At 69.8% G+C, this 55,215-nt stretch carries 56 protein-coding genes and 2 pseudogenes (2 of these 58 running past the window's edge); 29 read left to right on the plus strand and 29 right to left on the minus strand.

The features are described 5' to 3' along the window. Positions 1–450 (minus strand): annotated as a pseudogene (locus ACFYRX_RS27465) (aldo/keto reductase); its annotated part reaches 24 nt to the left of the window's first position; the annotation flags it as partial. 31 nt (positions 451–481) lie between these two features. Here ACFYRX_RS27465 and ACFYRX_RS27470 point away from each other — a divergent pair. Next, positions 482–2,056: a recombinase family protein gene (locus ACFYRX_RS27470; protein ID WP_389104920.1), complete on the plus strand. Its 1,575-nt coding sequence runs from the start codon at positions 482–484 to the stop codon at positions 2,054–2,056. Positions 2,057–2,322: 266 nt separating this feature from the next. Here the strand turns inward: ACFYRX_RS27470 and ACFYRX_RS27475 are convergent, their stop codons facing one another. The 9 genes from ACFYRX_RS27475 to ACFYRX_RS27515 form a co-directional block, all read right to left on the minus strand. Beyond that, entirely contained in the window at positions 2,323–2,544 is a 222-nt protein-coding gene (locus tag ACFYRX_RS27475) for a hypothetical protein (RefSeq protein ID WP_389104923.1), read from the minus strand. Between the two features lie 77 nt (positions 2,545–2,621). After that, on the minus strand, positions 2,622–3,833 hold the full coding sequence (locus tag ACFYRX_RS27480) for a helix-turn-helix domain-containing protein (protein WP_389105544.1): 1,212 nt from the start codon (positions 3,831–3,833) through the stop codon (positions 2,622–2,624). A gap of 312 nt (positions 3,834–4,145) precedes the next feature. Next, complete coding sequence (locus ACFYRX_RS27485; protein WP_389104926.1) at positions 4,146–4,571, minus strand: hypothetical protein; 426 nt, start codon at positions 4,569–4,571, stop codon at positions 4,146–4,148. Positions 4,572–4,703: 132 nt separating this feature from the next. Next, positions 4,704–5,429 carry a hypothetical protein gene (locus tag ACFYRX_RS27490; protein WP_389104928.1) on the minus strand — a complete coding sequence of 242 codons (726 nt, stop codon included), beginning with the start codon at positions 5,427–5,429 and terminating at the stop codon, positions 4,704–4,706. Then, on the minus strand, positions 5,426–6,001 hold the full coding sequence (locus ACFYRX_RS27495) for a hypothetical protein (protein WP_389104931.1): 576 nt from the start codon (positions 5,999–6,001) through the stop codon (positions 5,426–5,428). Before ACFYRX_RS27495 ends, ACFYRX_RS27490 begins: the two co-directional genes overlap by 4 nt. A gap of 81 nt (positions 6,002–6,082) precedes the next feature. Further along, positions 6,083–6,286, minus strand: coding sequence for a hypothetical protein (locus ACFYRX_RS27500; protein ID WP_389104933.1), 204 nt, complete (start codon positions 6,284–6,286; stop codon positions 6,083–6,085). After that, positions 6,283–6,555: a hypothetical protein gene (locus tag ACFYRX_RS27505; protein ID WP_389104936.1), complete on the minus strand. Its 273-nt coding sequence runs from the start codon at positions 6,553–6,555 to the stop codon at positions 6,283–6,285. The genes ACFYRX_RS27500 and ACFYRX_RS27505 overlap by 4 nt, the downstream gene beginning before the upstream one ends. After that, positions 6,552–6,920 (minus strand): hypothetical protein, encoded by a 369-nt coding sequence (locus ACFYRX_RS27510; RefSeq protein WP_389104939.1) that lies wholly within the window; start codon positions 6,918–6,920, stop codon positions 6,552–6,554. Before ACFYRX_RS27510 ends, ACFYRX_RS27505 begins: the two co-directional genes overlap by 4 nt. Before the next feature lie 157 nt (positions 6,921–7,077). Continuing rightward, positions 7,078–7,635 (minus strand): hypothetical protein, encoded by a 558-nt coding sequence (locus tag ACFYRX_RS27515; RefSeq protein ID WP_389104942.1) that lies wholly within the window; start codon positions 7,633–7,635, stop codon positions 7,078–7,080. Positions 7,636–8,126: 491 nt separating this feature from the next. On the opposite strand from ACFYRX_RS27515, the gene ACFYRX_RS27520 reads away from it, so the two are divergent. The 7 genes from ACFYRX_RS27520 to ACFYRX_RS27550 all read left to right on the plus strand — a co-directional run bounded on the left by ACFYRX_RS27520 (position 8,127) and on the right by ACFYRX_RS27550 (position 13,120). Beyond that, a complete protein-coding gene (locus ACFYRX_RS27520; protein WP_389104945.1) occupies positions 8,127–8,378 on the plus strand; it encodes a hypothetical protein in 252 nt (83 codons plus the stop codon). Beyond that, positions 8,375–8,701 carry a hypothetical protein gene (locus ACFYRX_RS27525; protein WP_389104948.1) on the plus strand — a complete coding sequence of 109 codons (327 nt, stop codon included), beginning with the start codon at positions 8,375–8,377 and terminating at the stop codon, positions 8,699–8,701. Before ACFYRX_RS27520 ends, ACFYRX_RS27525 begins: the two co-directional genes overlap by 4 nt. Next, positions 8,698–10,818: a bifunctional DNA primase/polymerase gene (locus ACFYRX_RS27530; RefSeq protein ID WP_389104950.1), complete on the plus strand. Its 2,121-nt coding sequence runs from the start codon at positions 8,698–8,700 to the stop codon at positions 10,816–10,818. Before ACFYRX_RS27525 ends, ACFYRX_RS27530 begins: the two co-directional genes overlap by 4 nt. A gap of 264 nt (positions 10,819–11,082) precedes the next feature. Next, a complete protein-coding gene (locus ACFYRX_RS27535; protein WP_389104953.1) occupies positions 11,083–11,754 on the plus strand; it encodes an SEC-C metal-binding domain-containing protein in 672 nt (223 codons plus the stop codon). Positions 11,755–11,783: 29 nt separating this feature from the next. Further along, a complete protein-coding gene (locus ACFYRX_RS27540; RefSeq protein WP_389104956.1) occupies positions 11,784–12,035 on the plus strand; it encodes a hypothetical protein in 252 nt (83 codons plus the stop codon). Between the two features lie 37 nt (positions 12,036–12,072). Continuing rightward, a complete protein-coding gene (locus ACFYRX_RS27545) occupies positions 12,073–12,858 on the plus strand; it encodes a hypothetical protein (RefSeq protein WP_389104959.1) in 786 nt (261 codons plus the stop codon). Further along, complete coding sequence (locus ACFYRX_RS27550; RefSeq protein WP_389104961.1) at positions 12,824–13,120, plus strand: hypothetical protein; 297 nt, start codon at positions 12,824–12,826, stop codon at positions 13,118–13,120. Before ACFYRX_RS27545 ends, ACFYRX_RS27550 begins: the two co-directional genes overlap by 35 nt. A gap of 193 nt (positions 13,121–13,313) precedes the next feature. On the opposite strand, the pseudogene ACFYRX_RS27555 reads toward ACFYRX_RS27550, so the two are convergent. Both ACFYRX_RS27555 and ACFYRX_RS27560 read right to left on the minus strand, forming a co-directional pair. After that, positions 13,314–13,865, minus strand: a pseudogene (locus ACFYRX_RS27555) (aldo/keto reductase); the annotation flags it as partial. Beyond that, a complete protein-coding gene (locus ACFYRX_RS27560; RefSeq protein ID WP_389104964.1) occupies positions 13,862–14,329 on the minus strand; it encodes a MerR family transcriptional regulator in 468 nt (155 codons plus the stop codon). The pseudogene ACFYRX_RS27555 and the gene ACFYRX_RS27560, both read right to left, overlap by 4 nt. A gap of 96 nt (positions 14,330–14,425) precedes the next feature. On the opposite strand from ACFYRX_RS27560, the gene ACFYRX_RS27565 reads away from it, so the two are divergent. Both ACFYRX_RS27565 and ACFYRX_RS27570 read left to right on the plus strand, forming a co-directional pair. Beyond that, complete coding sequence (locus tag ACFYRX_RS27565) at positions 14,426–14,896, plus strand: GNAT family N-acetyltransferase (protein ID WP_389104967.1); 471 nt, start codon at positions 14,426–14,428, stop codon at positions 14,894–14,896. A gap of 82 nt (positions 14,897–14,978) precedes the next feature. Further along, entirely contained in the window at positions 14,979–15,794 is an 816-nt protein-coding gene (locus tag ACFYRX_RS27570; RefSeq protein ID WP_389104970.1) for a serine hydrolase domain-containing protein, read from the plus strand. Here the strand turns inward: ACFYRX_RS27570 and ACFYRX_RS27575 are convergent. After that, complete coding sequence (locus ACFYRX_RS27575; RefSeq protein WP_389104973.1) at positions 15,791–16,444, minus strand: pirin family protein; 654 nt, start codon at positions 16,442–16,444, stop codon at positions 15,791–15,793. The genes ACFYRX_RS27570 and ACFYRX_RS27575 overlap by 4 nt on opposite strands. A gap of 93 nt (positions 16,445–16,537) precedes the next feature. Here ACFYRX_RS27575 and ACFYRX_RS27580 point away from each other — a divergent pair, with 93 nt between their 5' ends. The 5 genes from ACFYRX_RS27580 to ACFYRX_RS27600 all read left to right on the plus strand — a co-directional run bounded on the left by ACFYRX_RS27580 (position 16,538) and on the right by ACFYRX_RS27600 (position 21,451). Then, on the plus strand, positions 16,538–17,743 hold the full coding sequence (locus ACFYRX_RS27580) for a PucR family transcriptional regulator (protein WP_389104975.1): 1,206 nt from the start codon (positions 16,538–16,540) through the stop codon (positions 17,741–17,743). Positions 17,744–17,832: 89 nt separating this feature from the next. Then, a complete protein-coding gene (locus tag ACFYRX_RS27585; protein WP_389104978.1) occupies positions 17,833–18,747 on the plus strand; it encodes an ACP S-malonyltransferase in 915 nt (304 codons plus the stop codon). 16 nt (positions 18,748–18,763) lie between these two features. Further along, positions 18,764–19,759 (plus strand): ketoacyl-ACP synthase III, encoded by a 996-nt coding sequence (locus tag ACFYRX_RS27590; protein ID WP_389104981.1) that lies wholly within the window; start codon positions 18,764–18,766, stop codon positions 19,757–19,759. Positions 19,760–19,837: 78 nt separating this feature from the next. Next, positions 19,838–20,086 (plus strand): acyl carrier protein, encoded by a 249-nt coding sequence (locus tag ACFYRX_RS27595; RefSeq protein WP_037704453.1) that lies wholly within the window; start codon positions 19,838–19,840, stop codon positions 20,084–20,086. A gap of 84 nt (positions 20,087–20,170) precedes the next feature. After that, positions 20,171–21,451, plus strand: a complete 1,281-nt coding sequence (locus ACFYRX_RS27600) for a beta-ketoacyl-[acyl-carrier-protein] synthase family protein (RefSeq protein ID WP_389104984.1) — start codon at positions 20,171–20,173, stop codon at positions 21,449–21,451. Positions 21,452–21,580: 129 nt separating this feature from the next. Here ACFYRX_RS27600 and ACFYRX_RS27605 read toward each other — a convergent pair whose 3' ends face one another. After that, positions 21,581–22,075, minus strand: coding sequence for a DUF3145 domain-containing protein (locus ACFYRX_RS27605; protein ID WP_389104987.1), 495 nt, complete (start codon positions 22,073–22,075; stop codon positions 21,581–21,583). A gap of 259 nt (positions 22,076–22,334) precedes the next feature. Here ACFYRX_RS27605 and ACFYRX_RS27610 point away from each other — a divergent pair, with 259 nt between their 5' ends. Further along, entirely contained in the window at positions 22,335–23,219 is an 885-nt protein-coding gene (locus tag ACFYRX_RS27610) for an SGNH/GDSL hydrolase family protein (RefSeq protein WP_389104990.1), read from the plus strand. A 10-nt stretch (positions 23,220–23,229) separates the two neighbouring features. Next, positions 23,230–24,201, plus strand: coding sequence for an aldose epimerase family protein (locus ACFYRX_RS27615; protein ID WP_389104992.1), 972 nt, complete (start codon positions 23,230–23,232; stop codon positions 24,199–24,201). Between the two features lie 73 nt (positions 24,202–24,274). Here ACFYRX_RS27615 and ACFYRX_RS27620 read toward each other — a convergent pair whose 3' ends face one another. After that, positions 24,275–26,758 carry a glycoside hydrolase family 3 protein gene (locus ACFYRX_RS27620; RefSeq protein WP_389104995.1) on the minus strand — a complete coding sequence of 828 codons (2,484 nt, stop codon included), beginning with the start codon at positions 26,756–26,758 and terminating at the stop codon, positions 24,275–24,277. 104 nt (positions 26,759–26,862) lie between these two features. Between ACFYRX_RS27620 and ACFYRX_RS27625 the strand changes: the two genes are divergently transcribed. Continuing rightward, positions 26,863–27,444: a TetR/AcrR family transcriptional regulator gene (locus ACFYRX_RS27625; protein ID WP_389105546.1), complete on the plus strand. Its 582-nt coding sequence runs from the start codon at positions 26,863–26,865 to the stop codon at positions 27,442–27,444. Positions 27,445–27,462: 18 nt separating this feature from the next. Here the strand turns inward: ACFYRX_RS27625 and ACFYRX_RS27630 are convergent, their stop codons facing one another. Beyond that, positions 27,463–27,792 carry a YrdB family protein gene (locus ACFYRX_RS27630; RefSeq protein WP_389104998.1) on the minus strand — a complete coding sequence of 110 codons (330 nt, stop codon included), beginning with the start codon at positions 27,790–27,792 and terminating at the stop codon, positions 27,463–27,465. A gap of 171 nt (positions 27,793–27,963) precedes the next feature. On the opposite strand from ACFYRX_RS27630, the gene ACFYRX_RS27635 reads away from it, so the two are divergent. Then, positions 27,964–29,193, plus strand: coding sequence for a pyroglutamyl peptidase (locus tag ACFYRX_RS27635; protein ID WP_389105001.1), 1,230 nt, complete (start codon positions 27,964–27,966; stop codon positions 29,191–29,193). Between the two features lie 134 nt (positions 29,194–29,327). Here the strand turns inward: ACFYRX_RS27635 and ACFYRX_RS27640 are convergent, their stop codons facing one another. Both ACFYRX_RS27640 and ACFYRX_RS27645 read right to left on the minus strand, forming a co-directional pair. Next, positions 29,328–30,107 (minus strand): EI24 domain-containing protein, encoded by a 780-nt coding sequence (locus ACFYRX_RS27640; protein ID WP_389105004.1) that lies wholly within the window; start codon positions 30,105–30,107, stop codon positions 29,328–29,330. 24 nt (positions 30,108–30,131) lie between these two features. After that, the gene (locus tag ACFYRX_RS27645) at positions 30,132–30,995 is read right to left on the minus strand and encodes a hypothetical protein (RefSeq protein WP_389105007.1); all 864 of its coding nucleotides are present in this window, start codon (positions 30,993–30,995) and stop codon (positions 30,132–30,134) included. Between the two features lie 240 nt (positions 30,996–31,235). On the opposite strand from ACFYRX_RS27645, the gene ACFYRX_RS27650 reads away from it, so the two are divergent. Beyond that, on the plus strand, positions 31,236–32,387 hold the full coding sequence (locus tag ACFYRX_RS27650) for a serine hydrolase domain-containing protein (RefSeq protein ID WP_389105009.1): 1,152 nt from the start codon (positions 31,236–31,238) through the stop codon (positions 32,385–32,387). 65 nt (positions 32,388–32,452) lie between these two features. Here the strand turns inward: ACFYRX_RS27650 and ACFYRX_RS27655 are convergent, their stop codons facing one another. Beyond that, positions 32,453–33,451: an NADP-dependent oxidoreductase gene (locus ACFYRX_RS27655; RefSeq protein ID WP_389105012.1), complete on the minus strand. Its 999-nt coding sequence runs from the start codon at positions 33,449–33,451 to the stop codon at positions 32,453–32,455. Between the two features lie 92 nt (positions 33,452–33,543). Between ACFYRX_RS27655 and ACFYRX_RS27660 the strand changes: the two genes are divergently transcribed. Next, positions 33,544–33,978, plus strand: coding sequence for a MarR family winged helix-turn-helix transcriptional regulator (locus tag ACFYRX_RS27660; RefSeq protein ID WP_389105015.1), 435 nt, complete (start codon positions 33,544–33,546; stop codon positions 33,976–33,978). Between the two features lie 391 nt (positions 33,979–34,369). Here the strand turns inward: ACFYRX_RS27660 and ACFYRX_RS27665 are convergent, their stop codons facing one another. The 6 genes from ACFYRX_RS27665 to ACFYRX_RS27690 form a co-directional block, all read right to left on the minus strand. Beyond that, positions 34,370–35,188 (minus strand): hypothetical protein, encoded by an 819-nt coding sequence (locus ACFYRX_RS27665; RefSeq protein ID WP_389105017.1) that lies wholly within the window; start codon positions 35,186–35,188, stop codon positions 34,370–34,372. Between the two features lie 138 nt (positions 35,189–35,326). Next, complete coding sequence (yjfF, locus tag ACFYRX_RS27670) at positions 35,327–36,349, minus strand: galactofuranose ABC transporter, permease protein YjfF (protein WP_389105020.1); 1,023 nt, start codon at positions 36,347–36,349, stop codon at positions 35,327–35,329. After that, positions 36,349–37,425 (minus strand): ABC transporter permease, encoded by a 1,077-nt coding sequence (locus ACFYRX_RS27675; RefSeq protein ID WP_389105023.1) that lies wholly within the window; start codon positions 37,423–37,425, stop codon positions 36,349–36,351. The genes yjfF and ACFYRX_RS27675 overlap by 1 nt, the downstream gene beginning before the upstream one ends. Next, on the minus strand, positions 37,422–38,960 hold the full coding sequence (locus ACFYRX_RS27680) for a sugar ABC transporter ATP-binding protein (RefSeq protein ID WP_389105026.1): 1,539 nt from the start codon (positions 38,958–38,960) through the stop codon (positions 37,422–37,424). Before ACFYRX_RS27680 ends, ACFYRX_RS27675 begins: the two co-directional genes overlap by 4 nt. A 115-nt stretch (positions 38,961–39,075) precedes the next feature. Then, positions 39,076–40,083 (minus strand): ABC transporter substrate-binding protein, encoded by a 1,008-nt coding sequence (locus ACFYRX_RS27685; RefSeq protein ID WP_389105029.1) that lies wholly within the window; start codon positions 40,081–40,083, stop codon positions 39,076–39,078. Positions 40,084–40,239: 156 nt separating this feature from the next. Continuing rightward, a complete protein-coding gene (locus ACFYRX_RS27690) occupies positions 40,240–41,286 on the minus strand; it encodes a LacI family DNA-binding transcriptional regulator (RefSeq protein WP_389105031.1) in 1,047 nt (348 codons plus the stop codon). A gap of 502 nt (positions 41,287–41,788) precedes the next feature. On the opposite strand from ACFYRX_RS27690, the gene ACFYRX_RS27695 reads away from it, so the two are divergent. The 8 genes from ACFYRX_RS27695 to ACFYRX_RS27730 all read left to right on the plus strand — a co-directional run bounded on the left by ACFYRX_RS27695 (position 41,789) and on the right by ACFYRX_RS27730 (position 52,098). Then, complete coding sequence (locus ACFYRX_RS27695) at positions 41,789–42,946, plus strand: mandelate racemase/muconate lactonizing enzyme family protein (RefSeq protein ID WP_389105034.1); 1,158 nt, start codon at positions 41,789–41,791, stop codon at positions 42,944–42,946. Then, positions 42,943–43,947: a zinc-binding dehydrogenase gene (locus ACFYRX_RS27700; protein ID WP_389105036.1), complete on the plus strand. Its 1,005-nt coding sequence runs from the start codon at positions 42,943–42,945 to the stop codon at positions 43,945–43,947. Before ACFYRX_RS27695 ends, ACFYRX_RS27700 begins: the two co-directional genes overlap by 4 nt. 107 nt (positions 43,948–44,054) lie before the next feature. Beyond that, positions 44,055–45,026: a hypothetical protein gene (locus ACFYRX_RS27705; protein ID WP_389105039.1), complete on the plus strand. Its 972-nt coding sequence runs from the start codon at positions 44,055–44,057 to the stop codon at positions 45,024–45,026. 137 nt (positions 45,027–45,163) lie between these two features. Then, positions 45,164–46,270 (plus strand): multiple monosaccharide ABC transporter substrate-binding protein, encoded by a 1,107-nt coding sequence (gene chvE, locus ACFYRX_RS27710; RefSeq protein WP_389105042.1) that lies wholly within the window; start codon positions 45,164–45,166, stop codon positions 46,268–46,270. 42 nt (positions 46,271–46,312) lie between these two features. Continuing rightward, positions 46,313–47,863 (plus strand): multiple monosaccharide ABC transporter ATP-binding protein, encoded by a 1,551-nt coding sequence (gene mmsA, locus ACFYRX_RS27715; RefSeq protein ID WP_389105044.1) that lies wholly within the window; start codon positions 46,313–46,315, stop codon positions 47,861–47,863. Next, positions 47,860–49,104, plus strand: a complete 1,245-nt coding sequence (gene mmsB, locus ACFYRX_RS27720; RefSeq protein WP_389105046.1) for a multiple monosaccharide ABC transporter permease — start codon at positions 47,860–47,862, stop codon at positions 49,102–49,104. The genes mmsA and mmsB overlap by 4 nt, the downstream gene beginning before the upstream one ends. A 110-nt stretch (positions 49,105–49,214) precedes the next feature. Next, entirely contained in the window at positions 49,215–50,261 is a 1,047-nt protein-coding gene (locus ACFYRX_RS27725) for an aldose epimerase family protein (protein WP_389105049.1), read from the plus strand. Between the two features lie 175 nt (positions 50,262–50,436). Next, the gene (locus tag ACFYRX_RS27730) at positions 50,437–52,098 is read left to right on the plus strand and encodes a pyridoxal phosphate-dependent aminotransferase (RefSeq protein ID WP_389105052.1); all 1,662 of its coding nucleotides are present in this window, start codon (positions 50,437–50,439) and stop codon (positions 52,096–52,098) included. 113 nt (positions 52,099–52,211) lie between these two features. Here the strand turns inward: ACFYRX_RS27730 and ACFYRX_RS27735 are convergent, their stop codons facing one another. The 4 genes in view from ACFYRX_RS27735 to ACFYRX_RS27750 are tightly spaced (at most 20 nt apart) and all read right to left on the minus strand, a layout consistent with a single transcriptional unit that may run on beyond the window. Beyond that, positions 52,212–53,186, minus strand: coding sequence for a ribose-phosphate diphosphokinase (locus tag ACFYRX_RS27735; RefSeq protein WP_389105055.1), 975 nt, complete (start codon positions 53,184–53,186; stop codon positions 52,212–52,214). Further along, a complete protein-coding gene (locus tag ACFYRX_RS27740) occupies positions 53,183–54,253 on the minus strand; it encodes an alkene reductase (RefSeq protein ID WP_389105058.1) in 1,071 nt (356 codons plus the stop codon). The genes ACFYRX_RS27735 and ACFYRX_RS27740 overlap by 4 nt, the downstream gene beginning before the upstream one ends. Positions 54,254–54,273: 20 nt before the next feature. Further along, positions 54,274–55,206 carry a pseudouridine-5'-phosphate glycosidase gene (locus ACFYRX_RS27745; RefSeq protein ID WP_389105060.1) on the minus strand — a complete coding sequence of 311 codons (933 nt, stop codon included), beginning with the start codon at positions 55,204–55,206 and terminating at the stop codon, positions 54,274–54,276. Further along, a protein-coding gene (locus ACFYRX_RS27750) for a tautomerase family protein (RefSeq protein ID WP_389105063.1) crosses the window boundary here: on the minus strand, positions 55,203–55,215 show its 3' end. Its footprint extends 272 nt past the window's final position; the window shows 13 of its 285 coding nt (coding positions 273–285); its start codon lies off the right edge, out of view; it ends in the stop codon at positions 55,203–55,205. The genes ACFYRX_RS27745 and ACFYRX_RS27750 overlap by 4 nt, the downstream gene beginning before the upstream one ends.

The following is a 55,215-nucleotide window of genomic DNA, read 5'->3' on the forward strand; positions in this document are numbered from 1 at the left end:
CCGCATGTCTGCGTACCTGTCTCCGGCCACCTGTGCCGCGATGGGCTCCAGAAGTTCCAGCTCCTCCTTCGTGAGGGTGATGGCCGTCGCCGCCGCGTTCTCCTCCACCCGGCCCGGCTTGCGGGTGCCCGGGATGGGGATCACCGCGAGGCCGTGCACCGATGCCTGCTGCTGGACCCAGGCCAGGGCGATCTGCGCGAGGGAGACCCCGTGGGCCTCGGCCACCGTGCGGATCGGCGCCAGGAGGGCGGCGTTCGCCGACGCGTTGTCGCCCGTGAAGCGGGGCTGCTGACGGCGGAAGTCGTCGGCGGTGAGTTCCTTCGCGGCGTCGGTGAAGGACCCGGTGAGGAAGCCCCGGCCGAGCGGGGAGTACGGGACGAGCGCCACGCCCAGTTCACGGGTCGCGGGGACCACCTGGGCCTCGATGTCACGGCTGAACAGGGACCACTCGAACTTACGGGTCAGGGTGCATTATTGAGACATGACGACGAACACCGCGAACCCACAGCTCAGGGCAGTGAGCCCTGCGGGCAGCGCGCAGCGCGCAGTGATCTACGCCCGGATCTCTGAAGACCGGGACGGCGATCAGCTCGGCGTCGCCCGCCAGGAAGAGGCATGCCGGAAGCTCGCCGCTGACCTCGGCTGGCACGTCGTCGGCGTCCTGGTCGACGACGACAAGACCGCATACGGCAAAAGCGGCCAGCGGGCGAAGCGCCCGGCGTTCGCGACCCTGCTCGACATGCTGACCGCCCGCGAGGCCGACGCCGTCCTCGTCTGGCACGTCGACCGTCTGTACCGCCAGGCCCGCGACCTTGAGCCGCTGATCGACGTGGTCGAGCGCACCGGGGCCGTGGTCCGCCCCGTCACCCATGGCGAGCTCGACCTGACCACCGCGTCCGGCCGGATGGTCGCCCGTATCCTCGCCAGCGTGAGCACGCACGAGATCGAGCACGCACAGGAGCGCATGCGCGAGAAGAAGGCAGAGCTTCGCGCCGCCGGTCACTTCCACGGCGGCGTCCGGGGCTTCGGTCACAAGCCGCTCCGCAAGCGTGCGCCGGGTGCTGCTCCGCAGATCCCGCAGACCGACCCTCGTGAGGCAGCCCTCATCCGCGAGGCAGCACAGGCCGTGCTCGCCTACGCGGCGGACCCGAAGACCGGCAAGAGCCTCGGTGCCATCTGCCGCGACTGGAACGCCCGGAAGATCCGCACACCGCGCGGCAAGGAGTGGGGCATCCCGTCACTGCGCGCCATGCTGACCGGTGCCCGGCTCGCCGCCCTGATCGAGTTCGAGGGCGAGATCATCGGCCCCGCGCAGTGGGAGCCGATCCTCGACGTCGAGCAGTGGCAGGCCGTGCGCCGCGTGCTGCGCGACCCGGGCAGGAACACCTACACCGACCGGCCGAGCGACCAGAAGATCAAGTATCTGGGGACCGGCATCTACCGCTGTCACAAGTGCCGCGAGACGGTCGGGGCTGGCGGCTCGAAGGTGGGCGAAGAGCAGCGCTACCGCTGCCCTGCCGGGCACATCACCCGGTACGCCGCGCCGATCGACGACGCCGTGGAGACCGCGATCATCGCCAAGCTGGTGCACGACGCGCCGGTTGTTGCGCCGAAGCCCGCTGCGGGCGGTGCCGACATGGAGGAGCTGAGCACGCGTCGCGCCGCGCTGACCGCTCAACTCACCGCCGTCACCGAAGAGTTCGCGGAGGCAGACGAGATCGACCTCGCGCTCTACCGCACCCGGGCCCGCAAGCTGCGGGAGAAGATCACCGCCGTCGAGGAAGAGATCACCGACGCGCAGACCAGGGCCGCCGCTGCTCGTGAGCCCGGCCCCTTCGACGACATCGACCGCACCGCGCTGCTCCACGAGTACATCGAGCACCCTGACAAGGCGCTGGCCCTGTGGCGCGAGACGTACTCCCTCGAACGCCGCAGGAAGATCACAGCCGCTCTGGTCGACGTGACGATCCTGCCCGGCCGCCGGGGACGCCCGAAGGCGGGCGCTCCCGTCTTCGACCCCGCGTCGCTCGACATCGAGTGGACACCAGCAGCCTGACGCACAAGCACACGACGAAGCCCGGCCAGGGGGAGGATGGCCGGGCTTCGTGCTGGTGTAGGCGGGCTACTTCACGCGCTTCGGCCAGTGGCACGTACACCCGCAGCGCCGGGCGAGCAGTAGGCCACCACCGTGCGGCAAGGGAACGTCTTCGGTCTGCCTGCACTGGTCGTGCAGCTCTTCGTATCCGGGGCGTTGGGCGACCGCGCACTCGGCGGACAGGGTGTCCGTATCGCTTCGCGCCGCAGGATCGACAGGCGGCGCGCTCACGGCGTCTCGCCCCTGCTCCGGGCGTTGGCCATCCGGACACCGAACGACAGGGCCTCCGCTGTCGTGGCGGGCCTCAGCGGGCCGTGTGCGTCCCACTCGCGCCCGCCGCCGGGCGGCCGGAGCTGAACGTAGGGCCCCTCGTGGCCCATCACTCTGCCGACCTTGCGCGTCGCCTCGTCCCAGACCAGTTCGCCGATGTCCGGCGTGAACTCGTTCATGATCGTCGTCCCCTCGCAGGTCCGACTCACGCTAAGAGCGAGGGGAGTTGAGCAGGGGCACAGATTGTGCCCCCTCGTCAGGCAGCCAACAGGCCGAGCTTCACGGCCAGTTCGGACGCACGCCGACGACGTGCCGGGATCTTCGACTCTGCCTCTTCGAGGACGATCCTCTTCGCGTACCCGTTGTACTTGATCGTCTCCGGGGCTGCCTCGTGCGCCTTGTCGAGCGTGACGAGCGCGACGTCGGGCTGGCCGTCCAACTGGTAGCCGCGCGCCTCCTCGATCCGGTGCCTCGCCCTGCGGGGCCGTGAGGGGATCGTGACCGCGTCGGCGGCAGCGGCCTGCCGGACGGACTCACCGCCCTGGTGCAGCTCCACGGCGACGGTGACCGCGTGGGCGCCCATGATGGCCCGCGAGAAGCTCGTCACCGGGTGGTAGTAGCCGTCAGGCAGCCGGTTGGCCATCTCCCGCGCCTGGTCCCAGTAGCGCCATGCGGTGCCGGTCGCCCCTCGCCGGGCAGCGGTGTACCCCGCCTCGAAGGTGAGCGCCCCGGTGATCGCCAGCACTGCGTCGCTGGCGTCCGGCAAGAGCGGTTCGAGGTACGACAGGGTCTCCAGATTCACGGCGTCGGCAGCGTCGAAGTGCGCCGGGCCTGAATCTCGGTGTGCCTGAGCGGCCAGCCACGCGGCGACCCCGATCGCGTGCGGGTCCTCGCTCTCCTGCGCGGCGATCAGGCCCCGTTCGGCGACTCGCCAGAGAAGGGCGGCGTCCGGCTGGTACGCCACGAAGAACTGGGCCAGCGAGTAGACCTCGGCGAGCACGGCCTGTGCCGCCCGCCGGTCGCCTCCGGTGTCGGCCTGCCGGACAGCGGCCTGCGCGTCTCTGATCAGCTCCGGCAGCAGGGCGCCGACGACGTCTCTGTGGTTGGGGGCCGAGTGCCGGGCGGACCAGGCCCGTGCGAGCCGTGCCCGCAGGTGCGCGGTGGGCGGTGCCTCCCCCGCACTGGCAACCGGGAATGCGTCGATCGCGGTCTTCACGGCGGCAAGCCGGGGATGACCAGGTCCGGCGAACAGGTCGACGTGCACCGACTGATCGCCGGTGAGGTCGGACAGGTCCCGCACCCGCAGCACTTCGGCGATGCGGAGCACCATGTCGAGCTTCGGCGTCTTCAGGCGGCCGGTCTCGATGCCCTTGACCCAGGAACCGGACTTGCCGACGAGCCCGCCGAGCTGATCGCGGGTGATCCCCCTGCGGGTGCGCAGGAGCTGAAGACGCTGGCCGAACACCAACGGGTCGGCATACGGATCGGCTTCGCCGCGCCGCAGGTGATCGGGCGTACCCTCGGGAGATGTCACGGCCTTGCCCCTCTCTGCACAGCTCGTCACTGTCAGGGTAGGGGGCAGGGCCGTTTCGTGTCCGGTACGCAGTGATCCTCCGGCACCGATGGTGATCGTCACCGAGCCGGCGAATACGTCCGGCCGGAGAAATGATGTCCCCGGCGGCGCTGCTCCCCGCCCCGGTGACTCGCGCTGAAGTCGTCCGTCCCGCAGCCACGTTGCTGCCTCCCGGCTCCGGCTACGTTCCCGGCACGACGCATCGCCTCAGCCCTGGGAGACCGCCAGAGCCGCAACCACGGCTTCCTCGTCCGGCCGCCAGAGGCTGAGCCGTCCCGTCGCGCTGATGGGCGACGCAAGAGCCGTCACCCCTTCGAGCACCCAGTGCCAGGCGCCGTGCTCGCCCCACCGGTCGGCACAGCAGCCCTCATCCCGGTGGCACGTCACTCTGTCGACGACGGCGATGATCGCCCCGTAGACGAGCCCCCGACCCGAGTCGGGGGCTGCTTCGAGCGCTTCGCGGACGCCGGGCACGGCCCACCCGTCGGCGTCGTCCTTCGTCCCGGCGTGGATCAGCAGCGGGCCCGTGAACCCGGCGGGCACGGCCCAGCTCCGGTTCTCCACCGGCTTCCGTCCAGCAGCGATCAGGGCGGCCCAGGGCTGCCGGATCGTCAGGGCGCGTACGTCGTTCATGCGCTCAGTGTCGAGGAGCCGACAAGGACGGCGCAGCATGCCCGAGGGGCCGGGAGGTTCGCTCCTCCCGGCCCCTCAGTGGTTCCCGGTACGAGTCACTGCACGGCGGCTGAGAGACCGCCAGGCGAGCGTTCAGCCGCTCCCGTTGACCTTGCTCAGCTCGGCCTTGGCTTCGCTGAGACGACGGCCGCCGGTCGCTCGTGAGACACCCAGCAGTTCGGCCGCCCGCTGAGCCGACAGCGGCTCACCGGCCTTGAGACGTCGCACAAGCTGGCTCACGTCTGGACCGTCGTGAGCCGTCTCACCGACGGCCTGAGACGGTACGGGTGTCTCACGGTGAGACGGCACCACGGCCAGCGGGCGCCGTGTCTCACGAGGACGTGTCTCACGCACCACCGGCTGAGCCGTCTCACGGCGCACCGAGTGAGACGCCGCGACGTGCATCAGGTGGCCCAGGACCAGGGGCGGTGCACAACTCACTGAGACGACCAGCCAGACCGGGGCGGGGTCGGCCGACCAGTAGCCCGTGACGAAGAGGTGACTCACCGGCTGAGCCGCCATCGCGGCACCGAGTGAGACGAACGCCCCGACGACCGCAGTGAGACGCCCTTGAGACCCCTTGCCCCGGCGGGTCGCCACCGTGGCGGCGATGCCCGCGTAGGCGATGAGACACACCGGCATGCCCCACGCCAGCCGGGGGTTCCATCCCGCGAGCAGGGCCAACTGGTGCTCACCGGGGGCGCACATCACCATGACGACGACGGCGACGACCGGCCAGCCGCACCGGGGCAGCCAGTCGATCCACTTCGGCACCCGGGACAGAGCAGCGGCCGGAGACGTCTTGCCGATCTTCTTCATGACCGGCCCTCCCTGATCAGTCGTCGCAGGTACGAGTCCGAAGGCACGCGGTGACCCTCACCGGCCAGCAGCCGGGCGAGGGTCGGCTGATCACGTACGCCCTGCCGGATGAGCTCCTTCGCGCGCTGAGAAGACGTCGGTTCAGGGGTTCCGGAACCAGGTACCGGCGGTTCTGAAAACCGCAGGTCAGCGGGGTTCCGTTCAGCGGGTTCCGCCCTAGGGAAAGAAGAAGGTTCCGCTGCCGCCCTGACGTTCGCCTTCACCTTCGCCTCGATGATCTGGTCGAGCTCCTCAGCCGTGACGGTCCTCGTGCGTCGGCGAGACGTGTGTCCCTTCCGGCGGCGGTGCTTCCACCACGCGAGCAGCCGCCTGCGCAGGTGCTCGCGGATCTTCGTCCACCGCGACGCGACCGCGAAGACGGCGGTCATCAGGGTCACAGCCAGCCAGCAGGCGAGGCCGAGCAGCCAGCCCCGGGCGAGGCCGATGACGACGGTCGCGACAGTGCCCGCCAGCCAGATCAGGGCGAGTACTTCGGCGGTGCGGTCGGGGTTCTCGTGGGAATCTTCATGCATGGCTGAGGGGTCCTTTCCCTCGGTCTAGGCGCCCCGCCGGGCTGTGATCCCGTGCGGGGTGCCGCTATTGCTGAGTGTTCGTCAGATGGGCCAAAGACGGCCGCTGTCATCTCGTCGGACCTGGCAGGCATTCACCAGGGACACGAGCCCGGTTGCGACCATGTAGCGGTCGACGACCCTTGCCGCTGCTTCGTGCTCCGCGATCGTCCGGCCAGGCTGCGATTCGACGAGCGCCAGCAGACGCCGCACGCGGTGCGGGGCCAGGAAAAGTGCCACGTTCGTCATGCACAGCTCCACCTGTCCGGCTGCCGCTGGGCGGCGAGCCCCTGCGGGCCGTGGTCGACGCTCGCGCGGCCGTTGGCGACGAGCAGTTCCAGGGCCTCCCGTATGGCCTGACGGTCCGTCATCCGGAGGGCGGTGCCGATCATGTCGAGCGTCGCGCCGGTCGCGAGGCCGGAGGCCCGGCGGTCGCGGAGCACCTTCATGATCCGTGCGGCCAGCGGCTGCTTGTGTGCGGGAGTTACGTCCCGCTGACCTCGCTGGTAGACGCTCATGCGAGTGCCCCCGCCGCGCGCAGCTCGTTGACGATCTCTTCGGCGACGTCGGCAGGCAGAGTCTTGATCAGCCGTCCGGCCGTGACGGTCCCGCGATCGCGGGGCAGCGTCCAGCGGACGAGCCCCTCGACGGCGCGGCGCAGATGCTCGGACCGGCGCCACACTGCCTCGAACTCGGCGACCGTCAGATCGAGCACCGTCCGTGTCTTCGCCTGCTGGAGCTGCTCGCCGGTCGCGCGCTCAGCGAGTGCGACCACCTGGGCGACCGCCGCCTCGTGCGTCGCCGTCAGTTCCTTGATCGCGAGCTCCAGGGCTTCGGGCACGCGCTCCGGCGGGAGCTGCGCGAACAGGTCGGGGATGTCCATGATCAGTACCTCTTCCGTTTGTCCGCCGGGATGCTGATCACGAGGTGCGAGCGGACCCGCCGCCTGTCGGTCTCGCTGAGCTTCGCGTAGTGAGTCAGGCACGGCCGCAGGTTGCGGCCAACTCCCTTGCAAGCACAGGGAGTTATGTTCTCCTCACTCATGACTCGCCCCCCAGCTTGTCCAGGCGCTGAGCAACGGCGTCGAGATGACGAGCTGACGTCACGTCACCGGCCGCGCGATCCCGTACGGCCTGGGCGCGGTACCGCGCGGCTTCGCTGGCGAGGTGTCGACTGCGTTCCGCCTCCGAGACGGAGGGGGTGACCGAAGCCGAGGCCGTGACCCGAGTCGCGGCTGGCGGACGGTGGGTGCGTCCGCCAGCCGCGTTGAGCCGCCTCGTCGCGCGCTCGAAGTCAGCGCGGGCTGCCTCCAACTCCCTTGCCTGGGCTGCCTGTTGGGCGGCTGTGCGGCGCTTGGTCGTCTCGCTCTTCACCTCGGCCCACATCTTGTCGACGGCGCTCTTGCCCGACCGCATCGCCTCCGCGTCCTTCGAGCATGGCTCGCCGATGAGCTCGCGGACGGCGGCGTGATCGACCGGACCGACACCGCCACGGACCGCCGCGAGATCGCGCGCCCAGCACCAGGGGCAACCCCCGGCAGCCTTCAGGGACTTCAGGTCGGCGAGCGTGTTGATCACCGCCGGGCCGAAGACCGCCACCGCGTCCGTGTGGAGCGCGGTCAGGGCGTCCCTGCCCTTGCGGGTCGTCGCGTACTCCGCCGCCGACGCGGGGTCGCGAAGCGCCTCGCGGCCGTCGGCGAGGATGACCTTCTCCGGCTCGCGGGGCCAGATCGTCTACGTCGACTGCCGAGATATCCCGAGGGCGGACGCAGCTTCCGCGATCGTCATCATTTCGTTCATCCTGCCGCCTTTATGAATTCCCTTTCGGGACCGGCTGATTAGCTGACAAGGTAGGTATAGCATGACCTCGGAGTGCAGGGATCACCGAATGCCCCGGGCGTGGAAACCCGGGGCATTCTGCTTTCTTATCAGAGATTTTAATTTGTGGGATCACACAACGGTTTTCGGGTGATCCGGGAACGAATTCAAGGAATTGCTGACCTAGAATTGAGTCAGACGGCACAGGACGCCGGGCTGCGGCAACAGGAGAGCACGCCCGCCACCGCGCGGGGCCACGAAAGGGCTCTCCGATGGCCCGTCAGTACCGTCTCTCAGACGACGGCCGCGCTCGTCTCGCCGCCAACGCCCGGAAGGGCCTCGCCGCGATCGACGCCCCGGCCCGCCATATCGCCAAGCTCGAAGAGCAGGCCGACAAGCTCACCCTCGAAGAGCGCGACGCGATGCTCGGGATCGTCCTGCGCAGCGCGCCGAACCGTGACGCCATCGCGTCACCCGAGACCCTCGCCGAGATCTCGCGCCTTCTGGGTGGTGGCTCGGCATGAGCAACGCAAAGAAGGCCCCCCAGCCTGGCAACCGGGGAGCCTCCGAAAAGCGCGACGCGACCAACGTCACTTCCCAGGATACGGCTTCGGACGCGGTATTCGTCGGGTCGGCAGCAGGAAATGCCGGTCGCCTTTCCTTCGAAGAGATCTTCGGCGGTCAGCACCTCGACGACGTCGAACTCCCGGACCCCTGCCGGACGCTCACGCTGAGCCTGTGCGGCGGTGTTCTCGACGACCTCGAAGACTGGGCCGAGTGCTCGCACATGACGCCCTCCGATCTCGTCGGCGCACTGATCGTGCAGGGCCTGGGGAGGGCGTCATGATCTCCACGGACAAGTTCGCGGACGTCTTCGGCGCCGTGCCCGCCGGGGACACCGAGAAGCTGATCAACCTGGCGGTCCTGGCCGTCCGGAACGGCTTCGCGATCGTGCTCGACAAGCCCGGCGAGAAGGTGCCGCTATGCCCGCTCACAAAGGCTCAGCGCACGCGGGCCGACACGGATGCCCAGGAGGCCGCCAAGGACGCGGGAGACGAGCGCTGGGCCATGCGCAAGCATGCGTGCAGCTACTACCACGCGTTCACGGATGCCGAGAAGCTGCGGCGCGTGCTGAAGCGGCTGATCGCCAGCGGCATCACCCCCAACCTCGGTGTACAGCCCCGGCTTTCGCGCATGATCGTGGTCGACGTCGACACCGCCGCCGAGCAGGACGCCTTCCTACTCGCGTGGTCCGAGGCGACCGGCACGGACATGACGTCGATGAAGCCGACCGTGCTCACTCCCGGTGCCCAGAATCCTGACGGCACGTGGAAGCACCGGGACGGCGGTCACTACTGGTTCGCGGTGCCCGAGGACTTCGAGCTGCCGACCAACATCGGCAAGACGACAGGCGACGGCGGATGGGTGATCGCCTGGGGTGACACTCAGGTGCTTGTGCCCCCGTCCTCACGGCCCGAGGGCGCGTACAAGCTGATCGGTCAGTCGATGCAACTCCCTGACTGGCTGAGGGAGTTCATCGCGCAGCGAGCGAAGAGGGCCGGTGATCATGAGCCGGCTGGCGATCTCCGGCTCGACGCCGACGACCCGACCAACGCGTGGGCGGCGAAGCACCCGTGGACGGAGCTCCTCACCGCCCATGGCTGGACCGACACCGGCCGGACCGACAGCTCTTGCGGGTGCCCGATCTGGACGGCGCCGGGCGGCGAGCATCACTCGTGGAAGTCGGCTACCGCTCACGGGCCGGGCTGTGGCCTGTACCCCGAGAACCAGACGAACGCGGTGCTGCACCTGTGGACCGACAACCCGCCTGAAGAGCTCGCGGCTTGCGGGAAGAACGTCACCAAGCTCAACTTCGTCGCGTACACGCGGCACGACGGGAACGTGAGGGCCGCGATGGAGGCGCTCGGGATCGTGGACGAGATCGACGACGACGCGAAGGGCGACACCGAGCCGGTCGCCGACGCGATGATGGCGCAGGCGTCGAACGGTTGGGACTTCCTGAGCCCCGGCGAGCCTGACGAGCCCCCGCTGTGGGGCAACGCCGACGTCGCGGCCCTGTGGCAGTCCGGCGAATCGCTGTTCCTCTTCGGGCCGCCCGGCGCGGGGAAATCGACGCTCGCGCACCTGGTCGTCTTCGGGTACCTGGGCCTGATCCCCGACGTACTGGGCTTCCCGGTGACCGACGACGGCCGCAGGGTCGGGTACCTGGCCATGGACCGGCCGAAGCAGATCAAGCGAGCCATGCGGCGGCTCGTCCGGCCGGAGCACGAGGCAATCCTGAAAGAGCGTCTGATCGCCCGCCGGGGCCCGCTGCCCGTGAATGTCGTGCTCGCCAAGAACCGGGACTACCTGCGCGACTGGGCACTCAGGGAGGGCATCGGCGTCATCGTGATCGACTCGATTAAGGACGTGCTGCCGAACGCCTCTGACGAAGAAGCGGCCGGTCACTACAACCAGGTCCGGCAGAGCTGTCTCGCGGCCGGAATCGAGTGGATCGAGCTCCATCACAACCGGAAGGCCAACGGGCTCAACAAGGAGCCGAACACCCTCGAAGACGTCTACGGCAGTCGATGGCTCACGGCCGGGGCCGGGTCGGTGATCTCGCTGTGGCAGGACGAACCGGGCTCGCCGGTGATCTCGCTCCGGCACATCCGGGCGGCGGGCGAGAGATGGCGGGACACGACGCTGATCCTCGACATGGCGGAGGGGACGCTGAGCGTCGAGTCGGAGCTGACCCTGGAGGACTTCGCGGCGTCGCACCGGCAGGGGTTCACGGTCGCGGAGGCCGCGACGGCTCTGCACGGCCCGAAGCCGAGCAGGGGCGACAAGGAAGCGGTCCGCAACAAGATCAAGCGCATGGAGAAACGCGGCGCGCTGGAGATCGTGCTCGGATCTGACGACCCGTTCGATACCGAGATCCGCTACCGGCCAACGCCGTCATGATCCAGCGCCAACGCCCGCCAACGTTTCTGCGTTGTCGCAGGTCACAGCGCCAACGCCGAAATATCGCGATCAAGGCCAACGCGGCGCCAACGCCCGCCAACGCTTCGGCGTTTATGCAGGTCACAGCGCCAACGCCTAGGCCAACGCCCGCCAACGCCTCTACGCCAACGGCGCGCACATCCCAGGGATGTGCGCGTTGGCGGGGGCCGTGGCTGTGAGAAGAGATCACAGCGCCCGATCAAGATCTGGAAGAGAGCAACGATCATGACGAACCTTCCCGTACGGACCTTCCCCGACGAAGCGGCCGTGGACGACTGGATCGCCGCGAACGTCCGCGACGAAGCCGAGTACGACGCCCGCACGCCCGTGGCGGTAGCCGATCAGGTGAAGGCCGCCACCCGGCAGGTCAACGAGGGCGCGCGCGTCTTCATCCCCAGGGCTGTGGCCTCGGGGGCAGTGCCGTGGGGCCTCACGGGGCGCTCGTCTTCGCGGCTGCCGGGGGAGGATGCCCAACTGCGCGCGGCCGTGCGGATGTACCTCGCCGCAGAGAGCGTGGGACTGCGGCCTCTGTGCGAGCACACGGGGCAGATCCGTCCCATGACCGTGATGTGCGATCCGCCCGTGGTCGTGTGTGTCACCTGCTCGCCGCTGATCTCGCGTCTGGTCGAGAAGATCGGCTTCTTCTGGGAGGGCGTCTGCGACGAGTGCGGGCGCCGGAGCCCCGGCATGTATGCGGCCATGATCACGATGGGGCATTTCATGATCTCCGGGAACATCTGCTCGACCTGCCACGACCGCGCCCTGCGGGTGGCGACGGAGCAGGCCGATCATGTCGTCTTCGTGGGCCGCAAGCGGCCGTGCCCGTGCGGATCAGGGCGCCGATTCAAGCACTGCTGCGGCAAGAACCAAGATCCGTCGGCACGAAATGATCACTGACCGAACACGATCTGGAAGAGAGCCTGATCATGACGAAGCCACTGAATGACGAGGTCACGCATGCCGCGATCACCAAAGGCGCCGAAGAGGCCCTGGGTGACTGGCTCATGATCCACGACTACAGCAGCCACTACGACCTTCAGGACGGTGTCGAGCGCGCGGTCAGCGGGTGGCTCCAAGAACACACCAAGGACCTGATCAAAGCCATCGCCGAGCAGGTCGCCGAGCAGGCTGTGATCAAGCCCCCTCCAGGCCGAGATCCGTCTGATCAAGATCACTGAAACCCCGCCAAGATCCGATCTCAGAAAGGTGATCAACATGGCTCAGCCATCGCAGGGCCGCCCGAACCGCGCGGCGCTCGCAGAGCGCAACGCCAAGATCTTCAACCTCAAGATCGCAGGCGTACCCGAACGCGAGATCGGCCGTGAGGTCGGCCTCAGCCAGGCCCGCGTCAACGAGATCGTCCGCGCGGAGGTCGCCCGCCGGGTCGGTCCCGTCACCGAGGCGTATGCCGACCAGCGCGAGGCGGAGCTCACCGCGCTCTGGCGGGTGACGTACCGGGAGCAGGTGACCGCGAAGTCTCCGGCCGACCGGCTGAGGGCGATCGACCGCCTCCTGAAGATCAACGAAAGCCGTCGTCGGCTGCGCGGTGCCGACGCCCCAGAGGCGATGGAGATCACGCACACCGCGAACATCGAGCTGTCCGCCGAGGCGACCGTCGGGGCCGTGCGCGCTGCGCTCGACGCGGTCAGTCTGCCTCCGGACCGCCTGGCGCACGCGCTCAACGCGGCCGTGGCCTTTCTCGAAGCCGCCGGGTCCGGCGAGACGTTCACACCGCCGGAGCCGATGTCGCCGGGTCTGGCTGGCGCTGTGTACGCGGAGGGCGGCGCGCAGTACATCGACGGCCCTGGCGATCTGCGGTACCGCGTCGTCGCGACCGAGCGACGCCCCGGCCCGGCTGTGGAGCGCCCGGCCCTGATGCCTGCTCCGGCCGCCGACACCGACGTGATTACCGCTGAACTCGACATCATCGAAGCCGAGTTCGCCGACCTCCTGGAAGGAGACGACGATGGACCTGAAGGCGATCAAGAAGCGGCTTCGTGAACTCCGCGCCGACCCCGGCGCGGAGGGCGCGACAGCAGAGATTCAGCGCCTGCGCGGCGAGCTCGTGCGGGCGAAGCAGGCGCAGGACGTCAAGGACATGGAGGCACCACCGAAGAGGCCGAAGCGATGGTCGCCACGTCGTCCCAGTGACTCGCTGGCCGAGGATGCGACCGACGAGGACGGTCGCATCATGTGGGGCAACGACGACGTCACCAACTGGCCCGCTGAGCTGCGAGCACGGCGTGTGATGTGGAGGCCCTGACCCGAGTCGGGGCCTCGCTGAGCTGCGGAAACGCGCACTCCTTCGATCCCCAGGCTGTGGACGACGCGGGCCTGGGGATTCGCCTGTCCGCTCCCCGGCCGATCCCGGCTGCCTGCATGACTATGCAGCGCTCTGAGCTGCGGAAACGCCCCTGGGAAAGCCTGGTGAATAAACGTGCGTCGATCATGAACTACGAGCACTCCGACTGCACGGCGGCGATGGGGTGCACGGCCTGTGCGGCACGCAGCTCCGCCGCGGTGACCTCGCTGAGGCCCAGGTGCTTGACCTTGCCCTCGCGCACCAGCTCGGCCATGGTGCCGACGGAGTCCTCGATCGGCACGTTCACGTCGCGCCGGTGCATGTAGTAGAGGTCGATCGCGTCGACGTCCAGGCGCTTCAGGCTCGCCTCGACGGCCTGGCGGATGTACGGCGGGTCGTTGCGGATGATCCGCCGGGTCGGGTCGTCCGGGGGTATCGCCAGGGCGAACTTGGTGGCGATGACGACCTCGTCGCGGTGGGCCCTGAAGAACGGGGACAGGAACTTCTCGTTCTCCCCCTGGCCGTAGGCGTCCGCCGTGTCGTAGAGGGTGATGCCGAGCTCCAGGGCCCGCTCCAGGGTGGCCCGGGACTCCTTCGCGTCCGGGGGGCCGTACGCGAAGCTCATGCCCATGCAGCCGAGTCCCTGGACGCCGACCTCCGGACCGGTCTCGCCCAGTCGTGCGGTGGGGATCCTGCCGTCCGTCATCCTGCCTTCTCCTTCTCCCAGTCGGTGCTGCCGGCCTCGGCGTAGAAACTGATCTTGTGGTCGAGCACGGCGAGGGTGTCCTGGAGCTCCGCGATCCTGGCCAGCACGTCCCGGCGGGTCGCCTCCAGCAGCTTGAAACGGTCGCCGAACGTCTCGTCGCCCTCCCGCACCAGTTCCGCGTAGCGCACCATGTCGGCGACCGGCATGCCGGTGAGCCGGAGCTTGCCGACGAAGCCGAGCCAGTCGAGGTCGCGGTTGCTGTAGCGGCGCTGACCGGTGTGCGAGCGGTCGATGTGCGGCATCAGGCCGATGCGCTCGTACCAGCGCAGGGTGTGCGCGGTCAGGCCGGTGAAGGCGACGACCTCGCTGATCGTGTAGCTGTCCTCGCCCGCCGGGCGCCGGTGGGGGTGCGGCGGGGCCGCGCAGCTGTCGGTCCTGGTACCCGTGGTCTCCATCACCGTCATGACCCCAACGCTATGACCTTGGAGTGCACTCGAAGCAAGCGAAACCGGTGAGAATTCACAGGACGGCAAGCCGATCACATCGCTAGCGTGCGGAGGATGAGTCTCGTACGCCGTGCCACGACCGAGGACGCCGGAGAAGTGCTGCGTCTGCGCCAGGTGATGATCGACGCGCTGCCCGGCGGGGACGCGTCCACAGCGTGGCACACGGAGGCCCTGCCGTCACTGCGCCGGAAGCTGGGCGAGGCCGACGGCGACTTCGCGGCCTTCGTCGTCGACCATCCGGAGCGGCCCGGGGCGCTGGCCGCGCTGGTGGTCGGGACGGTCGACTACCGGATCGGGAAGGCGAGCAGTCCGCACGGGAGGTCCGGGTACGTCTTCAGCGTCGCCACCGACCCGGACGCGCGTCGCCGCGGGTACGCGCGCGCGTGCATGGACGAACTGCTGGCGTGGTTCCGTGAGCGGGGTGCCGGCCAGGTCATGCTGACCGCCTCCCCGGAGGCCGAGCCGCTCTACGCCGCCCTCGGCTTCGCCCACAAGCCGGACCCCACGATGATGCTGAGGCTCTGAGCGGCCAGGACCCTGATGCGTGCAGCCGCAAGGCGGGGGAGCGCGTGCCAGGCCCCGCGACGCAGGCTTTAGGCTCGGCGGCATGTCCTTGCAGAGCCTCGCGTTGATCGAGAACTGGCCGGTTCCCACCGCTGCGGCGGGGGTGGTGCGGGCCGACGGGACGGTCCTCGGCACCCACGGCCCGGTGGGCCGTCGTTTCCCGCTGGCCTCGGTCACCAAGCCGCTCGCCGCGTACGCCGCCCTGGTCGCGTACGAGGAGGGGGCGATCGAGTTCGACGAGCCGGCCGGGCCGAGCGGGTCGACGGTGCGTCATCTCCTCGCGCACACCTCGGGGCTGGCCTTCGACGAGCACCGCGTGACGGCCCCGCCCGGGGAGCGCCGCCTGTACTCGAACGCGGGCTTCGAGCAGCTCGGGGACCATCTCGCTAAGGCGACGGAGATTCCCTTCGCCGAGTATCTGCGGCAGGCGGTGCTCGAGCCGCTGGGGATGACGTCGACGGCCCTCGAGGGCTCCCCCGCCAAGGACGGCGTCTCCACGGTCGAGGACCTGCTGCGGTTCGCGGCGGAGGTGCAGGCACCGAGGCTCCTTGACCCGCGCACGGTCGCGGAGGCGATGACCGTCCAGTACCCGGGCACCAAGGGTGTGCTCCCCGGCTACGGCCACCAGAACCCCAACGACTGGGGCCTCGGCTTCGAGATCCGGGACTCCAAGTCCCCCCACTGGACGGGCTCTTCGTCCTCGCCGCGCACCTTCGGGCACTTCGGCCAGTCCGGCACGTTCGTGTGGATCGACCCGGACGCCGGGGCGGCCTGCGTGGCCCTGACGGACCGCGCCTTCGGACCGTGGGCGGTCGAGGCGTGGCCGGTCTTCACCGACGCGGTGCTCGCGGAGCTCTAGAACATCTCCCACACCAGCAGCTCGGTCCGGGTCACCGCCACCGCGTCCAGGTCCTTGGCGTCGGCGATCCGGGCCGCGTCGCCGGGACCCAACTCCCGCTTGTCCAGCAGTACTTCGCCGCGTACGACGTGGACGTAGACGTACCGCCCGTCGGGCAGCGCGGTCCGCTCCCCCGCGGCCAGTCGCCGCACATGGAGCATCGCGCCGGCCTCCGGGATCGCGTACGGCGTCGAGTCGGCGATCCCGCGGACGATCTCGTACGACGGTTCGCCGCCGGGCTCCAGGGGTGCCAGCCAGGTCTGCACGAAGGTCAGCGGGGCCTCGGCGTCGTTGCGCTCGACGTGCCGGACGCCCGCGGCGGCGCTCAGCCGCTGGACGTCCCCGGCACGGACCACCGTCTCGTGCCCGGTGGAGTCGCGGTGAGTCAGTTCGCCCTCGACCACCCACGTCACGATCTCGGTGTGGCTGTGCGGATGCTCGTCGAAACCGGCCCCGGGCACGAGCCGCTCCTCGTTGCAGGCGATCAGCGCGCCGAAGCGGAGGTTGTCGGGGTCGTAGTGCGGCCCGAACGAGAAGGCGTGCCACGACTCGATCCCGGCTCCGGGGTCCCCGCCTGGATAGCGCTCCGTCGCGCGCCGTACGTCCGTCACGGCACCACGGTAGCCCCGGGGCGGGGCGCCCGCGGTGCGGTAGTCGGTACCCGGCGGCGCGCGCCGGCGTTCCGATAAGGCAGTCTTGTCCACGTGCCCGAACCCGTATCCCGCAAGTCCGATCCCGCAGCGCCCGGCGCCCATGCTCACGCCGCGACCCTGAAGCGGCTGGAGAAGTCGTCCGGGTCTCTCGCGCAGCAGGCCATCACGCGCATGGACGAGACGCTGTCGTGGTACCGGGCCATGCCCCCGGAGAACCGTTCCTGGATCGGGCTGGTCGCCCAGGCCGGCATCGCGGCCTTCACGGAGTGGTTCCGGCATCCGGACGCCCCGCAGGCCATCTCCACCGACGTGTTCGGAACCGCTCCCCGTGAGCTGACCCGGGCCATCACGCTCCGCCAGACCGTGGAGATGGTCAGGACGACCATCGAGGTCATGGAGAGCGCGATCGACGAGGTCGCCGCCCCCGGCGACGAGTCGGTACTGCGGGAGGCCCTGCTCGTCTACGCCCGGGAGATCGCGTTCGCCACGGCACAGGTCTACGCCCAGGCCGCCGAGGCACGCGGCGCCTGGGACGCCCGCCTGGAGTCGCTGGTCGTCAACGCCGTGCTGAGCGGGGAGGCCGACGAGGGGGCCGTCAGCAGGGCCGCCGCCCTCGGATGGAACGCTCCCGAACATGTCTGCGTGCTCCTCGGCACGGCCCCGGACGGTGACTCCGAGCTCACCGTCGAGGCCATCCGCCGGGCCGCCCGGCACGCCAAGCTCCAGGTCCTCACCGGCGTGCTCGGGACCCGCCTCGTCGTCATCGCCGGCGGCAGCGACAACCCGCTCGCCGTGGCCAAGTCGCTGATCGGGCCCTATGCGGCCGGGCCGGTGGTGGCCGGTCCCGTCGTGCCGGACCTGCTGGCCGCGACCCGGTCCGCGCAGGCCGCCGCCGCGGGGCTCAAGGCGTGTTCGGCCTGGCAGGACGCCCCGCGCCCGGTGTTGTCGGACGACCTGCTTCCGGAACGCGCGATGGCCGGGGATCCGAGCGCGCGCGAGCAGTTGGTGGAGGAGATCTACAGACCGCTGGAGGAAGCCGGCTCCGCGCTCCTGGAGACCCTCTCCGTCTATCTCGAACAGGCGTCCAGTCTGGAGGGTGCGGCCCGGATGCTCTTCGTGCATCCCAACACCGTGCGCTACCGGCTTCGACGTGTGACTGACGTCACCGGCTGGTCGCCCTCCGATGTACGTTCCGCGTTCACCCTGCGCATCGCGCTCATCCTGGGACGTCTGGCCGACGGAGATCTCACGGCCTAGGCTTTTGTCGGGGGTCCACAAAACCCCCTCTTGTTCTTCGTCCCTGTCCCCACGGGCGGCCAGGGCCGCCCTCAAGAGAGAGTGTGAGAGTGCTCGTACTCGTCGCTCCCGGCCAGGGCGCCCAGACGCCCGGCTTCCTGACCCCCTGGCTCGAACTCCCCGGTGCCGCGGACCGCGTCGCCGCGTGGTCCGACGCCATCGGGCTGGACCTCGTCCACTACGGCACACAGGCCGACGCGGACGCCATCCGCGACACCTCTGTCGCCCAGCCGCTGCTGGTCGCGGCCGGGATCCTGTCCGCCTCGGCACTCGGTGCCGTCACTCCGGGTGCGGTCGCCGGCCACTCCGTCGGTGAGATCACCGCCGCCGCCTTCGCGGGCGTCCTGGACGACGCCACCGCCCTCACCCTCGTACGCAAGCGGGGTCTGGCCATGGCCGACGCCGCCGCGATCACCGAGACCGGCATGTCGGCGCTGCTCGGCGGCGACCCGGAGGTCTCCGTCGCGCACCTGGAGAAGCTCGGCCTGACCCCGGCGAACGTCAACGGCGCCGGGCAGATCGTCGCCGCGGGCACGCTGGAGCAGCTCGCCGTGCTGAACGAGGACAAGCCCGAGGGCGTCCGCAAGGTCGTCCCGCTCAAGGTCGCCGGCGCGTTCCACACGCGCCACATGGCCCCCGCGGTCGACGTGCTGGCCAAGGCCGCCGCCGATCTGACCCCGGCCGACCCGACCGTGACGTACGTCTCGAACAAGGACGGCAGGGCGGTCGCGTCCGGCGCCGAGGTGCTGGAGCGCCTGGTCGGCCAGGTCGCCAACCCGGTGCGCTGGGACCTGTGCATGGAGACCTTCAAGGAACTCGGCGCCACCGCGTTCATCGAGGTCTCCCCCGGCGGCACACTGGTCGGCCTCGCCAAGCGCGCGCTGCCCGGTGTGAAGACGCTGGCGCTCAAGACCCCCGACGACCTCGACGCTGCTCGCGAGCTCATCGCCGAGCACAGTGCCTGAACAGGAGCCGAGAGCAATGTCGAAGATCAGGCCCAGCAAGGGCGCCCCGTACGCGCGCATTCTCGGTGTCGGCGGCTACCGCCCGACCCGGGTCGTGCCGAACGAGGTGATCCTCGAGACGATCGACTCGTCCGACGAGTGGATCCGCTCGCGCTCCGGCATCCAGACCCGGCACTGGGCGAACGCCGAGGAAACCGTCGCCGCGATGTCGATCGAGGCGTCCGGCAAGGCGATCGCGGACGCCGGGATCTCCGCCGAGCAGATCGGCGGCGTGATCGTCTCGACCGTCTCGCACTTCAAGCAGACCCCGGCCGTCGCCACCGAGATCGCCGACAAGCTCGGCACGAACAAGGCGGCCGCGTTCGACATCTCGGCGGGCTGCGCGGGCTTCGGCTACGGCCTGACCCTCGCCAAGGGCATGATCGTCGAGGGTTCGGCGGAGTACGTACTCGTCATCGGCGTGGAGCGGCTGTCGGACCTGACCGACCTGGAGGACCGTGCGACGGCCTTCCTGTTCGGTGACGGCGCCGGCGCGGTCGTGGTCGGTCCCTCGCAGGAGCCCGCGATCGGTCCCACGGTGTGGGGCTCCGAGGGCGACAAGTCCGAGACGATCAAGCAGACCGTGCCGTGGGACGAGTACGACTCCACGGGCAAGTTCCCTGCGATCACGCAGGAGGGCCAGGCGGTGTTCCGCTGGGCCGTGTTCGAGATGGCGAAGGTCGCCCAGCAGGCGCTGGACGCGGCCGGGATCAGCTCGGACGAGCTGGATGTCTTCATTCCCCACCAGGCCAACGAGCGGATCATCGACTCGATGGTGAAGACGCTCAAACTGCCGGAGCACGTCACGGTCGCGCGTGATGTGCGCACCACCGGCAACACCTCGGCCGCCTCGATTCCGCTCGCGATGGAGCGGCTTCTGGCGACCGGTGAGGCGAAGAGCGGCGACACCGCGCTCGTCATCGGATTCGGGGCGGGTCTCGTCTACGCCGCCACTGTCGTTACCCTCCCCTAGGCACTCCGTGCCGGATCACCTGATCCGGTGCGGGAAGCACTGCCAACCCTCTGGACAAGAAAAAGAAGGAGCGCCGAAATGGCCGCCACTCAGGAAGAGATCGTCGCCGGTCTCGCCGACATCGTGAACGAGATCGCCGGCATCCCGGTTGAGGACGTCCAGCTGGACAAGTCCTTCACCGACGACCTGGACGTCGACTCGCTGTCCATGGTCGAGGTCGTCGTCGCCGCCGAAGAGCGCTTCGACGTCAAGATCCCCGACGACGACGTCAAGAACCTCAAGACGGTCGGCGACGCCACCGACTACATCCTCAAGAACCAGGCCTGAGCCCTGCTTGGGCCGGACGCTGACCGGCCCCGCCACCCGGCGGTGGCGCCGCTTAATCCTCGTACCGTTGGAGAAAGATTTCCCGTGAGCCCGACCAATCGCACCGTGGTCGTCACCGGTATCGGCGCAACCACACCGCTGGGTGGCGACGCAGCCTCTACCTGGGAGGGTCTGGTCGCCGGCAAGTCCGGCGTCAAGCCCCTCGAGCAGGAGTGGGCCGCCGAGCAGGCGGTCCGTATCGCCGCGCAGATCGCGGTGGAACCCACCGAGGTCATCCCCCGGCCGCAGGCCCGCCGACTGGACCGCTCGGCGCAGTTCGCGCTGATCGCGGCGAAGGAGGCCTGGGCCGACGCCGGTTTCGAGGGCAGGGCCGGTGAGGACGGTTCGGTCGGCGGGATCGACCCCGACCGGCTCGGTACCGTCATCGCCTCCGGCATCGGCGGCGTGACCACCCTCCTCGACCAGTACGACGTGCTCAAGGAGAAGGGCGTCCGCCGCGTCTCCCCGCACACCGTGCCGATGCTGATGCCCAACGGCCCGTCCGCCAACGTGGGTCTGCTCGTGGGCGCCCGCGCGGGTGTGCACACCCCGGTCTCCGCCTGCGCCTCGGGCGCCGAGGCCATCGGCTACGCCATCGAGATGATCCGTACCGGCCGCGCCGACATCGTCGTCGCGGGGGGCACGGAAGCGGCGATCCACCCGCTGCCCATCGCCGCGTTCGGCAACATGATGGCAATGTCCAAGAACAACGAGAACCCCGAGGGCGCCTCACGTCCCTACGACATCGGCCGTGACGGCTTCGTCCTCGGCGAGGGCGCCGGTGTCGTCGTCCTGGAGTCCGCTGAGCACGCCGCCAAGCGCGGTGCGCGGGTGTACGCCGAGGCGGTCGGACAGGGCATCTCCGCCGACGGCCACGACATCGTGCAGCCGGAGCCCGAGGGCCGCGGTATCTCGCAGGCCCTGCAGAACCTGCTGGCCAACACGGACCTGAACCCGGCGGAGATCGTGCACGTCAACGCGCACGCGACGTCGACGCCGGCCGGTGACATCGCCGAACTCAAGGCGCTGCGGAAGGTGTTCGGCGACGACGCCGACCACATGGCCGTCTCGGCCACCAAGTCGATGACGGGTCATCTGCTGGGTGGCGCGGGCGGTGTGGAGACGGTCGCGACGGTTCTCGCGCTGTACAACCGGATCGCTCCGCCGACCATCAACGTCGAGAACCTCGACCCGGAGGCGGAGGCCAACGCCGACGTCGTCCGCGGCGAGGCTCGCAAGCTGCCCGTGGAGGGCCGTATCGCCGCCCTGAACGACTCGTTCGGGTTCGGTGGGCACAACGTGGTGTTGGCGTTCCGTACGGTGTGACAGGCGTCGCTCAGCTGAATGTGGCCCGGACTCCGTGGTGGAGTTCGGGCCACATTTCGTCTACCGGTCGGTGGGGGCTGGTCGCGCAGTTCCCCGCGCCCCTAGGGGGGCTGCCCTTCAGGGTGTTTTTCAGACCACTTGGTGCAGCCAGCGGACCGGGGCTCCCTCGCCTGCGTACCTGAACGGTTCCAACTCGTCGTCCCAGGGCTTGCCCAGGAGCCTGGCCAGTTCTGCTTCCAGGTTCGTCTCGCCCTGCTGGGAGCGTGTGAGCGCCGCGCGCAGGCGGTCCTCCGGGATCAGGATGTCGCCGTGGATGCCGGTGACGGCGTGGAAGATGCCGAGGTCGGGAGTGCAGCTGTAGCGCTCGCCCTCGGCGGTGGGGCAGGGCTCGGCCGTCACCTCGAAGCGCAGCAGGTGCCAGCCTCTCAGGGCCGACGCGAGCTTCGACGCGGTACCCGCCTCGCCCTTCCAGGAGAACTCCGAGCGCCAGGTGCCGGGCGCGGCCGGCTGCCGGATCCAGTCGAGGTTGACGCGCGTGCCGAGCACCCCGGCGACGGCCCACTCGACGTGCGGGCACAGCGCGCGCGGCGCGGAGTGCACGTACAGAACTCCACGTGTCGTCACCGGGACCTCCGGGCAGAGCGGGACAATTCTTGCTGGCTGGCATGGCGGCGATGGCAGGCAGCCACGTTGATGGCGAGGCTACCGTGCGGCGGCGCAAGGAGTGTGACGTACCGTCGGTCCCGGTGCCCCGAAACGCCCGCCATTCACCCGGCAGGACGCCGACAAGGGTCTCGATCGTTCCCTCGCGGCCACGGGAACTCCCGTGCGTTGTTATGAGAGGACCACCGTATGCACGAGATTCATGAGGGGATCACCACGGATGCGCAAGCAGGGCCACCGTTCGCGGGCCGTTGTCGCCGTCCTGACGGCGGCCCTTGTGGGCGTCGCGGGGTGTGACGCCGTCGGGGGCGACTCGGCAGGCCCCACCCAGAAGGCCAAGCCCTCGCCGAAGCCCAGCCCCGCGTGGGACGGCAGCCCGGGTTCGGTGGCCGCTGTGGGCGACTCCATCACCCGCGGCTTCGACGCGTGCGGCATCCTGACGGACTGCCCCGACGTGTCCTGGGCCACCGGGAACAGCGCGCAGGTCGACTCGCTCGCCGTACGGCTGCTGGGCAGGGCGAAGGCGGCACAGCGCAGCTGGAACTACGCGGTGTCCGGGGCGCGGATGGCCGACCTGTCCACGCAGATGGCCCAGGCGGCCGCGCGGGCGCCGGAGCTGGTGACGGTGATGGCGGGTGCCAACGACGCCTGCCGTGACTCCACGGCCGCGATGACCTCGGTGGCCGACTTCCGCGCCGACTTCGAGGACGCGCTGAGCGTGCTGCGCGGGAAGGCGCCCAAGGCTCAGGTGTACGTGGCGAGCGTGCCGAACCTCAAGCGGCTGTGGTCCCAGGGGCGCACCAACCCGATGGGCAAGCAGGTGTGGAAGCTGGGGGTGTGCCCGTCGATGCTGGCCGACGCGGACGCCGTGGACGCGGCGGCGACCGAGCGGCGCGACACCGTGCAGGACCGGGTGGAGGACTACAACGCCGTACTGAAGGAGGTGTGCGCGAAGGACGCGCACTGCCGGTACGACGGGGGCGCGGTGTACGACTACCGGTTCGGCACCGACCAGCTCAGCCACTTCGACTGGTTCCATCCGAGCGTGGACGGACAGGCGAGGCTGGCGGAGATCGCGTTCCGCAAGGTCAGGTCCGTGACCTAAAGTTCCGCACATGAACGAACTCTTCGCCACACTTCCCGACGGCACCCCGGTCCACCGCTGGACCCTGGAGCGCGCGGGTGTCCGGGTGCGGATCCTGTCGTACGGCGGGATCGTGCAGTCCGTCGAGGTGCCGGACCGTGACGGGCGTACGGCGGACGTGGTGCTGGGGTTCGCCGGTCTGGACGAGTACCTGGAGAACTCGGGGCCGTATCTCGGGGCGTTCGTCGGCCGGTACGCGAACCGGATCGCGGGCGGCCGTTTCGAGCTGGACGGGCTGACGTACGCGCTCGCGCCGAACAACGCGCCCAACTCCCTGCACGGTGGCGAGAACGGCTTCGACAAGCGGGTGTGGGACATGGCGCCCGCCGGGGAGCACGGGGTGCGGCTGAGCCGGGTCAGCGCGCACGGTGAGGAGGGGTTCCCGGGGCGCCTGGAGGTCTCCGGGACCTACAGCCTGGACGGGTCGGGTGCGCTGCGGATCGCGTACGAGGCGGTCACCGACGCACCGACCATCGTGAACCTGACCAACCACAGCTACTTCAACCTGGCCGGTTCCGGGAACGCGGGCGGGCATGAACTGCGCATCGCCGCCTCCTGGTTCACCCCCGTCGACGCGGACCTGATCCCGACGGGCGTGGCGGAGGTCGCGGACACCCGGTTCGACTTCCGCGAGGCGCGCAAGGTCGGCGCGGGCTACGACCACAACTTCGTGCTGGACAAGGGGATCACCGAGGACGCCGTCGAGGTCGCCGAGTTGTACGATCCGGCGTCGGGCCGGGTGCTGACGGTGGCGACCACCGAGCCGGGGCTGCAGCTGTACACGGCGGACCATCTGCCCGAGCCGTTCGCGCCCGGCGACGGCATCGCGCTGGAGACCCAGCACTTCCCCGACTCCCCGAACCGGCCGGAGTTCCCGAGCACGGTGCTGCGGCCGGGCGAGACCTACCGCTCGGAGACCGTCTACGGGTTCACGAGCCGGTAGACACGCACGAGCCCCGGCCCAGGGGTCAGGTCCCGGGCCGGGGCTGCTTGTGTGAGGGCTGTGCCCTCTGGGATCAGACGTTAATCGTCGCGGTGACCCGGCGGTCCTCGATCGAGCTACCCACCTGGATTTCGTACGAACCCTTCACATGCGTCCACGACGAGGTCTTGTCGTCCCAGATCTCGAAGGCCCGGCGCGGCAGCTCCACCGTGACCTCGACGCTCTCGCCCGGACCGGCCTCGGCCCCCGCGAATCCGGCGAGCCGGCGGGCGGGGCGCTCGGCGTCGGGCTCGGCGGGCGCCAGGTAGACCTGGACGACCTCGCGGCCCGGGCGGGTGCCGGAGTTGCGCAGCCGGACCCGGACGGTGGCGCCCTGGACCTCGACGGACTCGTAGGTCCAGTCGGTGTAGCCGAGGCCGTGGCCGAAGGGGTAGGCCGGGGTGCGGCCCTCCTTCTGCCAGGCCGCGTACCCGATGAAGACGCCCTCGTCGTAAGGGAGTTCGCCGTCGGCGGGGACGACCCGGGTGACCGGGGCGTCGGCCAGGGTGCCCCAGGTGGTGGGCAGTCGGCCGCCGGGCTCGTGGGCGCCGGTCAGCACGTCGGCGAGGGCTGTGCCGGCCTCCTGGCCGGGGAACCAGCCGAGCAGGACGGCGGCGACGTCCTCGCGCCAGGGCAGTTCCACTGGGGAACCGGAGTTGACGACCACGACGGTGTTCGGGTTGGCGGCGGCGACCGCGCGGACCAGGTCGTCCTGGCGGCCCGGGAGGGTCAGGTCCCCGCGGTCGAAGCCCTCGGACTCGACGCGGTCGGTGGTGGCGACCACGACGACGGCCGTGTCGGCGTTCCGTGCCGCCTCGACGGCCTCGGCGATCAGCTCGTCGGGGTCGCGCTGCGGGTCCTGGTGGGCGAGGGAGAACCCGACGACCTTCATCGGGGCGTCCTCGGGCAGGACGACGGTGTACGTCAGGGAGACGTCGACCGGTTCGCCCGCGGTCAGTTCGACCCGGGCGCGGGGCTCGGGGGCGCCGAAGAAGGAGATGAAGGGGTCGTCCTCGTCGGTGCGCTGGACGTCGTCGTAGTACGTGGTGCCGTCGACGACCAGCCTGAAGGCGCCGAGTCCCTTGATGCCGAAGGTGTGCGTGCCGGTCTCGCGCGGGGTGAGGGTGCCGGTGAGTTCCACGGTGTGCAGACGGTCGTGGGTGACGCCCTCGGGGAGGTCGGAACCCATCCACTGGATCTGGCCGCCCGGGGCGGAGCGGGTGCCGATCACGGTCCCGTCGGCGTCACGGCAGATCGCTTCGAGGGTGAACCCCTTGTCGGCGACGGCGAGTTCGGTGGCGGGGTCGGCGCCGACGGCGTAGCTGAGGGTGCCCTCGGGGAGGGCCGCGGTGAGGCCGTCGAGCGGGGAGACGATCCGGTCCGGGAAGACGGTGGCGGAGCCGCCGCCGAGCACCCGGGCGTCGCGGGCGGCCGCGCCGATGAGGGCGACGGTGCCGGCCTTCAGCGGAAGCGCGCCCTGGTTGCGGACCAGCACGAAGGCGCGGCGGGCGATCTCGCGGGCCAGCCCGATGCCGTCGACGGTCTCCGGGAACTCGGTGACGACGGGTTCGGCGCCGTCCAGGATGCCGACGCGGGCGGCGAGCCGCAGCACGTTGCGTACGGCGGTGTCGACCGTGGCCTCCTCGACCTCGCCGTCCCGGACGGCCTGCGCGAGGGCCTCGCCGTAGACGGTCCTCGGGCCGGGCATGGCGACGTCGAGGCCGCCCTCGATGGCGGCCTTGGTGGAGCGGGCGGCCATCCAGTCGGAGACGTTGTAGCCGTCGAAGCCCCATTCGCCGCGCAGGACCTCGTTCACGAGGTGGTGGTGCTCGGTCATCGTCGTGCCGTTGACCGTGTTGTACGCGGTCATGATGCCCCACGGGTGGGCGTTCTCGACGATGTGCTCGAAGGGAGCCAAGTACAGCTCGCGCAGGGCGCGTTCGGAGACCAGGTTGTTCACCGTGAAGCGGTCGGTCTCGGCGTCGTTGGCGACGAAGTGCTTGACGGTGGTGCCGACACCGCCCTCCTGCACGCCGGTCACGTACCCGGCGCCGATCCGTCCCGTCAGGTACGGGTCCTCGCTGTAGGCCTCGAAGTGGCGGCCGCCGAGCGGGGAGCGGTGGAGGTTGACGGTGGGGGCGAGCAACACGTGCACGCCCTTGCGGCGGGCCTCCTGGGCGAGCAGCACGCCTGCCCTGCGGGCGAGTTCCGGGTCCCAGGCGGCGGCCAGCGCGGTCGGGGAGGGCAGGGCGATCGACGGGTCGTCGGCGCTCCAGCGCACACCCCGGACGCCGATCGGGCCGTCGGACATCACAAGGGAGGCCAGGCCGATCTCGGGGAGCGCGGGCAGGGTCCACATGTCCTGGCCGGCCAGCAGCCGGGCCTTGGCGTCCAGGTCGAGCCGGGCCAGGGCCGCCTCGACGGCCGCCTCGCGGGCCTGGTCGGCGGGGGTCTCCCCCGCGGGTCCTTCGGCTGCCTCGGGTGCCTGGGGTGCCTGGGGTGCCTGGGGTGCCGCCATGGCGGGTGCCTCCTCGTTGAAGTCCGTCCGGTCCCCTCATCGTGCATCGATTACCTGGTGAGCGGTAGGTTTCGTGATGCTGCCGTTATATTCAGCTGATGGTCATGCCGTACGGTGACGCCATGAACGCCAGGACCAGAAGCGAGGAGCGCCGGGCGGAGATCGTCCGGGCGGCCCTGGAGGTCATCGCCGAGCGCGGCTACCGGGGCGCGAGCCTGGCCGCGGTGGCCGAGCGGGTCGGGCTGACCCAGCAGGGGCTGCTGCACCACTTCCCGACGAAGGACGCGCTGCTCGTCGCGGTGCTGGAGGAGCGGGACAAGTGGGACGCCGTCCCGAACGGCAATTGGCGGGTCGATCTGCTCGCCTCGCTCGTCGAGTACAACGCCATGCGGCCCGGCATCATCCAGACCTTCTCGGCGCTCCTCGGCGAGAGCGTGACGGAGGGGCATCCGACGCGGGAGTACTTCGCCGGCCGCTACACCCGGGTGCGCGCGTCGATGGTGACGGCGCTGCGTACCGAGTACGGCGACCGGCTCCCGAGCGGCCTCACTCCGGAGCGCACCGCACCCCTGCTCGTGGCCGTGATGGACGGCCTCCAGTACCAGTGGCTGCTGGACCCGGAGTCGGTGGACATGCCGGGGGCGTTCCGGGACTTCCTCGCACTGCTCGGCGAGCCGGTGGACTGACCGGGTCCCCTGGGGCTGTCACTGCCCCCAGGCCGCCGCCAGCGACTTGCTCACCACGACGAGGCCGGCCAGCGTGATCGCCCCGCCGGTGTCCCCGGCGGCCAGCAGCGCGAGCACCCCGGCTCCGAACCACAGCGCCTCGAAGCCGAACCGGGCGGGGCCGTGCATCCTGTGCGGCGCCTTCTGGGCCCCGAACAGTGCCCACAGGGCGATGAGCAGCCCGGGGGCGGCGAGGCCGAGCAGCCAGGCCAGGGGTGTCGCCACATCACGGGTGAAGCCCCACCAGGCGGCTCCCGCCAGGACGCCCAGCTCGATAAGGAAGAGAACACCCAGGTTGACTGCCTTCACATGCGGCAGTATCACCCGGCGGCCGGTGCCACCGCCACGATGTCGAACGTCGTACCGCTCCCGGCGGCTTCCCCGTCCGTCGCTCCCCATGGCGTAGACCACTTCCGTCACGCGATACTGCCGTCGTCTGTACCACTCGCGCCCCACAGCGACGGAAGGACCTGAACTCCCTTGAGATCCCTACGTGTTCGGATCGGCATTCTGGGACTGACAGTTCTGGCAGGCCTGGCGGTCCCCGTGAGCCCGGCGGTGGCCGAGGCCGCGCCCTCGCCCACGGTGGAGGAACAGCGGCTCGACGGGGCGGTGCCGCGGGAGATCCTGGAGCGGTCCGGGTTCGACGCCGTGCCGCTCCGCTTCACGCGGGCGCTCGGGGCGACGCGTTCCTACGCCGAGGCGCGGAAGGTGGTCGCAGGGCAGGGGTCGGCGTTGTGGCGGCGGGCCGTCGACCGGGCGCAGGGGCGGGGGCCGGCCGGCGGGAACCTGAGCCGGGACGACGACCGGCCCTTGTACTGGGCCCGGTTGGGGATGACCCGTGAAGTGCGGTCCTGGGAACCGGCGTTCGGGCTGTCGGACGGGCAACGAGCGGCGCTGCTGGACGAGTTGGAGCGGACCTCGCGAGGGCAGACCGCAGTGCGGTATCCGGCGGGTGACCGGCTGAAGCGGGTGCTCGTCACCGGGTTCGACCCGTTCACGCTGGACCGGGACATACGGATCTCCAATCCGTCCGGGGCGACCGCACTGGCCCTGGACGGAACGGTGATCCGGACGGCCGACGGGCCCGCGCGGGTGGAGACCGTCGTCTTCCCGGTGCGGTGGCAGGACTTCACGGACAGGACCGTGGAGCGGGCGCTGCGGCCGTATCTGAAGAAGGTGGATCTCTTCACCACCGTGAGCCAGGGACGGGTGGGGCGGTTCGACGTCGAGCGGACCAACGGGGCCTGGCGGGGCGGGTTCCCGGACAACGACAGCATCGGGGTGACGGGGACGGTCCCGGTCGCCGATCCGGCCTCGCAGCCGCAGTGGACCACGACGACGCTGCCGTACAAGGCGATCGTGGACGCGGACACCGGGCGGTTCCCGGTCTACGACCACACCGCGGTGACCGAGATCCCGGCGGGCGGGACGCAGCCCGTGGTGCGGGCGGACGGGCCCACGCCGGGGTCCTCGGCCCGGGCCGGGGGCGGCGGCGACTACCTCTCCAACGAGATCGCCTACCGGGCCACGCTGCTCCGGGACCGGCTGGGGCTGCACGACACCCTGCCGGGTGGTCATGTGCACACGCCTGTGCTGGAGTTCGGGGCCGGGAACACCTCCGAGGTCACCGACCCCGACTTCGTGCGGAACCGGCTGGACATCATCGCTCAGGTGCGGGCGATCCTGGTGGTGGCTGCGGGGGCGTAGGTACTTCGAGGGGGGTGGGTGGGGGTGCGGCCGGGATTTCTCGCCCCCGCCGCCCCTTCCCGTCCCGTCCCTGGGGGCTGCGCCCCCAGACCCCCATCGGCCCTAAGGGCCTCGTCCTCAAACGCCGGACGGGCTCAGAGGCGCTCGGGCTCCTCGTTCTCGTCCCGGGTCTCCTCCCCCAGCAGCTCCCTCGCCATCAGCGTCGCTCCCGCCACCGCGCCCGGCATCAGGAACACCGCGACGAAGGGGACCAGGAAGGTCACGGCGAGCGGGGTGCCGAAGCCCCAGATGAGGGTCTTGCGGGAGCGCAGGAGGGTGAGGCGGGCGCGGAGTTCTACGCCTCGGCGCTGGAGGGCCACGCCGGTGAGTTCCTCGGTGAGGAAGAAGCCCGTCACGAAGAAGCCGATCACCGGGACCACGGTCTGGCCGACGAAGGGCACGAAGCCCAGGGCGAAGAGCAGGACGGCCCACAGGAGGGCCCGGACGAGGATACGGAGACTGTCCCGCGCGGAGATCAGCAGCTCACGCCAGAGCGGGAGGCCGGACTCGGGGGCGGTGCCGTCCGGGGAGACGTCCCGGTCGACCTTCTCGGAGAGGCTCTCGTAGAAGGGCTGGCCGACGAGGAGGGTGACCGCCGTGAACGTCAGCACCGCGAGGAGCAGCGCCAGGGCGAACAGGACCACCGTGAGGAAGCCGCGGAACAGGCCCTGCCAGGGGCTCGACCAGTCGTCGGCGAACGGCGTCGCCCAGGACACGAAGTCCTCGCCCCAGGTGGCCAGTGCGACCAGCGCCGCCACGTACAGCACCAGGGTTATCAGACCCGGGATCAGTCCGAAGCCGTACTGCTTGCCGTGCCGGGCAACCCAGCGCTGGCCCTTCAGGAGATAGTGGAAGCCCGCCCCGAGATCACGCATGGCCAGCACCCTATCGGGTGCCGCTCACACCGGGGACACGGCCACCACCACGCCCTTCTCCGCCGCCGGGGACACCGCCGCCGACACCCTCACCGCCACCGCCCGGGCCACGCTGCCGGTGCGGGAGGCGGCTGCCATCAGCGTCGGCTGGAGGCGCTCCAGGCCGGTCACGAACAGTTCCTCTCCGGCGATCAGCACCGGCCTGGCCGCCTTCGCCGTCGCCGCCGCCGCGTCCGTGAGGTCGGCGAGGGGCGGGAGCGTCGCCCGTACGACCCCGGCGCCGGCGGCGGCCGCCCGTTCGGCCAGGGCCACCTGGAGGGGCATCAGCGGGGCCGACGCGGCCGTCAACGCGTCCGCGATTCGGCGGAGTTCGGGTGTCGAGTCACGCAGGACGCCGGTGGCCGCGCGGATCAGCGGGGTCAGGGCCAGCAGAGCCCCGGCGGCCACGCCCGCCGCCACGGGGAGCAGCGGGGAGGCCGCCTCCACCAGGTCGCCGAGTGCCGTCGCGAACTCCTCGACCGCGGGTTCCACCGCGTCCAGTACGGGCAGCAGACTGTCGCCGAGCGCCGCGAGCAGTGCCTGCGCCGGTTCGCTCACCGGGTGCACGGCCAGCGGGGCGCCCGCGGTGCCGAGCCGGGTGAGGGTGTCGACGATCCGGTAGAACGCCTCCTGCGCCTGCGGGGACGCGCTCGCCTCGGCCAGTTCCGCCGTCGTCTCGCGCAGGACGCGCAGTGCCTCGGCGCCCGAACCGTCCCTGGGGTCGAGGGTGTTGATCGCGATCCGGGTGATGTTCTGGGCCGTGTCCAGGAGCTGGCCGGTGATGTCGGTGGTGTTCCGTGCCATGCGCAGCACGTCGTCCCTGCTGGGGAGCGAAGGGATCGTTGCCATGGGTCACTCCTGTGGGACTCGCGTGCCACTCGCTTCCGCCGTCCTCAGCATGCCCCGTCCGAAGGGCCCGGTATGCGCCATCCGGGGCATCCGCGCCACCGACTCCCTCTTGTTGCGGTTGAGTCGAACAGGTACGTCTCGCCGTACCGATCCAAGGAAGCTCCGGAGGAGGTACGCCCTGCCGGACGGGCGTTGTTCACCATGGCGGACACGAGCAGCGGCTGAGGTTGAGGAGAGCGGATGACACAGGAGATCCACGGCACCGTCGCGGACGGCTTCGAGGTGGTGCGCGAGGAGTTCGCCGCGTTCGTGGCGGGTGAACTGCCGGACTACGAGGGGCAGTTGTGTGCCCATGTGCACGGTCGGCGGGTCGTAGACCTGTGGGCCGGCGAGGGGGCCGGACCGGACTCCCTCTACGGCGTGTTCTCGTCGACCAAGGGTGCCGCCCATCTGGTGGTCGCGCTCCTCGTCCAGGAGGGCACACTGGAGCCGGACCGCAAAGTGACGTACTACTGGCCGGAGTTCGGGGCCGAGGGCAAGGGTCAGCTGACCCTGCGCGAACTGCTGTCGCACCGGGCCGGGGTGGTCGGCCTGGACGGCGGGTTCACCGCGCAGGAGCTGACCGACGACCGGGCGCTGGCGGAACGGCTCGCGGACCAGAAGCCGTTCTGGCGTCCGGGCACGGCCTTCGGCTACCACGCTCTCGTGATGGGCGCGCTCAGCGGTGAGATCGTGCGGCGGGCGACGGGCCGGACACTCCAGGAGGTGTACGAGGAGCGGATCCGGGCGCCGTACGGCCTGGACTTCCATCTGGGCCTGCCCGCGTCCCTGGAACCGCGTTACCGCTCCGTGCAGCCGATGGCGCCGACGGCCGAGCAGCAGGCACTGCTGGACGCTCCGACGCCGGGACCGCACACCCTGACCGCGATCGCCTACAACCAGCAGGTGCCGGACCCGGGGGATCTGGCGGCCTACGCCAACTCCCGTGCCGTACGGGCGAAGGGCCCGGCGTCGGCGGGCGGGGTGGCGGCCGCGCGCGGCCTGGCGGGACTGTACGCGGCGGCGATCAGCGAGATGGCCGACCGTCCACCGCTCCTGAAGCCGGACACGATCGCCGAGGTCGGCCAGATCCACTCGATCGGCTACGACCTCGTCGCCCGGGCCCACCGGTCCTACGGCCTGGGCTTCCAGGCCACGGCCGACATGCAGTACCCGTTCCTCGGCGTCGGGGCCTTCGGCCACAGCGGTGCGAGCGGCTCCCAGGCCTTCGCCGATCCCCGCAGCGGCCTGGCCTACGGCTACACCCGCCGCCGGATGGCGTTCCCGGGAGGCGCGGCACCGGAGAACGAGCGACTGGTGCGGGCCGTGCACCGGGCGGCGCTCACCGTGTGACGGGAGCGGAGGCCGCACCCCCCGTCCGGGGATACGGCCTCCGCCTGGTGAGCGTGATCCCGTGACTACAGCTTGACGATCATCTTTCCGGTGTTGTCGCCGCGCAGGACCCCGAGGAACGCCTCCAGGTTGTTCTCGATGCCCTCGACGACCGTCTCGCGGTACTTGAGCTGCCCGGACGCCACCCACGGACCGACCTCGGAGACGAACTCCGGCTGGAGGTCGTACTGGTCGCCGACCAGGAAGCCCTGAATGCGGCCGCGGGTCTGGATCAGACGGGCGAGGTTGCGCGGGCCGGGGGCGGGCTCGGTGTTGTTGTAGGAGGAGATCATGCCGCAGACCGCGATCCGGCCGCCCAGGTTGAGGGAGCCGATGGCGGCCTCCAGGTGGTCACCGCCCACGTTGTCGAAGTAGACGTCGATGCCGTCCGGGGCGGCCTCGCGCAGCTGGTCGGCGACCTTGCCGTTCTTGTAGTTGAAGGCCGCGTCGAAGCCGTACTCCTCGACGAGCAGCTTGACCTTGTCGTCGGAGCCGGCCGAGCCGATCACCCGGGAGGCGCCCTTGAGCTTGGCGATCTGGCCGACCTGGCTGCCGACGGCACCCGCGGCGCCGGAGACGAAGACCGAGTCGCCCTCCTTGAAGGAGGCGACGCGCAGCAGACCGGCGTAGGCGGTGAGGCCGGTCATGCCGAGGACGCCGAGGTACGTCGACAGGGGCGCGGCGTCCGCGTCCACCTTGACGGCGCTCTTCGCGTCCACCACCGCGTACTCGCGCCAGCCGAGGAAGTGCAGGACGTGGTCGCCGACGGCGATGCCCTCGGCGTTGGACTCGATGACCTCGCCGACCGCGCCGCCCTGCATGACCTTGCCGAGCTCGAAGGGCGCGGCGTACGACTTCGCGTCGCTCATGCGGCCCCGCATGTAGGGGTCGACCGAGAGGTACTTGTTCCGGACCAGGACCTGGCCCTCACCGGCGGTCGGAGCCTCCGCCTCGACCAGGGCGAAGCCCTCGGGCTTGGGTACGCCCACCGGGCGGGAGGTGAGGTGCCATTCGCGGTTGATCATGATGCCAGGACCCTTTCCATTTACTTCAGTACCTGAAACAACCATGCCTCTGAATATTTCATGTTGTCAAGTAACGGGGTATCCTGGAGCGCATGTCCACTCCTGACACGCCCCGACCCGACTCGCTGACCATGGAGGTCGTCGAGCTCATCGGCGATGTGGTGGCCCGCTTCCACTCGGAATACGAGGGCGCGGCCGCGGAGCACACCCTCACCGGGGCGCAGGCGCGGCTGCTGAGTCTGCTGTCCCGGGAGCCGCTGCCCATGCGCAAACTGGCCCAGAAACTGAAGTGCGAGCCGTCGAACGTCACCGGGATCGTGGACCGGCTCGAAGCGCGGGGACTGGTGGAGCGGCGACCCGACCCGGCGGACCGGCGGGTCAAGGTGGCGGCGGCGACGGACGAGGGGCGACGGGTGGCGCGGGAGCTGCGAGAGGGACTGCGCTTCGCGCGCGAGCCGCTTGCCGGGTTGTCGCGGGAGGAGCGGGAGTCCCTGCGGGACCTGCTGCGACGGATGGCGGAGGCGTAGGCCGGGGGCGGCCGGGGGTGCGTTGTGGCTGGGTGCGCCAGGAGGGGCTGTGGCGTCAGCGGCTGGGGGCGGCCGCGGGTGCGTTGTGGCTGGGCGCGCCGTTCCCCGCGCCCCTGAGTGGGTGCAGCCACCGTGTGCCATGAGGAGCTGTGGCGTCAGCGGGTGCGTCGTGGCTGGGCGCGCCGTTCCCCGCGCCTCTGAGTGGGTGCAGCCACCGTGTGCCATGAGGGGCTGTGGCGTCAGCGGGTGCGTTGTGGCTGGGCAGGTTTGGTGGGGGCGCCCGAAGGTCGTCCGGAGCTGGGCGCACTGGGACTGCAGCCACCTGGGGGCGCGGGGAACTGCGCGACCGGCCCCCACCGGGCCGCGGCCGGGATCGCCGCCGGCGGAGTGACTACGTGCACCACCACAGGAAGCGCGCGCATTCCGATTCCGAGGGGGCCGGAGTCGGGTTCGCGGTGGTCGGATCGGCGGACGGGGTCGAGGCGCCGCCCGTGGCCGTGGCCGTCGGAGTGGTGCTCGGAGCCGCGGCCGACGCCGACTGGGCCGACTTGTCCGCGTCCTTGACCTTGTCGTCCCCACTCTTCGACGCCGAGGCCGACGGGGAGGCGGAGTCCGTCGGGGTGGGCGAGCCCGAAGGAACGGTTCCGATGGAGCGGGCGTCCGCCGAGTCCGACGCGCTCGCCTCCGGGGAAGCCCCGCCCTCCGCGGACTCCCCGCCCGCCGCAGCCGGCCTGGAGGAGGAACCCGGGGCGTCCATGCCCAGCTCGGCGAGGCTCAGACCGCCGGCCGCGAGCACAAAGCCCGCGACGACCAACAGGGTCCGGCGGCGGCGCCGACGGTGAGCCGCCGCCTTGCGGTCGCGCCGGCTCGCCCCGCCCTCGGCAGCGTCGGGGTCGTCGTCGCCGTGATCGCCCTCGGGCTCTCCGGAGCCGTCACGGCTCTCGGTGTCCGCCCGGCCTCGCGCACGTCGCCGCGACGCCCGTCCGCCGGTCGGCTCCGCCACCTCGGCCGTGCCGTCACTCGCGTCGGAGCGGGCGTCCGCGTCGGCTTCTCCGCCGTACTGCCCCTCGGCGCCGTACTCGGCGTACGCCTCCTGCGGCAGGGAGTAGGGCTGGGTCGGATACGCGCGTAGCGCTTCGAGTGAGGTGCCGCACCCCGGGCAGGCGAGGGCGCCGTTGAGGTGCCGTCGGCACGGGTTGCAGTAGTCCATGACGCGGGAAGATTAAGGGCCCTGTGAGCAGGATTCCCGAGAACTTTCGTGAAGGTTGTGTGCGGACCGTCGTTTCGGCGTGACGGATTGCGGATGATCCACACCATCACGCCGAAACCGACGTCCGTCCCGCTCGGCTCAGGTCTTCTTACGGGCCGTCATGGCCCGCTGGACCAGGATGAACGCGCAGAGCAGCACTCCGGTGGCGATCTTCGTCCACCAGGAGCTGAGCGTGCCCTCGAACTGGATGATGCTCTTGATCAGGCCCAGGACGAGGACGCCGAAGAGGGTGCCCAGGACATAGCCGGAGCCACCCGTCAGCAGCGTGCCGCCGATGACCACCGCGGCGATCGCGTCGAGTTCCATGCCCACCGCGTGCAACGGGTCACCGGACTGGATGTAGAGCATGAAGAGGAGGCCGGCGAGCGCGGAGCAGAAGCCGCTCATCGTGTACACCGCGATCTTCGTACCGCCCAGCGGGAGGCCCATCAGCAGGGCCGACTGCTCGTTGCCGCCGATGGCGTACACCCGGCGCCCGAAGCGCGTGTAGTGCAGGACGTAGAAGGCGACGGCCAGGACGACCAGGGCGACGACGGCGCCGATCGACAGGTCCCCCAGGCCCAGCGGTATCCGCGTCTCGGCCAGCGTGCTCACGGCCGAGTCGGTGATGGCGATCGACTCCTTGCTGATGACCAGGCACAGGCCCCGGAAGAGGAAGAGGCCGGCGAGCGTCACGATGAAGGGCTGGATCTCGAAGTTGTGGATCACGTAGCCCATGAGGAAGCCGCCGAACGCGCCGACGCCCAGGGAGATGGGCACGACGAGCAGCAGGGGCAGCCCCACGTCCTCCACCAGCCAGGCCGTGAGCATGGTGGTGAAGCCGATCACTGAGCCCACGGACAGGTCGATGCCGCCGGACATGATGACGAAGGTGGCACCGACGGCGGCGACCAGCAGATAGCTGTTGTCGATGAACAGGTTGAGGAACACCTGCGGTTCGCCGAAGCCGTAGTTCTGGTAGCGGCTGAGGCCGGCGATGTACATCACGAGGAACAGGCCGGCCGTGACCAGGACGGGCAGCCGCCGGTCGCCCAGCAGGCGCGCGGACCTGGACGGGGTACGGCTCTGAGGCGTCGTGGGAGTCCGGGTGGTCGCACTCATCACGACACCTCCATCTTGGGAGCGGTCTCGGCCACCGCGGCGGGTTCGGCCGGGGCGGCGGACCGGGCACGGGCGCCGAAGACCTTGGCGCGGAACTTCGGGGACTGCAGCAGGCAGACGACGATGACCACGGCGGCCTTGAAGACCAGGTTGGTCTGGGTCGGTACGCCGATGGTGTAGATCGTGGTGGTCAGGGTCTGGATGACCAGGGCCCCGATCACCGTGCCGCCGATGGAGAACCGGCCGCCCAGCAGCGAGGTACCGCCGATCACCACGGCGAGGATCGCGTCGAGCTCGATCCACAGGCCGGCGTTGTTGCCGTCCGCGGCCGAGGTGTTGGAGCTGATCATGAGGCCCGCGATACCGGCGCACAGGGCGCAGAACACGTACACCATGATCTTGATACGGCGGGACCTGATGCCCACCAGACGGCTGGCCTCGGCGTTGCCGCCGACCGCCTCGACGAGCAGGCCGAGGGCCGTACGGCGGGTCAGCGCCACGGTGACGGCCACGACGGCCGCCACCACGAAGATGGAGAACGGCAGGGTCAGCCAGTAGCCGCCGCCGATCAGCTGGTACGGGTCGCTGTTGATGGTGATGATCTGGCCGTCGGTGATCAGCTGGGCCACGCCTCGGCCCGCGACCATGATGATGAGGGTCGCGATGATGGGCTGGATACCCATCCGGGCGACCAGGAAGCCGTTCCACAGACCGCACACGACCGCCGCGACCAGGCCCAGGCCCATCGCGAGCAGCACCCCGGACAGGGCGTTCTGGTCGGCCCGGTCGCTGATGTACGAGCAGGTCAGGGCCCCGGTGATGGCGACGACGGCGCCGACGGACAGGTCGATGCCGCCGGTGGCGATGACCAGGGTCATACCGACCGCCACCAGGATGAGGGGCGAGCCGAACAGCACGATCGAGACGAGGCTGCCGTAGAGGTGGCCGTTCGTCATGTGGATCGCGAAGAAGCCGGGCGTGAAGGGGACGTTGACGAGCAGCAGGGCGACCAGGACCGCGACCGGCCAGAAGAGGTGATGGCGCGTCAGTGCTCGCCAGCGGGAGTGGGTGGTCACTGGTGTTCTCCGCTCGCGATGGTCTCGAGGATCTTGCTGGTGGTGATCTCGGGCCCGTTGGTGAGCTGCGCCACCAGCTTGCGGTCGCGCAGCACGCCGATGGTGTGGCTGAGCCGGAGCACCTCCTCCAGTTCGGCCGCGATGTACAGCACGGACATGCCGTCCTCGGAGAGGGAGACCACCAGCTTCTGGATCTCCGTCTTGGCGCCGATGTCGATGCCGCGGGTCGGCTCGTCCAGGATCAGCAGCTTCGGCTGGGTGATCAGCCAGCGGGCGAGAAGCACCTTCTGCTGGTTTCCGCCACTCAACTGGCCTACGCGGGCCTCGGGGTTGGCGGGCCGGATGTCCAGCGCCCTGATGTACTTGGCGACGAGTTCGTCGCGCTGGGCGGCCGGAACGGGCCGGGTCCAGCCGCGGGCCGCCTGGAGCGCGAGGATGATGTTCTCCCGCACGGTCAGGTCGGGGACCAGACCCTCGGTCTTGCGGTTCTCCGAGCAGAACGCGATTCCGGCGCCGATGGCGTCGTTGGGGGCGCTCATCGAGACCGTCTCGCCGCCGACGGTCAGCGTGCCGCTGTCCGGCTGGTCGGCGCCGAAGAGCAGCCGGGCCAGTTCGGTGCGGCCGGAGCCGAGCAGGCCGGCGAGGCCCACGACCTCGCCCTTCTTGATCTCCAGGTCGAAGGGGGCGATACCGCCGTTCCTGCCGAGGCCTTCCGCCTTGAGCAGCGACTCCCCTACGTCCGCGTGCAGTTGCTGGTCGTGGAGCTCCTCCAGCTGGTCCAGGGCCTTGCCGATCATCAGCTCGATCAGCCCGACCTGGTCGAGGTCGCGGACCATGTGCTCGCCGACCAGGGTGCCGTTGCGCAGGACGGTCATCCGGTCGCAGACCTCGTAGATCTGGTCGAGGAAGTGGGACACGAACAGGATCGCGACGCCCTCGTCCCTCAACTGCCGCATGAGACGGAACAGTTCGAGGACCTCGTCGCGGTCGAGGCTGGACGTCGGTTCGTCCAGGACCAGCACCTTGGTGCCGGAGCCCTCGCCGTCGCTGTCTCCGGTGCCCACCGACCGTACGATCGCGACCAGTTGCTGCACGGCCAGCGGGTACGCGGACAGCGGCGCGGTGACGTCGATGTCGAGGCCGAGGCGGTCGACGAGCTTCGCCGCCTCGCTGCGCATGCGCTTCCACTGGATGCGGCCCGCGCGGGTCGGTTCACGTCCGATGAAGATGTTCTCCGCCACCGACAGGTTGGGGCAGAGGTTGACCTCCTGGTAGACCGTGCTGATGCCGGCCTGCTGCGCCTGCAGCGGGCTGCCGATCCGCACGGACTTCCCGTCGAGGGTGATGGTGCCGCCGTCCAGGGTGTAGACCCCGGTCAGCACCTTGATCAGGGTGGACTTCCCGGCTCCGTTCTCGCCCATCAGAGCGTGGATCTCGCCGGGGAAGAGCCGGAAGTCGACGCCCGACAGAGCCCTTACCCCTGGAAACTCTTTGACTATGCCCGTCATCTCCAGGACGGGCTGCGGCTCTGCCATGGCAGCGCTCCTCATGGAATCGTTTCGGGCCCGCTGCGGGCCCGGCCCGCGGGGAGCCCGCCCGGCCGAGGTGTGCTCGGCCGGCCCGTGGCTCCCCGCCGGTGGGTGAGGTCGGTCAGTACTTGCGGGACGGGAGCGCGGCCTTGGCCTGGTCCTGCATGAAGTCGCCCTCCTTGGTCTTGATCCAGCGCTCGACCGAGCCGCCGTCGTGGACCGTCTTGACGACCTCCATCAGCTGGGGGCCGAGCAGCGGGTTGCACTCGACGATGGCGTTGATCTTGCCCTCGGACATCGCGACGAAGCCGTCCTTCACGCCGTCGATCGAGACGATCAGGATGTCCTTGCCGGGCTTCTTGCCGGCCGCCTCGATGGACTGGATGGCGCCGATGGCCATGTCGTCGTTGTGCGCGAACAGGACGTTGATGTCCGGGTTCGAGGTGAGGAAGGCCGCCATGACCTGCTTGCCGCCGGCGCGGGTGAAGTCACCGGTCTGGCTGACGACGATCTTCCAGTCGTCCTTGTGGTCGGCGTCCATGACCTCCTTGAAGCCCTTGGCGCGCTCGATCGCCGGGGCGGCGCCGGTGGTGCCCTCCAGCTGGGCGATCTTCACCGGGCCCTTGACGCCGGCCTTGGCGAGGACCTTCTCCAGGATCTTGCCGGCGCGGCGGCCCTCCTCGGTGAAGTCGGAGCCGACCAGGGTGACGTACAGGGACTCGTCGGAGGTCTCCACGGAGCGGTCGGTGAGGACCACCGGGATCTTCGCCGCCTTGGCCTCCTTGAGGACCGCGTCCCAGCCGGTGACGACCACCGGGGAGAAGGCGATGACGTCCACCTTCTGCGCGATGTAGCTGCGGATGGCGGAGATCTGGTTCTCCTGCTTCTGCTGGGCGTCGGAGAACTTCAGGTTGTAGCCCGCCTCCTTGGCCGCGGCCTTCACCGAGTCGGTGTTGGCGCTGCGCCAGCCGCTCTCGGAGCCGACCTGGGAGAAGCCGAGGGTGATCGCCTTGCTGCCACCGGAGGAGGAGGTGCCGGTGGACCCCTTGTCCTCCTTGGCGCAGGCCGCCAGGGCGCCCGTGGCCGCGACACCGATCGCCGCAGTGAGGAAGTTTCTCCTGTTGAGCATGTTTCTTCTCCTTTGAAGAGCCGGCCCGAGGTTGGACCGTTGGTACGCGTTGGACCCTGGTGGACCGTGAGACCGACCCCGCCGATGTCCAGCCTGTCGATCATTATTCGAAATACCGATCACACAGGTGTGCGAATGGGATCGGCCGGTGCCGCGTCAGCCGGGGGCGTCCCCCGGCTGGGGCGTGTGCGGGAACGTACTGGCACGGACGACGAGTTGGGGTTCGATGAAGACCCCCTGGGCGCCGGAGGGGGTCCGGCCCTCGATCAGATCGAGCAGCAGGGAGATGCTCCGCTTGCCGACCGCCGCGAAGTCCTGCCGGACGGTGGTGAGCGGTGGGGCGAAGAACTCCGCTTCCGGGATGTCGTCGAAGCCGACCACCGCGAGGTCCTGCGGAGTGCGCACCCCCGCTTCCCGCAGGGCCCGCAACACCCCCAGTGCCATCTGGTCGTTGGCGACGAAGACGGCGGTCAGTCCGCGGCCCACCCAGCCGGCCAGTTCCTGGCCCGCGCGGTAGCCCGACAGCGGACTCCAGTCCCCGTGCAGCGGCGTCGGCGGCTCGACACCCGCCGCTTCGAGGGTGGCCCGCCAGCCGACGGTCCGGTCGACCGCCTCCTGCCAGTCCTCGGGTCCGGCGAGATGCCAGACCGTGGCGTGGCCGGCGGCCAGCAGATGGCCGGTGGCCAGCCTGGCGCCCAGCTGCTGGTCCACGTTGACGCTGGGGATCTCCGCGCCTGACCCGGTGCCCACGGCCACCACCGGGAAGGGGTGGCGGAGTTCGGCGAGGGCCTCTGCCGCCGACCGCTGCGGGGCGAGGACGATCACCCCTTCCACCCCGCCCTCGCTGAGGTGGTCCAGGGCTTCGGACAGCGTCTCCACGACCAGCTTGCGCAGATTGACCGTCGAGACGGTGTACCCCTCGGCCCGCGCCGCCTCCTCGAGCGCGAACAGCGTGCTGGCCGGCCCGTAGAGCGTGGTGTTGGACGCGACCACTCCCAGGGTCCGGGTGCGCCGGGTCGCCAGGGCTCGCGCGGAGGAGTTGCGGCGGTAGCCCATCTCCTCGATCGCACGCAGGACCTTGGCCCGGGTCTCCTTGCGCACATTGGGGTGATCCCCGAGGACGCGGGAGACGGTCTGGTGGGACACCCCGGCCACGCGGGCCACGTCGGCCATGGTGGGCGGCCGAAGCTGCAAGTGGTTCACGGTCGCACCCCCTTGGCGATCGTCGGCCCTCAAGGCCTGGGTTGTGGACGGATGTTGGCGTGCCGTCCAGGTCACGCCGGAGTTCCGGACATTCCCAAGAGAGCTGCAGGTGGAGCCAGTTGGAGCACTGCCGACACGACGCTCTTACCCCCTCGGATGCCGCCGGGCATCGATCGGTTAATGCGGAGGTTATTGTGAGCGCTAACAATTCATGGCGGTCAAGAGGGCTGCGGCCCGGAAGGCGTCACGGTTGAGTAACGCGACCGCGGCGGACACCGGGAGGACGGCCCGTGATGGTGGCGCATCGCACCATGCCGCAGGACGTGACCCCGACGGGCCGTCCACAGGGCGGGCGGGCGCCGCACGGCCGTAGCATCGGTCACGTTTTGCGTTCGGCCACCCGACCCATTGACACTCTGACTACGTCGTCCTTACCGTCGAGCCAGCATTTCGAACGTGATCCGAGATTTCGAACAGATAGAAAGCCTAGGGAGTAGCTGACGTGCGTATCACGGGAATCAGTACGCATGTGGTCGGAACGCCATGGCGCAACCTGACCTACGTCCAGGTGCACACGGACGAGGGCCTCACCGGCGTCGGCGAGACCCGGATGCTGGGCCACACCGACGCGCTGATCGGCTACCTGCGGGAGGCCGAGACCAATCACATTCTCGGCTCCGACCCCTTCTCTGTCGAGGACCTCGTCAAGCGGATGAAGTACGGCGACTACGGTCGGGCCGGCGAGATCGTCATGTCCGGAATCGCCGTGATCGAGATGGCCTGCTGGGACATCAAGGGCAAGGCCCTCGGGGTGCCGGTCTGGCAGCTCCTGGGCGGCAAGGTCACCGACAGGGTGAAGGCGTACGCCAACGGCTGGTACACCACCGAGCGGACCCCCGAGGCGTACCACAAGGCCGCCCTGACGGTCATGGAGCGCGGGTACAAGGCGCTCAAGATCGACCCCTTCGGCACTGGTCACTTCGAGCTGGACCACGCGCAGAGCCTGTACGCCGTCTCCCTGATCGAGGCCGTACGGGACGCCATCGGCCCGGACGCCGAGCTGATGCTGGAGATGCACGGCCGGTTCTCGCCGGCGACCGCCGTCCGGCTGGCCAAGGACCTCGCGCCCTTCAAGCCCGCGTGGCTGGAGGAGCCCTGCCCGCCGGAGAACCTGAAGGCGCTGGAGAAGATCGCCGCCAAGGTCGACATCCCGGTGGCCACCGGTGAGCGGATCCACGACCGCATCGAGTTCCGGGAGCTCTTCGAGAGCCAGGCCGTGGACATCATCCAGCCGGACGTCGGCCACATCGGCGGCATCTGGGAGACCCGGAAGCTCGCCGCCACCGCGGAGAGCCACTACGTGCTGGTCGCCCCGCACAACGTCGGCGGCCCGGTGCTGACCGCCGCCTCCCTCCAGGTGGGCTTCACCACCCCGAACTTCAAGATCCTCGAGCACTTCAACGACTTCGCCGACGCGGAGATCAAGAAGGTGGTCAAGGGGGCGCCCGAGGTCGTGGACGGCTACTTCCACCTCTCCGACAAGCCCGGCCTCGGGGTGGAGCTGGACGTCGACGCGGCGGCCGAGTTCCCGCAGCAGCAGGCCCGGTTCGATCTGTGGGCCGAGGGCTGGGAGCAGCGCAGGCCCAAGGGAGCCAAGTGAATTGTGAGGTCGTCATCGAGGCGCCCGGCGAGCACCGGCTCGCCGAGCACACCCCTCGGCAGCCCGCCGCCGGGGAGGCGCTGGTGCGCGTCCACGCCGTCGGTATCTGCGGCAGCGACCGCGAGGTGTACCAGGGCAACCGGCCCGAGGGGTACGTCCGTTATCCCCTCACTCCGGGCCATGAGTGGTCCGGGACGGTCGAGGCGGTCGGGGCCGACGCGCCTTCGACTCTCGTAGGCCGCAAGGTCGTCGGTGAGGGCTTCCGCAACTGCCAGGTGTGCGACCGCTGCCACGCGGGCGAGACGACCCTGTGCAGCGCCGGGTACGAGGAGACCGGGTTCACCCACCCGGGCGCGATGGCCACCACGCTCACCCTGCCCGCACGTCTGCTGCACGTCCTGTCCGACAACGCCGACCTCACCGCCGCGGCCCTGCTGGAGCCGGCCGCCTGTGTCGCGGCCGCCGCGCTCAAGGCGAACACCCTGCCCGGCGAGCGGGTGGCCGTCGTGGGCACGGGAACGCTCGGGATGTTCGCTGTTCAGTTCCTGAAGGCGAGTTCGCCGGCCGAGCTGCTCGTGGTGGGGACGCGGCCCGACCGGGCCGACCTTTCGAAAGCTTTCGGTGCCACCGACTTCCGCCTCAAGGACCAGGAGCTCCCCGGCGGCTTCGACGTCGTCATCGAGACCGCCGGGTCCGCTTCCGCGGCGCGCACCGGAGCGTCCCTGCTCCGGCGTGGCGGGCGCCTGATCCTGACGGGCATCCCGGCGCCGGGCGCCGACGGTCTGGACCCCACGGACCTGGTCGTACGGCAGCTGGAGGTGCAGACCGTCTTCGGGGCCCCGCCGGGCGCCTGGGCGCACACGGTGCGGGTGTTCGGGGCCGGTCTCCTCGATCCGTTGTCGCTGGTCACGCACGAGCTGCCACTCGACGGGTTCGCGGAGGCGATCGATCTGGTCGGGTCCGGTGATCCGATGGTGGGCAAGGTGCTGCTCCGCCCCTAGACGTACGCCGGTACGGGGTGACCTGACCACTCCGTACCGGCGTACACCCGAACCGCACGACCTGAGCCGCGAACCTTGTCCGAGATATCGAACCAGAAGGAAAGCTTGTGACGACCGACGCTTCCGCCACGGCGGCCCGCCGACCCGGCGAGCAGGCCCTCGCCGCTCTCGGCCTGGGTGCGCCCGCCCTGGACCCCGCCGACGCCTCGCCGCACACGTTCCCCGGCGGCGGTCGCTGGCGCACCGAGATCCCCTCGTGCGAGGGCCCGGAAGCGCTGGCCGTCGTCCTGGAGGAAGCCTCGCGGCTCGACGTGCCGATCCACCGGATCAGCCAGGGCAGCGGCGTGTGGATGCTCACCGACGCCGAGATCGGCGAGATGGTCAAGGCCACCGGTGAACGCGACATCGAGCTCTGCCTGTTCACCGGCCCGCGCGGCACCTGGGACATCGGCGCCTCGGCGCGCACCGACTCGGGCGGCGCGGGTCTGCGGGCCCGGGGTCACGACGCCGTGGCCGGCTGTGTCGAAGACGCCATCCGGGCAACGGAGTTGGGCGTCCAGTGCCTTCTCGTCGCCGACGAGGGCGTGCTGTGGACGCTGCACCGGGCGCGCCTCGCCGGCATCATCCCGGCCGACACCACACTGAAGTTGAGCGCGCTCGTCGGACCGGTCAACCCGGCCGCGTTCGCGGTGTACGAGCACCTGGGCGCCGACTCCCTCAACGTGCCCAGCGATCTGACGCTCGATCACCTCACCGAGATCAGACGGGTGTCCGCCGCTCCCATGGACATGTACATCGAGGCCCCCGACGACCTCGGCGGCTATGTGCGGATGTACGAGGTCGCCGAGCTCATCCGGCGCGGCGCACCGCTGTACCTGAAGTTCGGCCTGTCCAAGACCCCGGGGATCTACCCGTACGGACACCACCTGCGCGACCTGACCCTGAGCACGGCCCGGGAACGGGTACGGCGCGGCCGGCTCGCCCTGGACCTGCTCGCGCGGCACGGAGCGGACGGCGACATGGCGCCGCTCGGTTCGCGCCTGCCCGGCGATCTGAAGCGTTTCGAAACACCCTCATAACGTTTCGGACCACCTCCCTTCACAAAAGGCGACGCAGCCGCACACAATCACACACTCCTCTCGGTCGGAGCCCACCTCCTTCCCAGAGCGTCACCGCCCACAAGAACGACCCTGTCCCGACATCAAGGATGATGATCATGCGTACTCGTCGTGCCGCACTCGCCGCCATAGCCGGCGCGGCCTCCCTCGCCCTGACCCTGTCCGCCTGCGGCCAGGACAGCGAGGGCGGCAGCAAGGAATCCACCGGCAGCGCCAAGGGAGGGACCATCGGCATCGCGATGCCGACCAAGTCCTCCGAGCGCTGGATCGCCGACGGCAACAACGTTGTCAAGAACCTGCAGTCCAAGGGGTACAAGACCAAGCTGGTCTACGGCGAGGACGACCCGGACCAGCAGGTCTCGCAGATCGAGAACCTGATCACGCAGGGCGTCAAGGGCCTGATCGTCGCGGCCATCGACAACAAGTCCCTGAACAACGTGCTCCAGCAGGCCGCCGACGCCAAGATCCCGGTGATCGCCTACGACCGCCTGATCCTCGGCACGAAGAACGTCGACTACTACGCGTCCTTCGACAACACCAAGGTCGGCGAGCTCCAGGCCAGCTACATCGTCGACAAGCTCGGTCTGAAGTCCGGCAAGGGCCCCTTCAACATCGAGCTGTTCGCCGGCTCCAACGACGACAACAACACCAAGTACTTCTTCAACGGCGCGATGAGCGTGCTCCAGCCGTACATCGACAGCAAGAAGCTCGTCGTCAAGTCCGGCCAGACCAAGATCAACCAGGTCACCACGCTGCGCTGGGACGGTGCCACCGCGCAGAAGCGCATGGAGGACATCCTCACCTCCACGTACGGCAGCGCCAAGGTCGACGCGGTCCTGTCGCCGTACGACGGCATCTCCATCGGCATCCTCGCCGCGCTGAAGTCGGACGGCTACGGCAAGGGCAGCAAGCCGCTCCCGGTCATCACCGGCCAGGACGCCGAGCTCGCCTCGGTCAAGTCGATCATCGCGGGCCAGCAGACGCAGACCGTCTACAAGGACACCCGCAAGCTCGCCGACGTCGCCTCGACCATGGTGGACGACGTCCTCAACGGCAAGAAGCCCGAGGTCAACGACACCAAGACGTACGACAACGGCTCCAAGGTCGTCCCCGCCTACCTGCTGCAGCCGGTGAGCGTCGACAAGAGCAACTACACCAAGGAACTGGTCGACACCGGCTACTACAAGGCCAGTGAGCTCAACTAGTCAGCTCCTGTCGGCCAACTCCTCTGATTGAAAGGCACGACCATGGCGGGACCCGTCCTGGAAATGCGCTCGATCGTCAAGACCTTTCCCGGCGTCAAAGCGCTGTCGGACGTCACACTGACCGTCCGTCAGGGCGAGGTCCATGCCATCTGCGGTGAGAACGGCGCCGGGAAGTCCACCTTGATGAAGGTGCTCTCCGGCGTCCATCCGCACGGCACGTACGAGGGCGACATCCTCTTCGAGGGAGACATCGTCTCCTTCAAGGACATCCGAGCGAGCGAGCAGCACGGCATCGTGATCATCCATCAGGAACTGGCTCTGGTGCCGTTCCTGTCGATCGCGGAGAACATCTTCCTCGGCAACGAACACGCCTCGGGCGGGTTCATCAACTGGAACGAGACGCTCAAGCACGCCACCGAACTGCTGCGCCGGGTCGGTCTGTCCGACCACCCGGAGACCCGGATCACCGACATCGGTGTGGGCAAGCAGCAGCTGGTGGAGATCGCCAAGGCGCTCTCCAAGAAGGTGAAGCTCCTCATCCTGGACGAGCCGACCGCGGCTCTGAACGACGAGGACAGCGGCAAACTCCTGGATCTCATCCTGGAGTTGAAGAAGCAGGGCATCACCTCGATCATCATCTCCCACAAGCTCAACGAGATCCGCCGGGTCGCCGACTCGGTGACGATCATCCGCGACGGGAAGTCCATCGAGACCCTCGACGTGAAGGCCCCGGAGACCACCGAGGACCGGATCATCACGGGCATGGTCGGCCGCGACCTCGACCACCGCTTCCCCGACCGCACGCCGTACGAGGGCGAGGCGGACGCGGCCCCCGCGCTGGAGATCCGCAACTGGACGGTCCACCACCCGATCGACCAGACCCGCAAGGTGGTCGACGACGTGTCGATCGACGTGCGGCGCGGCGAGATCGTCGGCATCGCGGGCCTGATGGGCGCGGGACGCACCGAACTCGCGATGAGCGTGTTCGGGCGCACCTACGGCCGCCACGCGGGCGGCACGGTCCTCAAGGACGGCAAGGAGATCCGTACGAAGACCGTCGCGGAGGCGGTCGGACACGGCATCGCGTACGTCACCGAGGACCGCAAGCACTACGGCCTCAACCTCATCGACAACATCAACCGCAACATCTCGCTGACCGCCCTGGACAAGGTCGCCAAGCACGGTGTGGTCGACGAGCACGAGGAGCGGAAGGTCGCCGAACGCTTCCGCAAGTCGATGAACATCAAGGCACCGACCGTCTTCGAGACGGTGGGCCGGCTGTCCGGCGGCAACCAGCAGAAGGTCGTCCTCAGCAAGTGGATCTTCGCGGGTCCGGACGTCCTGATCCTGGACGAGCCGACCCGCGGTATCGACGTGGGCGCCAAGTACGAGATCTACACGGTCATCGACCAGCTGGCCGCCGAGGGCAAGGCGGTCGTCTTCATCTCCTCCGAGCTGCCGGAACTGCTCGGCATGTGCGACCGCATCTACACCATGTCCGCCGGGCGGCTGACGGGTGAGGTCCCGCGGGCCGAGGCCACGCAGGAAGTGCTGATGCGCCAGATGACGAAGGACAAAGAGGTAACCCGATGAGCACCGATGTGAGCAAGATCCCTGCGTCGGCGCCGCCCGGCAAGAGCGGGGACCAGGCCTCCGACGGCGGCCTGCTGCAGCTGATGCTGAACGGCCTGCGCCGCAACATGCGGCAGTACGGCATGCTGATCGCGCTCGGTCTGATCGTCGCGCTGTTCGCGGTGTGGACCGACGGCGACCTGCTGCTGCCGCGCAACGTCTCCAACCTGGTGCTCCAGAACAGCTACATCCTGATCCTCGCGATCGGCATGATGCTGGTGATCATCGCGGGGCACATCGACCTGTCGGTCGGATCGCTGACCGCGTTCGTCGGCGCGTTCGCCGCCGTGCTGACGGTCCAGCACGACATAGCCTGGCCCATCGCGCTGGTGCTGACCTTGGTGGTGGGCGCCGTCGCGGGTTCGGTCCAGGGCTATCTGATCGCGTATCTCGGCATACCGTCGTTCATCGTCACCCTGGCGGGCATGCTGCTCTTCCGCGGTCTGACGGAGATCCTCCTGGAGGGCCAGACCCTCGGCCCGTTCCCGGACGGTCTGCAGAAGCTCGGCAACGGCTTCCTGCCCGCGGTCGGCCCGGACACCAACTATCACAACATCACCCTGCTGCTCGGCTTCGCGCTGCTGGCCTTCGTGATCTACCAGGAGGTCCGCGACCGCAAGCGCCAGCAGGAGTTCGCGCTCGACGTGCTGCCCAGGAACGCCTTCCTGCTGAAGCTCGTCGCGATCGCCGCCGCGGTCCTCGCGGTCACGATGCTGCTCGCCAGCTACCAGGGCGCGCCGATCATCCTGATCGTCCTCGGTGCGCTGGTGGTCGGCTACGGCTACGTCATGCGCAACGCGGTCTTCGGCCGGCACATCTACGCGATCGGCGGCAACCTGCCGGCGGCGAAGCTGTCCGGCGTCAAGGACAAGAAGGTCACCTTCCTCGTCTTCCTCAACATGGGCGTGCTCGCGGCCCTGGCGGGTCTGGTGGTCGCCGCCCGTCTGAACGCGGCCTCTCCGAAGGCGGGCCTGAACTTCGAACTCGAGGCGATCGCCTCGTCGTTCATCGGCGGCGCGTCCATGAGCGGCGGTGTGGGCACCGTCCTCGGCGCGATCATCGGTGGTCTGGTCCTCGGCGTGCTGAACAACGGCATGAACCTCCTCAGCGTCGGCACCGACTGGCAGCAGGTCATCAAAGGCCTCGCCCTGCTGGCCGCGGTCGGGTTCGACGTGTGGAACAAGCGCAAGTCCGGCTCGTAGCGGTCGGATCGCAGCACGTAGTACCGAAGGGTCCCGCGGGCAGCTCGTCCGCGGGGCCTTTCGTCTTCCCACCACAACGCCACTTTCGAAGCCACGGAGGCAGGAATCCGGTGAAGGAACTCTTCGGCACGCTCGCCGACGGGACGCAGGTCCACCGCTGGTCGCTGGAGAACGGCGGCACACGTCTGAAGGTCCTGTCCTACGGCGGGATCGTGCAGGGCCTGGAGGTCCCCGACCGGGACGGCCGGTACGCCAACGTCTGCCTCGGCTTCGACAGCATCGAGGAATACGTCGACTCCAGCCCGTACTTCGGCGCGCTGATCGGGCGTTACGGCAACCGCATCGCCAAGGGCGCCTTCACGCTGGACGGCGAGAGGCACCAGCTGTCCGTCGACGACGGCGAGAACAGCCTGCACGGCGGCGCCCAGGGCTTCGACAGGCGCGTGTGGGACGTCGAACCGTTCACCGACGGCACCGACGTCGGCCTGCGTCTGTCCTACACGTCCGCCGACGGCGAGATGGGCTACCCGGGCACCCTCGAGGTGCAGGTGACGTACACCCTCACCCGGCACGGCGATTGGCGCATCGACTACGAGGCCGGCACCGACAGGGCCACCGTCGTCAACCTCACCAACCACGTGTACTGGAACCTCGGCGGCGAGGGCACCGGCACCGTCGAGGACCACGAGCTGACGATCGCCGCGTCCCGCTACACACCCACCGACCCCGGTCTGATCCCCACCGGTGAGCTCGCGCAGGTCTCCGGCACCCCCTTCGACTTCCGCGAGGCCAAGCCGATCGGCCGGGACCTCCGGGCCGGCCACCCGCAGCAGGTTTTCGCCAAGGGCTACGACCACAACTGGGTCCTCGACAAGGGCGTCACCTCGGAGCCCGAGCACGTGGCGACCCTGCGCGACCCCTCGTCGGGCCGCACCCTGAGGATCTCCACCGTCGAACCGGGACTGCAGTTCTACTCGGGCAACTTCCTCGACGGCACCCTGACCGGCACCGGCGGCCGCACCTACCGCCAGGGCGACGCACTGTGCCTGGAGACACAGCACTTCCCGGACGCGCCGAACCACCCGTCGTTCCCGTCCACGGTGCTGCGGCCGGAGCAGACATACCGGACGACGACGGTCCACTCGTTCGGTGCCTGACCTGGTGAGATGACGGGCCCTACCCCGCGGTTCCCGAACTCACACTTCTTTCACACCCGTTGAACAGCGCCACCCGGATTTCCGTATGTAAGGGCGGCCCGTGCTCCCCCGCGCGGGCCACCCAATGACGACGGACCCGGTCGTCCCCACCGGGTCCGCCCCATACGGAGGTTCGATGGCCGACAACGTCACCTCGTTGTTCCGCAGCACTTCTGCGCACAGCCCGTCCATGGCGGCGCTGGCGCGCGAAGGCGGAGACGGGACGGGGCCGGTGGACTTCTGTATCCCCTGCAATCCCTACTTTCCCACCCCGGCGATGATGGACACCATGGCCTCGCGGCTGAAGGACATCATCACGTACTACCCCAGCAGCGCCGACACGATCACCGCCGAGCTGTGCAACCTGCTCCAACTCCCGCCGCAGGCCGTGGCGATGGGCAACGGCTCCACCGAACTGATCACCTGGATCGACCACCTGCTGGTCCGCGAGTCCCTCGCCATACCGGTCCCCACCTTCGGCCGCTGGACCGACCAGCCGATGGAGACCGGCAAGCGGGTCGACATGTTCCCGCTCCAGGAGTCCAGCGGCTTCGCCCTGGACCTCGCGCAGTACGCCGAGTTCATCCGCACCCGGGGCACGCGGGTCGCGGTCATCTGCAACCCGAACAACCCCGACGGCGGCTTCCTGCACAAGCACGCGCTCGTGCAGTTCATGGACGCCATGGCCGATCTGGACCTCATCGTCATCGACGAGTCGTTCCTGGAGTTCGCCGACGCCGAGCAGGAGCCCTCGGTCGTCCAGGAGGCGATGATCCGGCCGAACGTCATCGTCCTGCGCAGCCTCGGCAAGAACTTCGGCCTGCACGGCATCCGCTTCGGCTACATGGTCGCCAACCCCTCGCTGGCCGGCCGGGTCCGCTCGATGCTGCCGAAGTGGAACCTCAACGCCTTCGCCGAGTACGTGGTGTTCATGCTCAAGGAGCACGGCGCCGAGTACGCGCAGAGTCTGCACCAGGTCCGCCGGGACCGCCTCGACATGGCGAGCCAGCTCTCCCAGCTGCCCGGCCTCACCGTCTACCCCTCGCAGGGGAACTTCCTCTTCGTGCGCCTGCCCGTCGGCGCCGAAGGCACCGTGGTCCGGGACCGGATGCTCACCGAGCACCGCATCCTCGTCCGCGAGTGCGGCAACAAGATCGGATCGTCCAGCCGCTTCCTGCGGCTCGTGGTGCGCCCCCAGGTGGACGTGCGTCGCCTGGTTTCCGGCCTGGAACAGGTGCTCTACGGGACCAGGAGGGGAGCCGCCGTGCCCGAGCTCGCTCAAGGGACCAGCTACAGCTCGGGTACGGCGGCAGTGGACCGTCTCGTCGGCCAGACCAACGGGGCCGGCATGCAGGATCTCGCGGCGATGGCCGTCGGCGGTGGCGGCGGTATGGGCGGGGTCGGCATGCCGATGCCGATGCAGATGCCTCAGCCGGTACCGGTCGCCGTTGCCTCGGCCCCGTCGGACGGGATGGGGATGGGCATGGTGGGCATGCCGATGGCGGCAGCGGCGCCCGCGCCTCCCCCGGCCCCGATGCCGCAGGCCCCCGCTCCCATGCCCCAGGCTCCCGCTGCCCAGGTCCCGATGCCTCAGGCCCCGGCCCCGATGCCCTTCGGCGCGCCGAGCGGTCCCACCCCGCCGGGAGTCCCGGCCCGAGGGGGGCTCACGGCCGCGCAGGTCCGGGGCATGACCGCACCGGCGGCGGGGGTGCCGCCGGAGTTGTCCACGGCCCCCGCGACCGGCTGGCCCAACGCGCAGAGCTGGCCGAACGCGGCGGGGATGGGTCAGGCGGGATAGCCCCCGCTCTGACGAGGCCGGCTCCGGAACGAAAGGCCTCCGGCAGGGTCTCCCCCGCCGGAGGCCGTCCGTCACAGGCCGTCCGTCACAGGCCGTCCGTCACAGTTCGTCGGTCACAGCTCGTCGAGAAGGCTGGTCACCGAGCCGTTCTCGAAGATCTCCCGGATCGCGTGCGAGATCAGCGGTGCGACCGACAGGACCTCGACCTTGTCCAGGCCGGTCGCACCGGCCGTGGGCAGGGTGTCGGTGAAGACGAACCGGCTGACCCGGGAGTTCTTCAACCGGTCCACCGCGGGCCCGGACAGGATGCCGTGCGTGGCCGCCACGATGACGTCCTCGGCGCCGTTCGCGTACAGCGCGTCCGCCGCCGCGCAGATCGTTCCCGCCGTGTCGACCATGTCGTCCACCAGGACACACACCCGGCCCGCGACCTCGCCGACCACCTCGTGCACGCTGACCTGGTGGGCCACATCCTTGTCCCGCTTCTTGTGGACGATGGCCAGCGGCGCGCCGAGCCGGTCGCACCACCGGTCGGCGACCCGGACCCGGCCGGCGTCCGGTGAGACCACCGTCAGCCGTTCCCGGTCGGTGCCCGCCGCGATGTGGTCGGCGAGGATGGGCAGGGCGAAGAGATGGTCCATGGGGCCGTCGAAGAACCCCACGATCTGGTCGGTGTGCAGGTCGATCGTGATGACCCGGTCGGCACCGGCGGCGCTCAGCAGGTCAGCGACCAGCCGGGCCGAGATGGGCTCCCGGCCCTTGTGCTTCTTGTCCTGCCGCGAGTAGCCGTAGAAGGGCGCCACGACGGTGATGCTCCGGGCCGAGGCCCGTTTCAGCGCGTCGATCATGATGAGCTGCTCCATGATCCACGTGTTGATGGGCGCCGTGTGGGACTGCGTGACGAAGCAGTCCGCGCCGCGCACCGACTCCTCGAAGCGGACGTAGATCTCCCCGTTGGCGAAGTCCCGTGCCTGGGTAGGCACCAGGCGGGTGCCGAGTTCCCGGGCGATGCGGTCGGCGAGGTCGGGGTGGGCCCGGCCGGAGAACAGGAGCATCTCCCGCCGGGCGCCACGGGTCACGGAGGTCACCGGCCGAGCACCGGGTAGTCGGTGTAGCCGCGGTGGTCGCCGCCGTAGTAGGCCGACTCGTCGGCCGTGTTGAACGGTCCGCCGGAGGCGATACGGGCCGGCAGGTCGGGGTTGGCCAGGAAGAGGGCGCCGAGCGAGACGGCGTCGGCCAGGCCGTCGTCCAGGATCTGCTGCGCGGTCTCGGCGGAGGCCGGGAAGGAGTCCGGGGTGGCGTGCGGGTTGACCACCAGGCCGCCCTGCCACAGCTCGCGCACGGCCCGGGTGACAGGGCGCGAGACGATCTCGCAGACCTCCAGGAACGCCAGCTCCGGCAGCGCCGGGACGAGGGCCGCGTAGAGCGCCTGGGTGTCGCCCTCGGCGATGTCGTTGTAGGTGTTGCCGGGCGAGAGGCGCACGCTGGTGCGCTCGTTGCCGATCGCGGCGGCGACGGCCTCGGTGACCTCGACGGTGAGCCGGATCCGGCCCGCGAGCGAACCGCCGTAGGAGTCGGTGCGGTGGTTGGTGTTCTCGGCGAGGAACTGGTGCAGCAGGAAGCCGTTGCCGGCGTGCACCTGGACGCCGTCGAACCCGGCCTCGACCGCTGCCCGGGCGGCGTCCGCGAAGTCCCGTACGGTGGCGGCGATCTCGTCGGCGGTCAGCTCGTGCGGGACCGGGTAGTCCTGCGGGCCGGCCGGGGTGAAGCACTGTCCGGCGGCGGCGATCGCGGACGGGGCGACCGGCCGGTGGGCGCTGTCGTACAGCGCGGGGTGGCCGATGCGGCCCGAGTGCATCAGCTGGACCACGATCTTTCCGCCCGCAGCGTGCACGGCGTCCGTGACGGTGCGCCAGCTCTTCACCTGCTCGGGGTGGTGCAGGCCGGGCGTGTTGAGGAAGCCCTGGCCGACCTGGGAGGGCTGGGTGCCCTCGGTGATGATCAGGCCGGCGGAGGCACGCTGGGCGTAGTACTCGGCCATCAGCTCGGTGGCCCCACCGCACGGCTTGGCCCGGTTGCGGGTCATGGGGGCCATCACGAGCCGGTTGTCCAGGGTGAGCTTGCCGAAGGTGACGGAGTCGAACAGCGAGGTCATGATCTTCCTTTACGAGGGTGTCAGGCGCGGTCGGTCTGGTGGCGGGCGTAGGCGGCGGCGAGGCGGCCGCCGACCTCGGCGGTGGAGATGAGGACGGCCATGTTGGCCTGGGCGGTGCGGCCTCCGGTGGCCCGGTCGACCGCGTGCATCAGGTACTTGGTCAGTCCCTGGCCGCCCACGCCGTCCCGCTCGGCCTGCGCGAGCGCGTCCTGGATGGCGGCCTCGGCCTCGGCCCGGTCGACGGCGTCCTCGGCGCGCGGCGGGGTGGCGACGATCACGCCGCCGGGGTGGCCGGTGGCCCAGTGGGTGGCGACGACCTCGGCGATCAGGTCCTCGTCGTCGATGCGGTGCGGGGACCTGATGCCGCTGGAGGCGCAGTAGAAGGCCGGGAAGTCGTCGCAGCCGTGGGAGAGGACCGGGACGCACTGCGTCTCCAGGTACTCCATGGTGAGTTTCAGGTCGAGGATCATCTTGGCGCCGGCGCACACGACCGCGACCTTGGAGCGGGTGAGCTGGATCAGGTCCGAGGAGACGTCCATGGTGGTCTCGGCCCCGCGGTGGACGCCGCCGAGGCCGGCCGAGGAGAACCACGGGATGCCGGCCAGTTCGGCGGCGACGAGCGAGGAGGCGACGGTGGTCGCGCCGGGACCCCGGCGGGCCAGCACCACGGGCAGGTCGCGGCTGGAGACCTTGGGGATGCCGGTCCCGGACGCGAACCGCTCGATGTCCTGCTCGGTCATGCCGACCTTGAGGGCCCCGTCCTCGACGCAGATCGTCGCCGGGACGGAGCCGCCCTTGCGGACGGCGGCCTCGACCTCGTACGCCGTCTCGGCGTTGTGCGGGTAGGCCAGGCCGTGGGTGATGACGTTCGACTCCAGCGCGACGACGGGCCGCCGTTCGTGCAGGGCCTCACGGACCTCTTCGCTGTAGTGGATCGGGATACGGGTGCTCATCGGGTACCT

The organism is Streptomyces sp. NPDC005374 (assembly GCF_042872225.1).
Lineage (GTDB): Bacteria > Actinomycetota > Actinomycetes > Streptomycetales > Streptomycetaceae > Streptomyces.

What these genes read in the sequence shown, in the direction of transcription:
- ACFYRX_RS27490 (WP_389104928.1), bottom strand. Translation starts at nt 5,429, where the DNA reads ATGAAGAAGATCGGCAAGACGTCTCCGGCCGCTGCTCTGTCCCGGGTG.
- ACFYRX_RS27475 (WP_389104923.1), bottom strand. Translation starts at nt 2,544, where the DNA reads ATGAACGAGTTCACGCCGGACATCGGCGAACTGGTCTGGGACGAGGCG.
- ACFYRX_RS27530 (WP_389104950.1), top strand. Translation starts at nt 8,698, where the DNA reads ATGATCTCCACGGACAAGTTCGCGGACGTCTTCGGCGCCGTGCCCGCC.
- ACFYRX_RS27505 (WP_389104936.1), bottom strand. Translation starts at nt 6,555, where the DNA reads ATGAGCGTCTACCAGCGAGGTCAGCGGGACGTAACTCCCGCACACAAG.
- ACFYRX_RS27525 (WP_389104948.1), top strand. Translation starts at nt 8,375, where the DNA reads ATGAGCAACGCAAAGAAGGCCCCCCAGCCTGGCAACCGGGGAGCCTCC.
- ACFYRX_RS27655 (WP_389105012.1), bottom strand. Translation starts at nt 33,451, where the DNA reads ATGATCAACCGCGAATGGCACCTCACCTCCCGCCCGGTGGGCGTACCC.
- mmsA (WP_389105044.1), top strand. Translation starts at nt 46,313, where the DNA reads ATGGCGGGACCCGTCCTGGAAATGCGCTCGATCGTCAAGACCTTTCCC.
- ACFYRX_RS27500 (WP_389104933.1), bottom strand. Translation starts at nt 6,286, where the DNA reads ATGACGAACGTGGCACTTTTCCTGGCCCCGCACCGCGTGCGGCGTCTG.
- mmsB (WP_389105046.1), top strand. Translation starts at nt 47,860, where the DNA reads ATGAGCACCGATGTGAGCAAGATCCCTGCGTCGGCGCCGCCCGGCAAG.
- ACFYRX_RS27495 (WP_389104931.1), bottom strand. Translation starts at nt 6,001, where the DNA reads ATGCATGAAGATTCCCACGAGAACCCCGACCGCACCGCCGAAGTACTC.
- yjfF (WP_389105020.1), bottom strand. Translation starts at nt 36,349, where the DNA reads ATGAGTGCGACCACCCGGACTCCCACGACGCCTCAGAGCCGTACCCCG.
- ACFYRX_RS27535 (WP_389104953.1), top strand. Translation starts at nt 11,083, where the DNA reads ATGACGAACCTTCCCGTACGGACCTTCCCCGACGAAGCGGCCGTGGAC.
- ACFYRX_RS27650 (WP_389105009.1), top strand. Translation starts at nt 31,236, where the DNA reads ATGACACAGGAGATCCACGGCACCGTCGCGGACGGCTTCGAGGTGGTG.
- ACFYRX_RS27640 (WP_389105004.1), bottom strand. Translation starts at nt 30,107, where the DNA reads ATGCGTGATCTCGGGGCGGGCTTCCACTATCTCCTGAAGGGCCAGCGC.
- ACFYRX_RS27590 (WP_389104981.1), top strand. Translation starts at nt 18,764, where the DNA reads ATGTCGAAGATCAGGCCCAGCAAGGGCGCCCCGTACGCGCGCATTCTC.
- ACFYRX_RS27645 (WP_389105007.1), bottom strand. Translation starts at nt 30,995, where the DNA reads ATGGCAACGATCCCTTCGCTCCCCAGCAGGGACGACGTGCTGCGCATG.
- ACFYRX_RS27545 (WP_389104959.1), top strand. Translation starts at nt 12,073, where the DNA reads ATGGCTCAGCCATCGCAGGGCCGCCCGAACCGCGCGGCGCTCGCAGAG.
- chvE (WP_389105042.1), top strand. Translation starts at nt 45,164, where the DNA reads ATGCGTACTCGTCGTGCCGCACTCGCCGCCATAGCCGGCGCGGCCTCC.
- ACFYRX_RS27560 (WP_389104964.1), bottom strand. Translation starts at nt 14,329, where the DNA reads ATGACGGTGATGGAGACCACGGGTACCAGGACCGACAGCTGCGCGGCC.
- ACFYRX_RS27550 (WP_389104961.1), top strand. Translation starts at nt 12,824, where the DNA reads ATGGACCTGAAGGCGATCAAGAAGCGGCTTCGTGAACTCCGCGCCGAC.
- ACFYRX_RS27570 (WP_389104970.1), top strand. Translation starts at nt 14,979, where the DNA reads ATGTCCTTGCAGAGCCTCGCGTTGATCGAGAACTGGCCGGTTCCCACC.
- ACFYRX_RS27745 (WP_389105060.1), bottom strand. Translation starts at nt 55,206, where the DNA reads ATGAGCACCCGTATCCCGATCCACTACAGCGAAGAGGTCCGTGAGGCC.
- ACFYRX_RS27470 (WP_389104920.1), top strand. Translation starts at nt 482, where the DNA reads ATGACGACGAACACCGCGAACCCACAGCTCAGGGCAGTGAGCCCTGCG.
- ACFYRX_RS27565 (WP_389104967.1), top strand. Translation starts at nt 14,426, where the DNA reads ATGAGTCTCGTACGCCGTGCCACGACCGAGGACGCCGGAGAAGTGCTG.
- ACFYRX_RS27510 (WP_389104939.1), bottom strand. Translation starts at nt 6,920, where the DNA reads ATGGACATCCCCGACCTGTTCGCGCAGCTCCCGCCGGAGCGCGTGCCC.
- ACFYRX_RS27620 (WP_389104995.1), bottom strand. Translation starts at nt 26,758, where the DNA reads ATGGCGGCACCCCAGGCACCCCAGGCACCCCAGGCACCCGAGGCAGCC.
- ACFYRX_RS27595 (WP_037704453.1), top strand. Translation starts at nt 19,838, where the DNA reads ATGGCCGCCACTCAGGAAGAGATCGTCGCCGGTCTCGCCGACATCGTG.
- ACFYRX_RS27685 (WP_389105029.1), bottom strand. Translation starts at nt 40,083, where the DNA reads ATGCTCAACAGGAGAAACTTCCTCACTGCGGCGATCGGTGTCGCGGCC.
- ACFYRX_RS27485 (WP_389104926.1), bottom strand. Translation starts at nt 4,571, where the DNA reads ATGAACGACGTACGCGCCCTGACGATCCGGCAGCCCTGGGCCGCCCTG.
- ACFYRX_RS27660 (WP_389105015.1), top strand. Translation starts at nt 33,544, where the DNA reads ATGTCCACTCCTGACACGCCCCGACCCGACTCGCTGACCATGGAGGTC.
- ACFYRX_RS27540 (WP_389104956.1), top strand. Translation starts at nt 11,784, where the DNA reads ATGACGAAGCCACTGAATGACGAGGTCACGCATGCCGCGATCACCAAA.
- ACFYRX_RS27615 (WP_389104992.1), top strand. Translation starts at nt 23,230, where the DNA reads ATGAACGAACTCTTCGCCACACTTCCCGACGGCACCCCGGTCCACCGC.
- ACFYRX_RS27740 (WP_389105058.1), bottom strand. Translation starts at nt 54,253, where the DNA reads ATGACCTCGCTGTTCGACTCCGTCACCTTCGGCAAGCTCACCCTGGAC.
- ACFYRX_RS27680 (WP_389105026.1), bottom strand. Translation starts at nt 38,960, where the DNA reads ATGGCAGAGCCGCAGCCCGTCCTGGAGATGACGGGCATAGTCAAAGAG.
- ACFYRX_RS27610 (WP_389104990.1), top strand. Translation starts at nt 22,335, where the DNA reads ATGCGCAAGCAGGGCCACCGTTCGCGGGCCGTTGTCGCCGTCCTGACG.
- ACFYRX_RS27625 (WP_389105546.1), top strand. Translation starts at nt 26,863, where the DNA reads ATGCCGTACGGTGACGCCATGAACGCCAGGACCAGAAGCGAGGAGCGC.
- ACFYRX_RS27730 (WP_389105052.1), top strand. Translation starts at nt 50,437, where the DNA reads ATGGCCGACAACGTCACCTCGTTGTTCCGCAGCACTTCTGCGCACAGC.
- ACFYRX_RS27665 (WP_389105017.1), bottom strand. Translation starts at nt 35,188, where the DNA reads ATGGACTACTGCAACCCGTGCCGACGGCACCTCAACGGCGCCCTCGCC.
- ACFYRX_RS27520 (WP_389104945.1), top strand. Translation starts at nt 8,127, where the DNA reads ATGGCCCGTCAGTACCGTCTCTCAGACGACGGCCGCGCTCGTCTCGCC.